Source organism: Bacillus sp. FSL W8-0223 (assembly GCF_038006805.1).
Lineage (GTDB): Bacteria > Bacillota > Bacilli > Bacillales > DSM-4216 > Bacillus_O > Bacillus_O smithii.
Window position 1 is genome coordinate 3,253,957 of the sequence record NZ_JBBOVX010000001.1, and the last position, 48,544, is coordinate 3,302,500.

Below are 48,544 nucleotides of genomic sequence, written 5' to 3' on the forward strand. Positions count from 1 at the left end.
TCTCTTCTTACAAAATCACTACCTTGCAACAAAAAAATCCACCTTCCTTACCTGCTCCAATTTCAACTCCCAGAAAGTAGCTTGAATCGATAAGCTCCTTTTCTCCTCTTCATTCCTTGGCTCAATATCAAAAATACGTTTCCAGCTATCCACAATTTTCTGATGATAATAAGGGTCCGGAAGCGGCTTTTGCTGATAATAATCCAGCCCTCTTTTCTTTATTTCTTTGTCGAATAATTCCCCGTCTTCTTCATTTTCTTCGAGGTACCAATAATTCAGTACGTAATGCCATTTATCAAAATCGCTCAAAACAACCTGTTCATCAGGTATGTCTATTTCGAGACGTACACCTCTCGTTCCTTTCTCCAGAAAACCCGAAAAACGGAGGTCCGGACGAATATGCACGCCATTCCATTGTTTCCATGCCCAGACAGGGTACGATTCTTTTTCCGGTCTTGGCCCCAATCGTTTCTCCATTTCAATTATAAGCCAGTCGTACGAATCGAGGAAATCTTCATAAACAAGCTCCTTCGCACCACGATAAAAACCTTGTTGCTGCAACCATTCCCACACTTCAACAGGATGGATAGTCCATAGTTTCATCTTCATACCCCCTTAAAAGGATCATGATGTAAAAAAGCTTTCCTGTACAGCCAAAAGGAAGGAGATCATTCGTCTACTATCATCAGGATGAATATAACAACCTAACCCAAAACCGCATAATAAAAGAGGACCTTCATGCCAAATGACAAAGTCGTCTGGCCATGAACAAAGTTTAAAGTGTGATTTCTTTCCTCCCTTTACTTATTCTAAATTCTTACCGAATGGCAATTTGTGTTTATAGAATATTTGAGCTCCTTTTGATCCTGACGATTTGAAATCGAGTAGGAGGGGGTGATTAACCCCCGTCCTCTCACACCACCGTACGTACGGTTCCGTATACGGCGGTTCAATCAAGATAAATGACGCAAGTCTTTATAACTTCCGTGAATAGCTGTTCTCTTTATGCCAGTGGTCACTCCACCCTCCAAGAGGTCCCCCACGGGATTCACCGTTTCCTTCCTCAAGTGAGGTACTACGTTTTCTGTGTTCAACATGACACACTGAATGCAAAGGGCTATTCTCTCTTAATTGTTCAGTCCTTCCGAATTGTTCTAGACCAATTCGTACTATGACCTCTGCTGACTTCTGATGGCTCAGCTACTTATCACTAAGTAGGTTATGAAGGGTACTTCACGTATCCATCAGACCTCCCCGGGTAAGAGTGTAATCTTTCCTTCCATCCATCTGCTTCATTTACTCTGTATCACCTTCGGCAGAAAGGGCTTTGTTTTGTTGTGCAAACTCACCCAGTGATACCTAGCCTCATATGAAGTTCGTGTTCCTCAGATCGGAAGTTTGCCGCCCGCTTCCTTCAGATTCCGCGTCACCACGGACACCCTTGCGTTAATCTAACTGCTACTTCTGCCTTCGCAGCTCGGGACTTTCACCCTATAGATTACACCCATGCCGGGCGCACACAAGAAAGCCGTTCACGCCAAAAGCATGAACGGCTTTCTTTACCCGGATATTTCATCTTTATCAATGAAGCGGACGTTAAGCAATGCAATCATCGCTTTCTGTCCTGATGGGCTATTTTTGAATCGAAATGATGTTTTCTTCTTTCAAATCGACTTTACCTTGCTTTTCAATTACAACTTGTTCCCCTTCTTGAAGGTTTGTAAAAATAATCGGAGTAATCACAGACGGTGCCTTGCTTTTCACTAAATCAAGATCCACTTTCAACAAAGGCTGTCCGGCTTCTACATGGTCGTCTTGGTTCACAAGCGCCTCAAAACCTTCGCCATTCAGTTTCACTGTATCAATACCCACGTGAATTAAAATTTCTCTTCCGCCGTCGGACAAAATACCGATTGCGTGCTTAGTCGGGAACAGGTTCACAATTTTTCCGTTAACCGGCGATACAACAGTTCCTTCTTCCGGCAATATAGCAAAGCCGTCTCCCATCATTTTTTCTGCAAAGACTGGATCAGGAACTTCTGCAAGCGGCTTAATTTCCCCTTTTAATGGAGAAATAATCGCTTCATTTCGGTCAATTTCATTTTGAAGAGGCGTTGGATTCACTTCTTCTACTTGCTGTTTAACTTCCTGATTCATATCAGGAGTTGTTGCTTTGCGCGGCGCTTTGCCTTTCATAATATCTTGCATTTGCGTTTTAATCGTGTCGGAACGTGGTCCGAAAATAGCTTGAATATTGTTTCCAACTTCCAATACTCCGGAAGCGCCCAGTTTTTTCAAACGTTCCTTATCCACTTCTTTAGGATCATTTACTTGAACGCGCAGACGAGTGATACAAGCATCCAGCGAAGCAATATTGCTTTGTCCACCCATTGCTTCCAAAATATTGTAGGCAAGGTCTCCAGATCCGCTATCTGCTGTTTCTTTTCCATCGTTCGATTCTTCATCATCTTCGCGACCAGGCGTTTTTAAATTGAACTTGCGGATGGCAAATCGGAAACCGAAATAATAGATGACGGAAAAGACTAATCCGACCGGTATCACGAGCCACCAATGAGTTTGTGGATTCAAAACACCAAAGAGAATAAAGTCAATTAATCCCCCTGAGAATGTCAACCCGATTTTGACATTTAAAATATGCATAATCATAAATGACAGTCCGGCAAAAACAGCGTGAATCGCAAACAACACAGGTGCTACGAATAAGAAGGAGAATTCAATCGGCTCTGTAATCCCTGTCAAGAAAGAAGTCAAAGCCGCTGAAGCCATTAAACCTCCAACCACTTTTTTCTTTTCAGGTTTAGCTTCGTGGTAAATAGCCAGCGCAGCAGCAGGAAGACCAAACATCATGAACGGATATTTACCCGTCATAAATGTACCAGCCGTCAAATTCTTGACTCCATCTTTAATTTGAGCCATAAAGATCGCTTGGTCTCCGTGAACCACTTCTCCTGCTTTGTTCGTATATTGTCCAAACTCAAACCAGAACGGAGCATAGAAGATATGATGCAATCCAAATGGAATCAGCGAACGTTCAATGACACCGAAAATAAAGGCAGACAACGTCAAGTTTGCATTCAACAAGTTATTGGAGAAAGCATTTAAACCTGATTGGATAGGCGGCCAAATAACAATCATGATCAATCCAAGAATTAAAGAAGATACAGCCGTCACAATCGGAACAAAACGTTTTCCCGCAAAAAATCCTAAATAAGATGGAAGCTCAATATTAAAGTATTTATTGTAGAGAATTGAAGCTAATATACCAACAATAATCCCGCCGAATACACCGGTTTGCAGCGTAGGAATGCCGAGAACGGTTGCATAGGAAGGATCATGAGCAGCCATTTTAGGAGTGACACCAAGCACAACTCCCATCGTAACATTCATGATCAGGAAGCCGACGATTGCAGCAAGTCCAGCTACCCCTTCTCCTCCGGCCAAACCAATGGCAACCCCGACGGCAAATAGAAGGGCTAGATTCGAAAAGATAATTCCACCGGCTTCTTCCATTACTTTTGCTACCATTTCCACCCAACCGGTATGCAGAAACGGAGCAATATCGACTAGCGTCGGGTTTTGTAAAGCGTTTCCAAGAGCAAGCAAAATTCCGGCAGCCGGTAAAATGGCGACTGGAAGCATCAAAGCTTTACCCACTTTTTGGAGAACGCTGAAGAATTTCTTAAACATATACGTTACCTCCATTCTGTTATTGCATAAACAAAAAAGCATGAGTGAAGAAGCAATAAAAACAAGCAGTACAAAGGGTAGTGTTCCCTTGTGTTCTTGTTTCTATCAACTTCTTTACTCATGCCTGATCGAATCAGTAACACGTAAAGAATTGCTATTCTTTTGTTTCGCACGTAAACGCTGCAAATGCATCGTTAAATAAGTGGCTTCCGCTTCATAAACCGGTTTCTTCAGCGTCTGCTGCATAATTTTGATTAGCTTCCATGAAAGATTGTAGCATAGAGGGTATTCTTTTTTCAATAGTTCTTTTATTTTTTTTGAATCTTCCAATGCTTCTCCTTTTTGCACCCTGTCAATGGTATAGCGAAGATGGCGGATGAGCCGCATATATTCCACACTATTTCTATCGATTTCCATTCCAAGATTTTCTTCCATCGTGCGAACAAGAGTGGACAATAACTGGGAATATTGATTAATCTCCGAAAGTTGTTTATCTGTTAAGGCACTGTGAATATGCAAAGCAATAAAGCCTACTTCCCCTTCCGGCAGCTTGATGTTGGCCGCTTCATGAATAAAATCCACTACTTCTTCAGCGATTTCATATTCAAAAGGATACATCGCTTTTGTTTCATTTAGAAAAGGATTTTTAATAACCATTCCTTTCATAAGCCTGTTCATCGCGAAAAGCAGGTGATCCGTGAGCGCAACGTGGATATGCTCATTTAAAGTGCCGCGTGTTCGTTTTTTTATGATTTCTAAAGAGGAAATAATTACATTCAGCGTTTTTTCATCGAGGTAGGGCAATAATTTTTTGTAATGTTCTTGTTCATTTTCATTTTTAAGGACAAATATTTTTTCGATAATATCTTGATGGATCACATCTCCTTTTTTCCTTTGGAAACCGATTCCTTTCCCAATCAGTACGACTTCGTTGTTCTTGTCATCAGCAGCGATCAAAACATTATTATTAAGGACTTTTTTCACTACATATTTAACCATTTGAAATCTCCTCTTGTGATTCACCGCTGCAATAAGCAACAGCTTCGTCCTCCTTATATTAGTCTACCCATATTGTAATCAAGGATTTGCCTTTATACAATGAAAACCTTTTTACAAAAAAACGTCCCCCATTTGGAGGACGTCAGAGTGTAGACAAAAGGCATCCGAATGTGCGCTTTCGGATGCCTTTTGTCACTTTTATGCTTTCAAATGTTTGGAATAGACCCCTCCAGGGGTCTATTTTATGTTATTGCTGGACTTTTCCATGTCCAGCAAGCCATCTTTTTCAAATTCATTGCAGCAAAAGTTAGCATCGCCTGCATGGACAATTTTTTTAGACCTCTTAAGGTTGTCCAACGCATACCATGCTTTTCCTTTGCATCAGCAAAAACACGTTCAATGGTTTCTTTCCGTCTTGCATAAATGCTCTTATTCTCTTGTGTATGCCGAAGATGATCAGCTTCCTCTAAATAAAATTCCCATACATGTCGCTGAATCAGTTTTTTATGCTCCTTACTTTGGGTGCACTTCGAGAGGAATGGACAATCTTTACACTGGACTGGATCAGAAAAATATTGACGATAGCCTTCCTTCGTCGTAGTTGCATATTTTAACACTTGTCCTTGCGGACAAAGATAACAATCGTAGTATTCATCGTAAACATACTCATGTTTTTTGAAATAACCATCCTTTGTACGAGGGCGAGTATAAGGTAAAGCAGGGGTCATATCATTTTCAAATATGTATTGGGCAACGGCGGGAGTTTTATATCCAGCGTCAGCAGCAACTACAACCGGTTTTCCATGTTTTTCGATGACTTTTTCAAGAAGTGGCTCCAATACGGAACTGTCATGAATATTCCCTGGCGTTACAATAGCCCCCAAAACAAAGCCATTTCGATCCGCAGCAGCATGGAATGAGTAAGCAAACTGTTTTGTTCGCTCGTCTTTTACGTAGTAACCACTTTCCGGATCAGTGGTACTTTCTTTTATTTCTTTATATTCTTCTTTCCCAAATTTATCTGGAGGAAATGGCTTTTTTCCATGTGCTTCTCGATCAGCATTTATCTCATCTTGTAGACGTGCTTGATAGGCTTTCGTTTCTTTTCGAACCACTTTCTTCACAAATTTATGCTTATTCGCACTCGCTTTGACATGAGTAGAATCAATAAAGACATGCTCACTGCTTATCAGCTTCTTATCTGCAGCTTCTTTCAAAATGCGATAGAATATCTGTTCAAATAAGTCTGTATCCTTAAAGCGTCGCTCGTAGTTTTTCCCAAACGTTGAAAAGTGAGGTACCTTATCATAAAAACCAAATCCAAGAAACCAACGGTAAGCCAGATTCGTTTCGATTTCCTCTATAGTTTTTCGCATGGAACGAATACCGAAGGTATATTGGATGAAAGCCATTTTAATCAATACAACTGGATCAATACTTGGTCGACCTCTTTCCGATGAATACATGTCTTGAACAAGCGAATAGATAAATGAAAAATCAATAGCAGCGTCGATTTTACGAACCAAATGATCTGCAGGTACAAGTTGGTCTAAAGCTATCATTTCTATTTGATCACGATTCATCTGTGTATTTTTTGTTAGCACTTCATCCACCTCAATTCATTACGGTATCTTAATTATACAAAAAAAGACTGTCGGCAAATCCGGTTTTTTCGGATTTGTCGACAGTCTGACGTCCCCCATTTGGAGGACGTCCTTCCTACTATTTCAAGAAAATAAAATATAATAAGAAAACAACAAACAAGAAATACATAAGCGGATGAATTTCTTTGGCTCTTCCTTTTACAATCATCGTAATAGGATAGAAAATAAATCCGATCGCGATTCCTGTCGCGATACTGTATGTCAAAGGCATACAAATAACGGTCAAGAAAGCCGGAACAGCAATTTCGAATTTCTTCCAGTCAATTTCTCCCAGAGACGATACCATCAACACACCGACAATAATCAAAGCAGGCGCCGTTACGTGTGAGGTAATAACCGAAAGCAACGGGTAGAAAAAGAGCGACAGCAAAAACAACACACCTGTGACAACAGCAGCAAATCCGGTTCTGGCCCCGGCAGCTACCCCCGCTGTTGATTCCACAAAAGAAGTCGTCGTGGACGTTCCGAGCACCGCACCAATCGCTCCTGCCATAGCATCTGAAAACAGCGCTTTTCCGGCTCGAGGCAATTGATTGTTTTTCATCAATCCGGCTTGATGAGCAACCGCCAAAAGAGTCCCTGCCGTATCAAAAAAGGCTACAAATAAAAAGGTCAAAACCACCATCAACATTTGCATCGTAAAAATTTGATCCGGCATATGGAAAATCGAAGTCACCGCAACGCCAAACACCGGTTTAATGCTTGGAATGCTGCCGATCACATGTTTCGGAAGAGGGATTAAACCGGTCAACATCCCGACAATAGCCGTAATGACCATTCCGATAAACACAGCGCTGTTAATGCCTCTCGTCATGAGAATGACCGTAATGATGATGCCGAAAATGGCCAAAAGCGTATTGCCGTTTGTCAAATCGCCAAGCCCAACTAAAACCGCATCATTATTCACGATGATTCCAGCATTTTGAAAACCAATAAAAGTAATAAAAAGTCCAATTCCTGCTCCTACTGCGTGTTTTAATTGAGCCGGGATAGCATTAATAATTTTTTCCCGAATTCCGGTAAGCGTGAGCAAAATAAATATGAGGCTTGCCAAAAATACTCCTGTCAGCGCAACTTGCCAAGAAATGCCGTAATTCAAAACAACCGTATAGGCAAAAAAGGCGTTCAAACCCAATCCCGGCGCGAGAGCCACCGGATATTTCGCCCATAATCCCATCAACAAGGAACCGAAAGCAGCAGATAAAGCCGTCGCAACAAACACCGCTCCGTGGTCCATTCGCATGGAATCCGGAAGATTCTTCACTGATGCAAGCGAAAGAGTGAGCGGATTCACGACCAAAATATAGGCCATAGCAAGAAAGGTCGTAATACCACCGATAATTTCCCTGCGGTAATTCGTCCCCAATTCATCAAAATGAAAATAATTTTTCATAATTCCCCTCCGCCATTATCACAAATACGTCACGAGGCAACCACACCGGCCAACAGGATGCCGCCGGGTGAAATCACCATTCGGGTGATAAAGCTATTCACCAAGCAAAATAAAAATACCCCAAACATTCGTTCGAGGCATGGCTTGAGGATAGAAAGATAAAAGGATGGGAATCCAATCCTGTTTACATTCCATTACCTCGTAGTCAAGCTATTTACGGCAGCTTGGTAGAGACTTCCGGGCCATATCCCCGTAATTATACGACGTAATGCGACAAATTATTTAATTCAACTACATTGTAGTGCTAAATAATGACGATGTCAATAAAATACGAACATTATTTTAAAATTATTTATTATCATTCGTGTTTGTCTCATTCTGCATTAAGGGCAGCAAAGCGAAGAGTTCCTTCGGAGGCCGGCTGCCCTTAAATGCCCGATTCGTTCCGCTGATCATCCTTATCTCACGGATGAATAGCGGGTCTTTATTCCCACTCAATAGTAGCCGGCGGTTTGCTGGTAATATCATAGACTACACGGTTCACATGGCTGACTTCGTTGACGATGCGTGTCGAGATCGTCTCCAGCACATCCCACGGAATTCTTGCCCAATCGGAGGTCATTCCATCGATGGAAGTAACCGCACGAATCCCGATAGTATAATCATATGTTCTCGCGTCTCCCATTACCCCGACGCTGCGGATATTAGGAAGAACAGTGAAATATTGCCAAATGTCGCGATCCAACCCAGCTTTTTTAATTTCTTCTCTTAAAATAGCATCCGATTCCCGAACAATTTCCAATTTTTCTTCCGTTACTTCTCCTAAAACCCGAATGGCTAGTCCCGGTCCCGGGAATGGCTGACGCCAAACAATTTCATCCGGAATTCCTAATTCGGTGCCCAATTTTCGCACTTCATCTTTAAACAACGTGTTCAGCGGCTCAATCAGCTTAAATTCCATATCTTCCGGCAGCCCGCCCACATTGTGATGGGATTTAATCGTTTGGGCTGTGGCCGTTCCGCTTTCAATAATATCCGTATACAGAGTACCTTGCGCTAAAAATTCAATTCCTTCCAGTTTGGCCGCCTCGTCATCAAACACATATATAAACTCATTGCCGATAATTTTCCGTTTTTTCTCAGGGTCGGAAACTCCCTTCAGTTTGTTCAAAAAGCGATCTTTTGCATCCACTTTGATTACGTTCATGTGAAAACCTTCCGCGAACGTTTTCATTACACTTTCGGCTTCCCCTTTGCGCAAAAGGCCGTGATCGACAAAAATACATGTCAATTGATCTCCGATGGCTTTATGTATAAGAACAGCCACAACAGAAGAATCGACTCCGCCGCTCAAGGCACAAAGAACCTTTTTATCGCCAACGGTTTTTCGAATATTTTCTATTTCCATTTCAATAAAATTTTGCATGGACCAATCGCCCCGGCAGCCGCAAATGTTGAACACAAAATTGCGAAGCAGCTCGTTTCCGTAGACAGAGTGGCGAACTTCCGGATGGAATTGAACCCCATATAATTGTTGTTCTTGATGACTCATTGCCGCGATTGGACATGATGAACTTACCGCATCTACAGTAAATCCTTCAGGAGTTTCCATCACTAAATCGCTATGGCTCATCCATACCACTTGTTCTTCCGGTAGTCCATCCCAAAGAGGATTTTGGTTTTGTACCCGGATGGTCGCTTTTCCGTACTCCCGTTTGCTGGCAGGTTCCACTTTTCCACCGAAATGCTTTGTCATCAGCTGCATTCCATAGCAAATTCCTAGCACCGGGATTCCTAGATTAAAAATGTCTTCGTCGCAGCGAAAAGCATCTTCGGCATATACACTGTTAGGTCCCCCAGATAAAATAATCCCTTTTGGATTCATAGCTTTTATTTCTTCCGCCGTCAAAGTATGGGGATGAAGTTCGCTATAGACGCCAAGTTCCCGAATTCTTCTCGTAATCAGTTGGTTGTACTGGCTGCCGAAATCAAGTACGACAACCATCTCTTGGTTTCCCCATTCCTTCTTTCTTTCCACAATATCCACCTCTCTATGTATGAAAAAAATAAGCTCTGTTCCTATGACGCAAGCTTTTCACACGCAACACAGTTTCCCCAGCAAATGATCATATAACAGAGCCAAGAGATCACAAAAAAGTATTCAGGGGAAATTCCTTCCCCCTCTATTAAGTCCTTAATAGACTTTTATAAACCCGCCTTTTCAAGAAGACCAACGGAGGTCTCCTGCGGCCACTATTGCCATCTCATTGCAGCCATCCGGCAGCAATCCAATTTTTCTAAAGAACTGAAGATGAAATACTGATAGACCATAGACGCAACAAATTTGTCATCATTTTATATCTATCTGTAACCACGGTCAACCCGCCTTGCAATTGATTTATTATTCAGATAATAAGTTATAAAGAAGAAAACTCTTCTCCTGCTATCATTAACCAAAAAAGACAGGGAGCTTCACAGAGGCTCTCTGTCTGTCTTTTCTATTAAAGGAAGAATGCACCCATTATTTCCAAAAGTCATCGAAAATCGTGATGGGTAGATGCCGCTTATGCTCTGTCTTTAAAAACCATCCTTCGATCGTTTTTCTTGCTTCTTCAGAAACGGTTTTGCCTTCCAGGTAGTCGTCAATTTCTTCATAGGTAACACCAAGTGCGACTTCATCCGGAAGCTGTGGACGATTTTCTTCCAAATCGGCTGTCGGCACTTTTTTATATAAACGTTCCGGACACCCAAGTTCTTTTAACAGCATCTTTCCTTGGCGTTTATTTAAACGATAAATCGGAACGAGATCCGCACCGCCGTCGCCGTATTTGGTAAAAAATCCCGTGACCGCTTCTGCCGCATGGTCGGTTCCCAGTACGACTGCATTTCTCATTGCTGCGATGCTGTATTGAACTTTCATCCGTTCACGAGCTTTTTGATTTCCTTTTTCAAAATCGGAAATTTCCACGCCGGCATCCTTTAATGCCTTTTCACTGGCATCTACTGCTTCTTTAATGTTCACCGTAACGACATCATCCGGCTGAATAAAGTTTAAAGCCACTTGGCAATCTTCTTCATCGAATTGTGTACCATATGGCAATCTGACCGCCGTAAACTGATAATCTTGTTTTCCTGTTTCTTCCCGAATTTCGTTAATCGCCATTTGAGCCAGCTTCCCGGTTAATGTGGAGTCTTGTCCACCCGAAATGCCTAGAACGAATCCTTTTATAAACGGATATTTCTTTAAATAAGCTTTTAAAAAGTCTACGCTTTTGCGAATTTCTTCTTTTGGATCAATCACCGGTTTTACTTTTAATTCCTCAATAATCCGTTTTTGTAAATCGGTCATCTTCTCTTGCTCCTTTCGTTTTGGTTGATAAACTAGATACAATTTTGTCCCGCACTTCTTGAATCTTTTTCATTTTATTATTCCAGCATTTTTCGCTTAAGTCCACCGGATATTCTTCCGGATTTAAAATTCGTTTATATTCATCCCATAAATAGTCTAAATTTTTTTGGGCAAAAGATTGGATTTCTGCCAGCGATGGCAATTCATATACTAGCTCGCCATTGATGAAAATATCTTTTTGCAATTCCACCGCTTCAAAGTTTGTCACGAATTTGCTGACATAGGTATGAACAGGGTGAAACATTTTAATTCTTTCTTCAGCGGCTGGATTCTCGTCATAAAGGGTGATATAGTCGCCTTCAGATTTTTGATTGCTTTTATTGATGATTCGATATACTTTTTTCTTTCCCGGAGTGGTTACTTTCTCGGCATTGCTGGAAATTTTGACCGTATCGATCATTTCCCCTGACTCATTCTCTATCGAAGCTAACTTATAGACTGCTCCAAGCGCCGGTTGGTCGTACGCCGTAATCAAATTCGTTCCGACCCCCCAAGCGTCTATTTCGGCTCCTTGAGCTTTCAAATGCGTAATGGTGTATTCATCCAAATCATTCGAAGCAAAAATTTTCGCATCGTGAAATCCGGCTTCATCCAGCATTTCTCTCGCTTTTTTCGATAAATAGGTCAAATCGCCGCTATCTAAACGAATGCCGATAAAGTTGATCGAATCCCCCATTTCTTTAGCGACTCGAATCGCTGCCGGTACACCGGAACGAAGCGTGTCATATGTATCCACCAAAAAGACGCAATCCTTATGGGATTCGGCGTATTTGCGAAACGCCGTATATTCGTCTTGATAAGCTTGTACCATGGCATGAGCGTGTGTTCCGGCTGTCGGAATGCCAAACAGCTTTCCGGCTCTGACATTGCTGGTAGCCCCGCATCCACCGATAAAGGCCGCTCTAGTTCCCCAAATGGCCGCATCCATTTCTTGAGCCCTTCTTGTCCCGAATTCCATGACCAAGTCTTCCCCAACGGCATGCTTGATGCGGGCAGCCTTCGTGGCAATCAACGTTTGATAGTTGACAATATTCAACAAAGGCGTTTCTACCAACTGCGCTTGAATCAAAGGCGCTTCTATTGTGACAATCGGTTCATTTTCAAAAACCACTTCTCCTTCCCTCATCGACCGTACATTTCCTGTAAAAGTTAAATTCGACAAGTATTGAAGAAAATCTTCATCATAGCCTTCTACTTCGCGCAAATAAGCGATATCGCTATCGCTGAACCGAAAATTCTTTAAAAATTCAACAATTCTTTCTAACCCCGCAAAGATTGCGTATCCGCTTCCAAACGGCATTTTCCGGAAATAAAGATCAAACACCGCCTTTCTCTCATGGACACCGTCTTCCCAGTACGTTTTAGCCATATTAATTTGATATAAATCTGTATGCAAAGCAAGACTGTCATCTTGATATTTTCTCATCGTCCAAACCCCGTTTCCGTCATGAAATTACCTTTGCTCCGAGTGCATGTTGAAAGTGCTTCAACGCCCAATCATGTCCTGCTTCGTTAAAACTTGCCGTTCCCTTTTCGTATACAGCCAGTTTAAACCCTTTATTATAAGCGTCTACAGCGGTATGAAGCACACAAATATCGGTACAAACTCCGCATAAATGAAGTTCATCTATGCCTCGAGCTCGCAGCTGAATCTCTAAGTCTGTACCTGCAAACGCGCTGTACCGTGTTTTGTCCATATAATATACATTTTCCTTGTTTTTCATCCGCTCATACAGTTCCCCTAATTGACCGTACAGCCTCCTTCCCTCCGAACCGGCAATGTTGTGCGGCGGGTATAATTGGCTTTCGGGATGATACGGATCCTGTTCCTTATGGATATCCACTGCAAATACCACAAAATCGCCGTTTTGAATAAACGTGTCCGTCAAAGAAGTAATGAAATTCTCAATCATTTGAGCGGGCTTTCCACACGTGAGAGCACCATGATCCGCCACAAAATCGACAGTGTAATCGATATTGATCAACGCTTTTTTCCCCATTGCCAAAGTCTCCTTTTTCCCCTATTTGCTTCGAGAGGCTCTGTGATATGTTGAACATGAAAGCCGGAAAAGAACTTTATACGTGATCAAACTGCAAAACTCTTGATTCTCATTATATATCCAAGACACCTTTTTCAGCATCGTCAAAGTTTCATAATGTCTATCAAGTGCGCCAAAAACCCAAATATAAGACAAGTCTACCGATTTCGTTCACAGAGCGTTCAAAAATGGCTTTATTTGTATAATATCTATTTTTAGGATCATTATAAAGAAGAAACGAGAAAAAAAACAGCCATAAGGAGGTAAGAATCAAGATGTTGAATAAGAAAAAAGAACAGCAGCCGTCGCTTGCTCCCGGAATAGACGATGAAGAAGAATTGGAACAGCGGGCAACAAAAGAAGAAATAGAAAGGGGAGAATTTACCGAAGTCACGCATCTTTCCTACGATGAAGTGGATGAAAGCTAAAATGGGTTGACCGTTTCTCTCATTCTCAAAACAGAACCTTACAAATAAAAAGGAAAGGAAGAATAGACCTATGTTTACATTTTCCAAAAAAATCATGGCCATCATCTTCGTGTCCGTTGCGATGTTTGCTGCCTCAACCGTGCATGCAGAAACAAATCAAGGAAAAAGCAACGAAAAACCTGTCCAGCTGACCGAACAGCAAAAAGCCAAACTGAACAAACTTCACAAAGAACTATTGGAAAAAAGAAAAGAATTAATTCGCCAATATGTAGAATACGGAATCATTTCTAAAGAAAAAGGAGATGACATCATTTCCCATTTGGAAGAACATTACAAACACTTGCAGCAAAACGGCTTTTCCCCTCATTGGAATCACTCGGAAAAAGGCCACTGGCATCATAAACATCATCATGATGACAGCGATAACGAACAGCGCTGAAGGCACACCCTTTCAGCGTTTTTATCTTTCTTACACCGTTTTTTTAAATTGTAGGATTTACCTCCCTGCAAAGTTTTCTTTAATTAAGATGATCAGATAGTGTTCTCTCAAAGACAAAACGTTTCGTTTTCAATATTTGGTATTTAGAGAGGCTTCCCGAAGCAACGATGATCGCATTGGTCTATTTTTATTTTGCTGCTTTTATCAGTCTCAAAAAACCATTCACCTTCATGAAAGACATATTTAGAAAAAATTTTTTAAAGGAAGTCATAGATTTGAACTCAATTGAGCATATTAACTCCTAGATTTCATTCCATTTTTTAAAATAGGAGGACTTCACTTGCTTGATGCTAAAACTATTGAAATCGTACAATCCACTGCACCGGTTCTAAAAAAACACAGTAAAGAAATTGGAAAAAGATTTTACCAAATCCTATTCTCAAAAGCTCCTGACTTGTACAATATTTTTAATCAAACCAATCAAAAAAGAGGAATTCAGCAGGAAGCATTAGGTTACGCTGTCTATGCTGCTGGGGAACACATTACCAATCTAGATGCTATCAAGCCAGTGATCACAAGGGTTACAGAGAAACATCGCGCCATAGGGATTAAACCTGAGCAGTATCCACTTGTAGGCGAAGCGTTGATGCAAGGTGTAAAAGAAGTTCTGGGTGATGCCGTCACGGATGAAGTTCTCGATGCATGGAAAAAAGCTTATGACTATATTGCAGATGCATTCATTGACATTGAAAAAAAACTCTACGAAGAAACAGATCATCAGCCTGGTGGATGGAGCGGCTATCGAAGCTTTTTAGTGGATCAAAAGGTAAAAGAAACGGATGCCGTAACTTCTTTTTATTTAAAGCCGAAGGACGGTAAAGCAATCCCTACCTATAAACCCGGGCAATATCTAACTATAAAAGCTGAAATTCCTGGAGAAAAATATACGCATATTCGTCATTACAGTCTTTCTGATTCACCTGGAAAAAACTATTACCGAATCAGTGTAAAACGTGAAGATGCACATGGGGATGCTCCACCAGGAATTGTATCGAATTATTTACATAAACAAGTCCAAGTTGGAGATACTCTTCAATTTTCTGCTCCTGCTGGAGACTTTGTGCTCGATGACAGTGATTTACCTGTAGTTCTGATTAGCGGAGGAATTGGCATTACGCCATTACTTAGCATGTTAAATTCCATTGCAGAAAGTAAGTCACAACGTCAGGTTACATTTGTACACGCAACAGCCAACAGCCAAACACACGCTTTTAAAGACCATGTGAATCAATTAGAAAAAAGTCACCCAAACATCAAATCATATGTATGCTATGATTCACCAACAAAAGAAGATCGGAACTCTAAAAAATTCGATAAAGAAGGGTACATTGATTTAGACTTTCTACAATCTATCGTTCCATCAAAAGAATCCGTTTTTTATTTCTGCGGACCGATTCCTTTTATGAAAAACATTCAATCGGCGTTGCAACAATGGGGAATTCCGAATGAGCACATCCATTTTGAAGCATTCAGTCCGATCGCTATTTTAGGAGAAAAATAAGGCAGGCTGATTAAACTTCGGTATCGGGGTGCAGTGGTCTGCTTTGTAAGACTTATAAGAAGTCCCTCTCCCTCCTGTTTTTCAGAGATGGAAAGGGACTTCTTTCTATGCCCTTTGTTGAAAACAACAAGTTTGGTCATCATGATTAGATTGAGTTCTCCACCAAACTTTGTCTCTCTTTTTAATCTCCTCATCCCACTTGTTCGCTCTTCTCAAATAATGCCGGCAATTCTGCTTCATAGTTTTCGCCAATGATTCCATTTTCGGTAATAATCGCTGTAATCAGTTCGTGGGGGGTGACATCAAAAGCCGGATTGTAGACTTCCACCCCTTCAGGAGCAATGCGTTTGCCTGCGATATGGGTAACTTCTTCCGGATTCCGTTCTTCAATCGGAATATCTCTTCCCGTTTTGGTTTCTAAATCAATCGTGGATAATGGCGCCGCGACGTAAAATGGAATGCCGAACGATTGTGCCAATAAAGCCAGTCCAAATGTTCCGATTTTATTAGCGGTATCTCCGTTAGCGGCAATTCGGTCCGCACCGACGATGACGGCCGAAATGTTTTTGGCGTAAATCGTCTGCGCCGCCATATTATCCGTGATAAGCGTAACATCCACACCGGCTTGCATGAGCTCCCACGTGGTGAGTCTTGCTCCTTGCAAAACCGGGCGCGTTTCTGAGGCAAATACTTGAAGATGAACTCCTTTTTCTTTGGCTAGATAAAATGGAGCAAGCGCCGTACCGTAGCGAGCCGTTGCAAGGGAGCCGGCATTGCAAATCGTTAAGATGCGGTCGCCGTCTTTAAAAAGCGACAGTGCATGCTCCCCGATGCGGCGGCATACGTCTTCATCCTCCACTTGGATGCGAATCGCTTCATGAACGAGCATCGTTTTCGCTTCATTGACAGAAATGGCATCTTCAATGCTTGATGCAAGTCGGTTCAGCGCCCAAAACAAGTTAACCGCCGTAGGCCGCGAGCTGGCTAAATAGTCGATGTCTTTTTGAAGCTGTTGTTTAAATTCAGCCATCGAACTTGCCTCGTAACGTTGAGCAGCAAGAGCAAGCCCGTAGGCAGCCGTCATGCCGATCGCAGGAGCCCCTCGAACTTTCAAGGTTGAAATGGCATCCCATACATCTTCAATTTCCTTTAATTCTAAATATTCAGTCTCCTCCGGCAACTTTTGCTGATTTAAAATTGTGATATGCGTATCGTTCCATTCAACCGAACGCGGAATCATGAATCGTTCAGTCATAGCTGTCTTCCTTTCGTTTAGTTAGTCGGTATCAATGATGCCTGTTGGAAAAGCGGACGAACTTCTTGAATGTCATTGAGCGAATGTCGCTGTAAAATAAGGCTGCGTCCAAGACGAAGGGCACGGCGTTTCGCACGAAGGCGTTCCTCTTTGTCTTCAATACCGTCAAGGTCAGCGACATGTGCTAAACCGATGGTGCGGCGAATCACTTCGCATCCGGCAAATCCAATCGCATCGACAAATGTATGGTGCAAAACGTCCTGCAATAACTTCGATGTCTTGGCGTAAGGCTCGACATTGTGCTGCTCCCAAAGGTCGGAAAATACGCTTGCAAATACTTTCCAAGTGTTTTCGATATGGTCAAATAAAAACTCTTGTTCTTGTTGCGGACGGGACAGCGCATTCAGCAGCAAATTAGCGATAAACTGACCGAGATCAAAACCAAAAGGACCGTAAAAGGCGAATTCCGGATCAATCACTTTTGTCTCTTTATCGCTGCAAAAAATACTGCCGGTATGTAAATCGCCGTGAATCAGCGCATCCCCTTCTGTTAAAAACTTTCGCTTTAATTTTGCCACTTCAAGATGAAGCTCATCATCGTTCCAAAGCGCTTTTGCATCTTCGCGCAGCTCCTCTTCAAAATCGTTTGTATCATAATCAAAGAACGGATCGGTAAAGACAAGATCTTCCGTGATTTTGCATAGTTCAGGGTTGATAAAACTTTGAAGCAGCTGTTTTTTCTCTTGTTGATTCATCCCGAAGTCAGACGTATAAAATAACGTTTTGGCTACGTATTCACCGATGTGCCGTGACAAAAGCGGATACGTTTTGCCTTCTATAAGCCCTTTTCGAGCAATTTGTAAATGAGATAAATCCTCCATGACGGTAATGGCAAGAGATTCGTCGGAATGGTACACTTCCGGAACGTATTCCGGAACGAAGCCGGCAAATGTACGCAACGCATTGCTTTCTATGGTCGCACGCTTTAACGTAAGAGGCCAGCTTTCACCAACGACTTTCGCGTACGGCAGCGCTTGTTTGAAAATCACTCCTTTGCCTGTTTTTTGGTCAACGATACGGAAAACGAGATTTAAATTTCCATCGCCAATTTCCCGGCATACCAGCTGTGCTTCTTCTGAAAATAAGCGCAAGCGAACGGCAAGAGAAATTGCGTCTTTTTCTGTTAATGGTTCGTAAGCGGATGGATTTGAAACGGCCATGTAGGAACGCCTCCTTTGGAAAAAATCGAGTAGGAGGGAGCGATTAACTCCCGTCCTCTCACACCACCGTACGTACGGTTCCATATACGGCGGTTCAATTAAGATAATTGACGCAAGTCTTTATAACTTCCGTGAATAGCTGTTCTCTTTATGCCAGTGGTCACTCCACCCTCCAAGAGGTCTCCCACGGGATTCACCGCTTCCTCCCTCAAGTGAGGTACTACGTTTTCTGTGTTCATCATGACTCACTGAATACCAAGGGCTATTCTCTCTTAATTGTTCGGTCCTTCTTAGTTGTTCTAGACCAACTAATACTATGACCTCTGCTGACTTCTGACGGTTCAGCTACTTATCACTAAGTAGGTTATGAAGAGTACTTCACATATCCGCCAGACCTCCCCGGGTAAGTACATGCACTTTCACACCATCTATCCGCCTCATTTACTCGATATGACCTTCGACAGAAAGAGCTTTGTTTTGTTATGCAAACTCACTCCATCATACCTAGCCTTATATGAGGTTCGTGTTCCTCGGACCGGTGTTTTGCCTCCAGCTTCCTTCAGATTCCGCGTCACCACGGACACCCTTGCTCTTGGCTAACCTCTACTTCTGTCTTCGGGGTTCGGGACTTACACCCTATAGTTCATGTACATGCCGGGCGCACATAAAAAGCCTCTCTCGTTTATCGAAAGAGGCTTGAAGATTCTTCTTCTCACCTCTTATCTTTCAGAAAGAATGACTCTCTCTGTTGGACTTAGCACCGTGCCTTGCGGAAGATTCCTTCCGGCGCTTTTCTGCGCCCTATCTCACGATAGTATTACGGTCGGTTGCTGGGCTTCATTGGGCCAATTCCCTCAGCCAACTCTTGATAAGAGTATTGATCAGCTATTATTCGAATTTTCGTTATTGCTTTAATTATTGGCGGATTCTCATTTGAGTGAAATCATACATCGAAGTTCGAGTGATTGTCAATCCTTTTTTAAAAAATTTTTTCATTTGTTCTGTAATGTTCCGGACGACGGTCGCTAAAAATCGGGATTTGCTCACGTACTTCTTTGACTTTTTGCAAATCGATTTCAGCTATGAGGGAGCAAGGATCTTCTTTTGCTTCCGCAAGAATTTCCCCCCACGGATCGATGATAAGCGAATGTCCGGCGAACGTATTATTCGGGTCGCGGCCGGCGCGATTACAGGCGACAACATAACATTGATTTTCAATGGCACGCGCTTGAAGCAACGTACGCCAATGAGACAGACGCGGCAACTGCCATTCGGCAACGACAAACAACACTTCTGCTCCTTGCAAGGCATGTACGCGAATCCATTCCGGAAAACGAATGTCGTAGCAAATCACACCGGCACATAATGTATTTTCAAGTGTAAATAATCCTGGTGTATCTCCGGATCGCAAATAAAGATGTTCATCCATCAGTTGGAAAAGATGCAGTTTGCTGTATTCGCCTACAATATCGCCGTTTCGATCGGCCACGTACATCGTATTCGTCGTTCCATCATTTGTTTTTTTGGCGATGGAACCGGCGACAATGTGGATGCGATGACGACGCGCAAGCTCACTAATGAATGCTTTTGTTTCTTCGCCTTCCTTATCCGCAATTTCATCCAGACGCGTTAAATCATAGCCCGTTGTCCATAATTCCGGAAGAACGATGATGTCAGGGTGTTGAGCGGCTATTTTTTCTACTTCGTTTTGAACAAGCTGTCGATTTTCCAGCGGAGCGCCAAAAGCAATATCCAGTTGAAGACAAGCAATTTTGAATGTCATAATCATTCACCTCAAAAAATTTTGACTTTACAATTTGATTTTTACGATATATGATGTTTGACTAGAATTTCAAGAAAATTTTGAGTAGGTGTAAACGATGAAACATTTCGCACAATCGGAACTGCTGCAGAAACTGCCAAAACAGTTTTTTGCGTCTCTTGTCGCCAAAGTGGAAAACGTGAAAGCCCAAGGACATGATGTCATTAACCTCGGTCAAGGGAATCCGGATCAGCCGACGCCATCCCATATTGTGGAGGCGATGCAAAAGGCAGTCGCCAATCCCCGTTATCATAAATATTCGCCGTTCCGCGGCTATTCGTTTTTTAAAGAAGCGGTCGCGGCCTTTTATGAACGTGAATATGGGGTGAAACTGGATCCGGAAAAAGAAGTGGCGGTTTTATTTGGAGGAAAAGCAGGACTTGTGGAAATTCCGACCTGTTTGCTGAATCCGGGTGATCTTGTTCTCGTTCCTGATCCGGGATATCCGGATTATTGGTCGGGTGTCGCTTTGGCACAAGCCGAAATGGCGATGATGCCGCTTCGCGTTCAAAACCATTTTTTGCCGGATTACAACGAAGTCTCAAAGGACGTGGCAGAAAAAGCAAAATTAATGTTTTTAAACTATCCAAATAACCCTACCGGAGCGGCGGCATCGAAAGAATTTTTTATGGATACCGTTTCGTTTGCCGCAAAACACGATATTTGCGTCGTGCATGATTTCGCCTACGGGGCAATCGGATTTGACGGCAAAAAACCGGTCAGTTTCCTCCAAGCAGAAGGGGCTAAAGACGTCGGCATAGAAATATATACGTTCTCGAAAACCTTTAATATGGCCGGCTGGCGAGTGGGAGCGGCAGTTGGTAATGAAAGTGTCATCGCAGCGATTAACTTGCTTCAAGACCATTTATACGTCAGCTTGTTTGGTGCGATTCAAGAGGCAGCGGCTTGTGCGCTTCTTTCTTCACAAGAGAGCGTGAAAAAGCTTGTTTCGCTGTACGAGTCGAGACGGAATACATTTATTCGTGCTCTTTCGCAAATCGGTTGGGATGTCACGCCTCCTTCTGGCTCATTTTTTGCATGGCTGCCTGTACCGAACGGCTGGACATCAGAGCAATTTTCTGACTTTCTACTTGAAAAAGCGCATGTGGCGGTTGCTCCCGGAATCGGATTTGGGAAACACGGAGAAGGGTATGTGCGCGTCGGTTTATTAACGAGGGAAGAACGGCTGGAAGAAGCTGTCCAACGTATTGCGAAGCTTGGTCTTTTCCATGTCGCAAAAAAATGATTGACACCGATAAAAATTCCTGTCATAATACAAATCAAATTTACCGATACTAAGAAAATTTTGAAAAGTCAATACATGATTCAAGCATTCTTATCAAGAGCAGGTGGAGGGACGAGCCCTATGAAGCCCGGCAACCGACTTAACAATCGTTAAGCACGGTGCTAATTCTTGCAGCGATATGCTGAGAGATAAGAAGAGTGTGAACCTCTAGCCTCTTCTTATGAAGAGGTCAGAGTGTAGACAAAAGGCATCCGAATGTGCGCTTTCGGATGCCTTTTGTCACTTTTATGCTTTCAAATGTTTGGAATAGACCCCTCCAGGGGTCTATTTTATGTTATTGCTGGACTTTTCCATGTCCAGCAAGCCATCTTTTTCAAATTCATTGCAGCAAAAGTTAGCATCGCCTGCATGGACAATTTTTTTAGACCTCTTAAGGTTGTCCAACGCATACCATGCTTTTCCTTTGCATCAGCAAAAACACGTTCAATGGTTTCTTTCCGTCTTGCATAAATGCTCTTATTCTCTTGTGTATGCCGAAGATGATCAGCTTCCTCTAAATAAAATTCCCATACATGTCGCTGAATCAGTTTTTTATGCTCCTTACTTTGGGTGCACTTCGAGAGGAATGGACAATCTTTACACTGGACTGGATCAGAAAAATATTGACGATAGCCTTCCTTCGTCGTAGTTGCATATTTTAACACTTGTCCTTGCGGACAAAGATAACAATCGTAGTATTCATCGTAAACATACTCATGTTTTTTGAAATAACCATCCTTTGTACGAGGGCGAGTATAAGGTAAAGCAGGGGTCATATCATTTTCAAATATGTATTGGGCAACGGCGGGAGTTTTATATCCAGCGTCAGCAGCAACTACAACCGGTTTTCCATGTTTTTCGATGACTTTTTCAAGAAGTGGCTCCAATACGGAACTGTCATGAATATTCCCTGGCGTTACAATAGCCCCCAAAACAAAGCCATTTCGATCCGCAGCAGCATGGAATGAGTAAGCAAACTGTTTTGTTCGCTCGTCTTTTACGTAGTAACCACTTTCCGGATCAGTGGTACTTTCTTTTATTTCTTTATATTCTTCTTTCCCAAATTTATCTGGAGGAAATGGCTTTTTTCCATGTGCTTCTCGATCAGCATTTATCTCATCTTGTAGACGTGCTTGATAGGCTTTCGTTTCTTTTCGAACCACTTTCTTCACAAATTTATGCTTATTCGCACTCGCTTTGACATGAGTAGAATCAATAAAGACATGCTCACTGCTTATCAGCTTCTTATCTGCAGCTTCTTTCAAAATGCGATAGAATATCTGTTCAAATAAGTCTGTATCCTTAAAGCGTCGCTCGTAGTTTTTCCCAAACGTTGAAAAGTGAGGTACCTTATCATAAAAACCAAATCCAAGAAACCAACGGTAAGCCAGATTCGTTTCGATTTCCTCTATAGTTTTTCGCATGGAACGAATACCGAAGGTATATTGGATGAAAGCCATTTTAATCAATACAACTGGATCAATACTTGGTCGACCTCTTTCCGATGAATACATGTCTTGAACAAGCGAATAGATAAATGAAAAATCAATAGCAGCGTCGATTTTACGAACCAAATGATCTGCAGGTACAAGTTGGTCTAAAGCTATCATTTCTATTTGATCACGATTCATCTGTGTATTTTTTGTTAGCACTTCATCCACCTCAATTCATTACGGTATCTTAATTATACAAAAAAAGACTGTCGGCAAATCCGGTTTTTTCGGATTTGTCGACAGTCTGGCCTCTTCTTATGAAGAGGTTTTTTTATTGAACTTAGAAAGAGGGATGAACATGAGCCAAGTCATTGCCACCTATCTTATTCACGATGAGAAAGATTTGGAGAAAAAAGCAGAAGGAATTGCTCTTGGCCTCACGGTTGGTTCTTGGACCAATTTGCCGCAGCTGCAAAAAGAACAATTGCAGAAGCATAAAGGAGAAGTCGAGAGCGTCACACCGTTGGAAGAGGACGAGCGAGTCAATGAGTATCTGGGCAAACGTGTGAAGCGAGGACTTGTCCGCATTGCGTATCCAAGCCTCAATTTCAGCGCCGATTTACCGGCGATTTTAACAACCGTATTCGGCAAGCTGTCGCTCGATGGCGAAGTGAAACTGGTCGATCTTGCTTTTTCTGAAGAATTAAAAAAACAGTTTCCCGGTCCGCGCTTCGGAATAGACGGAATTCGCCAAAAAGTCGGCGCCGATCATCGTCCGCTTCTCATGAGTATTTTTAAAGGAGTCATCGGGCGTGATTTAGATTATTTGTCGGAGCAGTTAAAACAACAAGCCCTCGGCGGAGTCGATCTCGTGAAAGACGACGAAATTTTGTTCGAAAACGACTTAACTCCGTTTGAAAAGCGAATCGCCAACGGGAAAGCCGTGCTGAACGACGTATACGAAAAAACAGGAAAGAAAACGTTGTATGCGGTCAATTTAACGGGCAAAACATTCGAGTTAAAAGAAAAAGCAAAACGCGCGGCGGAAATCGGTGCCGATGTGATTCTTTTTAACGTGTTCGCTTATGGATTAGACGTATTGCAAGGCTTGCGCGAAGATGAAGACATTGCCATTCCGATTATGGCCCATCCAGCTGTCAGCGGTGCACTTACACCATCAGAGTTTTATGGCATCAAAAGCCCGCTCTTGCTTGGAAAATTGCTTCGATTAGCCGGAGCCGATTTTGCTCTTTTCCCATCGCCATATGGAAGCGTCGCCCTTGATCGAAGTGAAGCGCTCGGCATTGCCGACGAGTTGACGAAAGAAGATGAGCATTGGAAACGATCTTTCCCGGTTCCATCTGCGGGTATCCACCCAGGTCTAGTGCCGCTTTTAATTCGCGATTTTGGAATCGATAGCGTCATTAATGCCGGCGGCGGGATACATGGCCACCCGGATGGAGCTGAAGGCGGAGGAAAAGCATTCCGTGCGGCGATTGAGGCAGTGCTGGCAGGAAAAACCCTGGAAGAATCCGCCAAAGACCATGAAGAGCTGAAAAAGGCTATTGACTTATGGGGCGCTCACGAGGTGACAGTATGACAAAACCAATCGTTTTTTGCGATTTCGACGGAACTATTACCACCCAAGATAATATCGCTGCGATTATGAAACAGTTTGCTCCTCCGGAATGGGAAGTGCTAAAAGACGATATATTGGCGGAGCGGCTGACCGTTCAAGAAGGTGTCGGAAACATGTTTTCCCTCCTTTCTTCCGAATTGAAAGAAGAGATTACAGACTACGTTTTACAAACGGCCTGTATTCGCGACGGCTTTCGGGAATTTGTCGATTTTACAAGACAACACGACATTCCGCTCTATGTAGTGAGCGGCGGCATTGATTTTTTCGTCTATCCGATTCTGGAAGGACTTATCGAAAAAGAACGCATTTTTTGCAACGGCTCAGACTTTAGCAATGAAACCATTCAAATTGTTTGGCCTTATTCGTGTGATGAGCATTGCCAAAACGGTTGTGGCTGTTGCAAGCCGTCGCTGCTGCGGAAGCACTCAAAACCGGATGGATTCCATATCGTCATAGGAGATTCCATTACGGATTTAGCAGTGGCAAAATTAGCGGACCATGTCATTGCTCGCGACTTTTTACTGGAAAAGTGCAAGAAACTAGGCATTTCCCATTCACCGTTCAACACGTTTTTTGATGTAGTGGAGGTGCTTGAGAAGCTGGAGGTGGGAGCATGAGTGAACTTGAGAAAAAATGGAAGGAACTTGCCGATGTGAAAGCGGAGTTGGCCGAGCGCGATTGGTTTTTTGCGACAAGCGGGAACTTATCGATTAAAGTTTCCGATGATCCTCTCCACTTTCTTGTTACCGCGAGCGGAAAAGATAAACGAAAGCAAACCGATGAAGACTTCCTTCTCGTAGATGCGCTTGGCCATCCGGCTGAAGAAACCCATTTAAAACCTTCAGCGGAAACGCTTTTGCATGTGGAAATTTATAACAGAACCAATGCAGGCTGCGGCCTCCATGTCCATACCATCGATAATAATGTCATTTCTGAATTATACGGTGACATTGGAGAAGTGGAATTTAGCAATCAAGAAATTATAAAAGCGTTCGGACTTTGGGAAGAAGACGCTGTGATTCGCATTCCGATCATCAAAAATCACGCCCATATTCCAACGCTGGCGAAAGAATTCGCCCGGCATGTGCACGACGATGCAGGCGCCGTCCTCATTCGCAATCATGGCATTACCGTATGGGGACGCACCGCATTTGAAGCGAAAAAATATTTGGAAGCATATGAATTTTTATTCAGTTATCATATCAAATTAAGGTGCCTGACCCCACTTTCGCTTTAAAGCACAAAAGGGATAAGCAAAAATAAAGGAGGAAGAAAAATGGCAACGATTCGTTTACATGAAACAAATGAAAGAATTACAAAGGAAGAAGAAGTAATCCAATTTTTAGACGAGCAAGGCGTTATTTACGAAAAATGGGATATTACCAAACTCCCGGAACATTTGCGTGAGAAATATTTGCTTACGGAAGAAGAAAAAAATGAAATTTTAGAAACGTTTAAAGAGGAAATTGCGGATATTTCCGAACGTCGCGGCTATAAAGCGCAAGATGTCATTTCTTTATCTGAAAATACACCGAACTTGGATGAATTGCTCACAAATTTCAAGCGTGAACACCATCACACAGATGACGAAGTCCGCTTTATTGTCAGCGGCCACGGAATCTTTGTGATTCAAGGAAAAGACGGAAAGTTTTTTGACGTCGAGTTAGAGCCGAGCGATTTAATTTCCGTTCCCGAAAATACGCGCCACTATTTTACACTGCAAGAAGATCGTCGCGTTGTCGCCATACGCATTTTTGTCACAACTGAAGGCTGGGTGCCGATTTACGAAAAAGAAGAAACCAACGCCTAATATCCCCTCACCCCTCTTCTACTAAATCAGAAGAGGGGTGTTGTTATGAATTAACAGTGACAAAGCCCTCGACATTCTAGTAAAAGGCATTTCTTATATTTCAATCGAAATAGGAAAAAGCGACTATCCATATTACTTAGCAAAAGATATTTACTCTCCACTGCTTCCCCTTGTACTATCTATTTTTTACCAATACAACTTTCTATTGAACCCCTTGCCATCATTAAAAAAAGCAATTCATCACATGCAAAATTCGCGAAATCAAATCATTAACTTGGTAAAAAAGGAACAAACGTTCGTAATAATCTATGAAAAAAATAAACACGTGATATAATAGAAACACAATAGCTACGGGAAAAGCTCAAGGGTGGTCGGCATTTTACCCCTAAAAGAGAGGGGGTGATGCCGATGACGGTATTTCAAGCATTGATGTTTGCACTCACTTTTGCAAGTCTCATTGTTTCGATACTGTCATATCACCAAAGAAAATAATCCACCCTTGAGTTAACGAGACCGGGTGGATTATGGATTCTTTCTGCCTTGTCGATCCCCCTTGAAGGGAACCGTCTATTGTATAGTCGAAGGTGTTGCCGCACCTTCGTTTTTTATTATCATATGGAATTACTCAATACTATTATACATGATGAGCATAAGTGTTGTAAATTATATCTCTTCTGAATGCTGTTCGCTGCGGCACGACTCCTCTTTTCTCATGTTCTTCTGCTTTCACTGCCGCTACAATCACGTTTTATACGATTTCCTCTTTTTCATTTCCATCTGCTCTTTGCTATTCTTGACGTAAAAGTAAACATTTTATTATAAAGTACAAAACTTTATCGACAAAATTCGATATGTTATGATATGATTGGGCAAATTTTACGAAAGTAAAAGACGCAAAGCCACGGGCCTAAAACAATCTATAGATTGTCATGGTAGCCGGGCTGCCAAGATTTATTCTTGATAAATCTTGTTCAAAACTGCAATTCCTTTCTTAATATTTGCCTAAATTTTAGGAAAGGATTGGATTCAATTGAAAAAAATGTTTACAACTGTCCTTATTGCGGATGACTCTCAGTTTATGAGGAATCATTTAAAACATCTTTTGTCCAATGACAACTTCAAGGTTGTGGCTGAGGCTTCCAACGGTTGTGAAGCCATTACACTCTTTCAAAAAGTTCGTCCTGATGTTGTATTGCTTGACATCATCATGCCTTATAAAAATGGATTAGACGCTTTAAATGAAATCAAAAAGCATAATCCGAAAGCCAAAGTTGTCATCTGCTCCTCCATGGGACAAAAAACTTTGATCATGGAAGCTATTAAGCTAGGTGCCACTGACTTTATTATAAAACCTTTCTTTCATGAATTAATTCCCATTTTAAAGAAAATTACTAGTTAAATCGAAAAGAAAACGTTCCGTCTATTTGCTTTACTAGCCATTTTATTTTTTCCAAAATAAAAACATGGTAAAATTGGAATTGTATATTGAAAAAATCGCAAAATTAAGATAATAATAATTTGGAATAAATGAGAACTTGCTAGGCGTGCTGCCCTCCATTCCAGCGTAATGAGCAGACATGGTAACTGGGAAAAGACCGGATCCATTAGTATTCGATGAGCTTATCTTGAAGATTTATTTTTTTGCATGTTATCTAGTACTATATTCATAGGTCTATTGGAGATGAATTCATGTACGAGAAAAGGCTATTTCATTCCAATAACGACCGTGCTAATTAAGTACTTTTATCAGATCATGTTGTTAAAACACTCATTAACTTTGCTTGAGTGTTATCCAAGATAGCTCTTTTCTCGAGGCCTGCCCTTTAAAAGTAAATAATGAAACGGCTATGATAACCTTTATAATTCACATACAAAATTTACTTTAGGGGGAATCATCATGAAAAAATGGTTTGGAATCTTAGCTTCTGGTTGTTTGATTTTAGGATTTTCTGTTTATTCCAGCCACGATACAGAGGCAGCAGTCAAAACCAAAACGTTCAAAAACTGCACAGAAATGAACAAAGTATACAAAGGTGGAGTTGCCCGTTCTGCAAGCGTAAAAAACAAGGGTGGAAAAACGCGCTATAAGCCATATGTTTCACAAGCTTTATATGATGCAAACAAAAAATTGGATCGGGATCACGATTTTATCGCATGTGAAAGATAAATTCTGTATCCAAAATCTTTCAGTTAGGGGTGTTATTCAATGCCCAATATCATAGCAGGCTGCTTGGGGATCGTACTATTGCTGGTTTTATTATCTCTAGCAATAGTAGTCATTAAATGGATATTTATGAATATTTTTGGGGTTATCGGGATTGTGGCCATGGTAGCAGGCATTGGCTTAATGAGCCAAAAAACTAAAAAATCCATCTCGATGACCACTTTTCTTTTCGGTTCTTTATTAACGCTTTTATGGTTTTCGCTAAAGGAACCATTCAATACATTAGCAGTATTTTTTATAGTTGCGTTCCTTGCGGCTTTAATTGCCACAATTATTTTTGGAATCAAACGAAATCGGGCTTGGAAGCAACTCTCCATAGCATCAATTGTTTTATTGGTTCTATCTGTAGTTTTTGCGTCAAATGCACCAGATCTTGAGAATGAAAAATCACATCCAAATAAAACAGAAATTGCTTCTACTGAGACGAAAGAAAAATCAGATGATAGCAAAACTACTAAAGAACATAATGTTTCCAAAGAAAAACGTACACCAGTTTCTACCCCGTCATTAAAGTCATCATCTTATGATGATACGAATAAAAACTTAATTCCAGTTACTCTCATTGAAACTGTAGACGGTGATACCATCAAAGTTAACTACAAAGGCAAAGAAGAAACGGTTCGCTATTTACTTGTTGATACGCCAGAATCGAAAAAGCCTGGCACATGTGTTCAACCGTACGCTAAGGCTGCAGCAGAAAGAAACCGTGAATTAGTAAATAGCGGCAATCTGTACCTTGAATTTGACAAGGGCAGCGAAAGAGATAAATACGGACGTCTACTTGCATATGTGTTTGTTGACGGTAAATCTGTACAAGAAGAACTGTTGAAAGAAGGATATGCACGTGTTGCATACATATACGACCCGCCGTACAAATATCTATCAACATATGAAAATGATGAAAAAGCAGCTCAAAACAAGCACTTAAATATATGGTCAGATCCAGGCTATGTGACGGACAAAGGATTCAATGGTTGTGCAGCTAATCAAACCGCAAGTCAACACACATCACACTCAACACATTCAACACAAAGTTCTCATACAAGCGTTGGATCAAGCTCTAGCTCTAATAACAACGCCAATACACAACCAACTGCTCCTTCTGCAACAACACCAAGTACTGGCCAAACAGATTTTGCAAATTGTACAGAGCTTAGAGAAGTGTATCCAGATGGAGTTCCCGCTGGTCATCCAGCTTATCAACCTAAATTAGATAGAGATCACGACAATTATGCGTGTGAAAGAAATTAAGATAGCCCTCTCGGGGGCTTTTCTTTTTTCTCTGTAAGTCCCGCAAAAATAAAAAAGTGATAAAGAATCTGTGTATCTACCAAATACTCCTCCTGAACCAATAGCAGTTCAGCGACGCCAATTATCTCTTAAGGATGATCGTAAAAAGAGGTTTGCCAAAAGTTTGTGAGGGTGAGGCTTACGAGAAACCTCTAAAATTTATAAATCAGCACCAAAAAGGCACCAAAATTGATAGTTTGTTGCAATGGGTATAAGGAGATTCTACAATTTCTGTCCAGCACTGCTGAAAAGCATATCAAGGATCGTCAATCTTTTTGAATGCTAGTCGAGAACTAAAAAAACTTCTGCGATACGAGCAGCATTCACCTGATTAGAATATAACTTCTAACACAACTAATCATTTTCCCAAATATACTCCAATACGAACCACGGTTGTTAATTCTCAGTAATTTTACCATTTTCTCTACTGTTGCAAGTATATAACGCCATCTCTAGGTATCAAGGACAACAAATTTATTAAAGCAAAATTGTTATGTTCTGATTTAATCATTTTTTCTTATTCATTTCAAATATTAGATATATAGAAAGGCCAATTAGCAAAATACCAAAAATTAACGAAAAAGTACCCCCTTTTTCAAAAAAAGCTTTATACATCCCTAAAGGGAAAATGATTAAAAATGTAACTAATAAGCTTAAATCGATTTTAGACATAAACTTTAGTTGACCTCCTTTATTTAAGGATAAACTTAAGTTTATTGTTTATCAAAATGCATTTAAAAGATTTTTCAGAAAAAAATGATTTACAAAATATTAAGAAACATACTACTCCACACATTTTCAGATAAACACATATTTCAGTTTTGGCCGAAGCCGGAGTGGATCTCCCAACAATCATGAAACATGTTGGACATGATAACCGAGAAACAACCATGAAAATTTATATGCACGTTACGGAAAAAATGAAAAAGAATGCTTCAGAAAAAATAAATATTCACTTCAGAAGCGTCCTAAATATTACAAATTCGCAAAAAATGTGAGTGATTTGTGATTATAAAAAAAGAAGGCTGTCGAAACAGCCTTCTTCCCTTGATATATAAGGGTTTTTTGATGTTTATTACATCATTCCGCCCATTCCGCCCATGTCAGGCATTGATCCGCCTTTGTTTTCTTCCGGGATGTCAGCTACAACAGCTTCTGTTGTTAAGAACATAGCGGCAACAGATGCTGCGTTTTGAAGTGCGGAACGAGTTACTTTTGTTGGGTCTACGATACCAGCGTCGATCATGTTTACCCATTCGCCAGTAGCAGCGTTGAAGCCGATTCCGACTTCTTCTTTTTTCAAGCGTTCTACAATGACAGATCCTTCAAGACCAGCGTTTTGTGCGATTTGGCGGATTGGTTCTTCTAATGCGCGAAGAACGATTTTCACACCAGTCGCTACGTCGCCTTCTGCTTCAATAGCAGCGACTTTATTGTAAACGTTCACTAGTGCAGTACCACCGCCGGAAACGATTCCTTCTTCTACAGCTGCACGAGTAGCGTTCAGAGCGTCTTCAATGCGAAGTTTGCGTTCTTTTAATTCTGTTTCAGTGGCAGCACCCACTTTGATCACAGCCACTCCGCCTGCTAATTTAGCAAGACGTTCTTGAAGTTTTTCACGATCGAATTCAGAAGTTGTTTCTTCTAATTGAGCGCGGATTTGATTTACGCGAGCAGCGATTTTGCTGGATTCGCCAGCTCCTTCTACGATCGTTGTATTTTCTTTCGTTACTACAACTTTTCCGGCACGACCTAATTGAGCAATAGTCGCAGATTTAAGATCTAATCCTAAATCTTCGGTAATCACTTCACCGCCAGTTAAAATAGCAATGTCTTCAAGCATTGCTTTACGACGATCACCAAATCCAGGAGCTTTTACAGCAACTGCGTTGAATGTACCGCGTAATTTGTTGACAACAAGTGTTGCAAGAGCTTCCCCTTCAACGTCTTCAGCGATCAAAAGAAGCGGTTTGCCTTGTTGTACAACTTGTTCAAGAACAGGAAGAATTTCTTGGATGTTGGAGATTTTCTTATCAGTGATTAAGATATATGGGTTTTCCAGAACAGCTTCCATTTTGTCAGAATCTGTTACCATGTATGGAGAAGCGTAGCCACGGTCAAATTGCATACCTTCTACGACATCTAATTCTGTCGTGAAACCTTTGGATTCTTCAATCGTGATAACACCGTCGTTGCCAACGCGTTCCATTGCTTCTGCGATCAATTCGCCAACTTCTTCATCAGCAGAAGAAATAGCAGCAACTTGAGCAATGGATTCTCTTCCTTTGATTGGTTTTGAAATGGCTTTTAATTCTTCAACAGCCACTTGAACCGCTTTTTCAATTCCTTTGCGGATGCCGACAGGGTTTGCACCGGCTGTTACGTTTTTCAATCCTTCACGGATCATTGCTTGAGCAAGTACAGTTGCAGTCGTAGTACCGTCCCCAGCAATATCGTTCGTTTTGCTGGCTACTTCAGCAACTAATTTAGCTCCCATATTTTCGAATGGATCTTCCAATTCGATTTCTTTCGCAATGGTAACCCCATCGTTCGTAATTAAAGGAGATCCGAATTTTTTCTCAAGAACCACGTTGCGTCCTTTTGGTCCAAGAGTCACCTTTACTGCATCCGCTAGTTTATCTACACCGCGGAGCATCGCACGGCGAGCGTCTTCGCTGAATTTAATATCTTTAGCCATTTTGTAAAACCCCCTTAGTTAAAATATTGTCATTATGATAAAAATCGTTATTATTCTCCAATCACTGCTAAAATATCGCTTTCGCGAAGGATTAAGTATTCTGTACCTTGGTATTTCACTTCTGTACCAGCATATTTAGAAAAGATGATGCGGTCGCCAACAGACACTTCTGGTGCAACGCGTTCACCGCTGTCAAGAACGCGGCCTGTTCCAACTGCGATCACTTTGCCTTCTTGTGGCTTTTCTTTTGCCGTATCTGGCAATACAATGCCGCTTGCAGTTTTTTCTTCCGTTTCAACTAATTCAATTACGACGCGATCACCCAGTGGTTTTAACAAGTGAAACAACCTCCTTGTTTTCATATGTAATTTATATTGTTAGCACTCTATTCACCCGAGTGCTAACACATTAATAATAATAAATAAAACCCCTTTCTTTTGCAAGTATGATGCAAAAAATTTTATTCGAGATTTTTCGCCAGAATTCTCTTATCCGCGCGAGGGGAAAATGCCCGATGTTATCTTCTCCCCAGCCACTAGTTTTATTCCTGTATTTCTTGAATTTGAATGGGATGTAAATTGCTAGTAGAATGAAAATAATGAATGAATAAGAGAAGGAGTATAAAAAAGTGAAAAAAGAATACGGTTATATTTTAATTGCTTATATTCTTATGCAGCTATCCAGTTTCATCGGTGTCCCGCTCGTTTATCGAATCGGAATCAGGGCAGGACAAGACCCCGTTTTTATGAGGCAAGCGGCCCCCGGATATTGGATTGTCATCAGTTTTTCCATTACATTGATCATTATTTTGCTGATTTTAAGAAAAGCACGTACTGATGCTTTATTGGTGAGAAAAGCTCCGGCTTCTCCAGGAGAATCGATAGTATGGGCGATCGCCGGAGTATTTCTTGCGCTGTTTGCCCAAGGCATCGCTGCCAACATCGAAGCAAACCTTTTCGGTGTGGATCCCGGTTCGAAAAATACGGAAAATATCCTTCAAATTATCAAAACATTTCCGGCCTCCATGCTTGTTTCATCCATTTTCGGACCTATATTAGAAGAAATTGTTTTTCGAAAAATCATTTTTGGCTCTTTATACAAACGTTTTTCTTTTTGGATCGCCGCAACGATCAGTTCCGTCATTTTCGCCATGGCGCATATGGAATTCGAACATATTCTTCTTTATAGCGCGATGGGGTTCACATTCGCTTTTTTATATGTAAGAACAGGCAGAATTCTGGTTCCTATTTTCGCCCACGTAGCCATGAATACTCTTGTGGTCGTCGTACAGCTTTTCTATCGTGACCAACTTCAGCACATTCAAGGACTAATTGGAGGATTTTTCCAATGAAACAAACATTGCTATCCTCAGGGATCATCTATTTGCTTTTTGGTTCCCTTTTTACTTATATGGCTATTGAAAATGTAAATTCCAATGGATTTGGTTTTTTTACGTACTTGCTCATCATTTTGGCGACGTTGGATGTGGGATCCGGCATTCGAGTCATTTTTTATTATTTCCGTATGAAGAGCCGATACAAAAAATAAGGCACGAATTTCACAAAAAGAAAAAAGGTAAGCATGAACCGATATACCCATCCTATTTGCTTACCTTTCACCTTCATTTTATTGTTCTGCCAATTGAATGCTATCTTTCTTTGACAATCGAATTTTTTCTATTTCTGCATGGGCAAAATGGAGGCTTCCCTGTAATAATGTGATCATTCGTTCGTATCTTCGCTCCTCGCCGAGGCTCCCCATATACGGCAAAAAAAGAATGATTCACATTATTTAACAGCCTCGATTTTCTTCAGCCCATTGATGATTTCTCACCCCCTTTATCTTCCCATTTTCACCAAAACATAAAACCAAACATGGCAGCGGCCTTTATCAACGGCTCGGCTAATTTATGAAAGCCAACCTCTTTATTCCTTTTTTACGAAGTGCGTCAAAAGGAAAATCTCCCCCTTTCTTCATCTTATGTAGCGAGAGATTTTCGAAGTCTCGCCTTTCTTCGTTTTCTTAGAAGTATATGAATCGAAATAGCCAGTCCAGTCCCGGTCATGATGATCATTCCAATCGAACTCACTAGACCAATGGGGCCTGTATGAAGTTCACGAACCACTCTTTGTAATGAATGGCCCTCTCTCCCATTATTCGGAAAACCCCCATTCATTTCTCCTGCAGCTGGAGGCCCTGATTGTCCATTTTGTTGAGAGTCCGTTGCCATTTGCTGTGTATTGACTGCATGAAACTGTTCCATTCTACCATCCTTTCCTCGCTCTTCTCCTGTTACATACATAATGAGACCTGTTATTGATTCAATGAACAAAAACAAAGATGCTATTACTCCGATCCAAAAATGAAGGGCACGTACCCTTCTCATATGCGACTCTCCTTTCTTCATTTATTTGAGGATGCCATCATTATGCCAAGCTTTGCTTAACTTTTTCTTAAAAAAGGAAAACACCCTATAAGTTGATATGATCCCCTTATAGTGGACAGAAAAAAGAAAGTTCACGAAGGGATAGCAGGACATTGCCACCGGTCTGGCTTTATATATGCCTTCCGTAAGATCACATCCGATCTGCGGCGGCTGCATACAAGGATGTCCTTTTTGCGTCCTTCCGTAATATCACGCCCCCAAAAGACTCAAATCTCACAAAATTCGAATCATTATGATAAGATAGACATTAATCATATAGAACCTATGAAGGAGGAAAGACAGATGTCCCTGGAAAGTGTTAGAGCCCATCTAAAAAAATGGAATCGGGATCAGGATATTATGGTCTTCGATACCTCAAGCGCCACGGTGGAACAGGCCGCCCAGACCATCGGCGTAGAACCGGCCCGCATCGCCAAAACCTTATGCTTCCGGAGCAAAGGAGACAGTGCGCTGTTGGTCGTGACCGCCGACGACGCCAAAATCGACAACAAAAAATTCCGCCATACTTTCGGTTTTAAAGCGCGGATGTTAAGCGCCGAGGAAGTGCTCGAACAAACGGGCCATGCGGTCGGAGGGGTTTGCCCTTTTGGATTGGCCAATGATTTGGACATCTTTTTGGACCTGTCCTTAAAGCGGTTCAAAACCGTTTTTCCCGCATGCGGAAGCATCAACTCCGCCATTGAAGTGAGTCCGGAAGATCTATGGAATTATTCCGGGGCCAAGGATTGGATCGACGTATGCAAAGATTGGCAGGAATCGGATACGAAAGGGAAAACCTCGGACAGCGGAGGGGAAACAAGAGCGTCAGAAAGCTCAAGTTTCTTCCAACGATGATGAAGGTGATCAACCCCCAGCCGGTTCGGATCCCCGGGAAAAGATCACGGTTATATCGTATCTGCCCCAGATTGAGGGAAAACGAATGCTGGATACTACATATGCAAGCAGCCAATATCTCTTATCCCACGGACTTGATCCTTTAGAATGAAATCCGTGGGACGCCTCATCGACGTCCTTTTTGAGCCTCTCCGCGGGCCCTGGAAGAAGTCGTACACTTATCGTAAAAAGGGCACACCAAGCCTTTCTGTAACAAAGCTCTAACTTAACAGGAAGCGCTTGAAAAATATAAAGAACGTTATGGCCATTCTCCCAGAGGCCGTCACGGTCGATCAAGGACCCGAATATCCAGGAAAAGAACCTGTTTGGACAATGCCTGCATGGAGAACTTCTTCAGCTATTTCAAGTCAGAGTGCTTTCTTCTGCACTCTTTTTGCAAAGTCAAAGAGGTCAAGGATGCCGTACACAAATACGTCCAACGTTACTAAAAAAATAAAATAGCCTGAGCCCTTATGGATATAAGGCTCAGGCTGCTTAAGTGTCCTTTTTTATTTCCTGTCTACTTGACAGGGGTCACTTCAAGAAATGCGGGTGTCCCTTCATCTTTTTGATTGTTTTGGAAAGGTCATTTCAAAGCGAGTTCCCTCTCCTAATTGGCTGTCCACTTTTACTTTTCCATTGTGTTTTTCAATAATCCACTTGGCAATGGAAAGTCCCAATCCTGCCCCATCTGACTTCGTCCGTGCTTTATCGCTTTGATAAAAACGATCAAAAATTTTCGGAATCTCTTCTTTGGCAATCCCGATTCCATTATCTTGCACCTCAAGGGTAATGGAAGAAGAAGTTTGACGGCAAGAGATGTAAATGCGTCCCCCTTCTTTAGTATATTTGATCGCATTATCCAATAGGATGACCAGTAATTGATGGATTCGTTCTTTATCCGCAGTAAATAAAATCGGGGATTCTACGTTTATCGTTATTTCCTTCTGTTGATAGGAAGCAATCTCTGAATAAGTATCGGCAATCTCTCTAATCAACTCATCCAATCGAAATGATTGTTTTTTTAATTCTATTTGATTGGAATCTGAGCGTGCCAAGATAAGCAAGTTAGAGACTAATTTGGAAAGTCGTCTACATTCTTTCGCGATTACGGAAATATCCATTATTTTTTCTTCAATGGTCGAGGAAAGAGAATGGAACAATAAATCCGTTTTTGTCTGTATCACTGCTAATGGCGTCCGCAATTCATGAGAAGCGTCCGAAACAAATTGCTGCTGCTTTTGCCATGCTCTTTGAATCGGCACCAGTGCTCGCCCTGCAAGAAAATATCCCGCTGCTACGGCGCACAGTCCTCCGATCACGCATCCCGCCACAATGATCAATAAAAGCTTATCTAAAATCTCTTTTTCGGAATTGACACTTCGAAAAATTTGTACCGTAATCTTTCCGAATTCCGTATCCATTTGGAATGCAATCGTTCGGAAATAAAAATTTTCAATCTTCATATCATACAGTTTGTTCAATTGTTTAGGTTTCTCGATAGGCGTTTGGGTGAAAATGGTTGCGTCGTGACCTAAGTCGATTATTTCTCCTTTTTCATTCCAAAACACGATAAACACACGGGGATCCCGAAAAAAAGGAACGTCCTTTTCCCACGGTCTATCATTATCTGCTTCTCGTTCCGCTATATGCATAAGCGATGCATCCACGTCTTTATATAAACGAGCATGCATGTATGAATAGAGAGCCGTCCCTAATAAGCTAATTAAAACGAAAAAAACAAGAGAATTTAACAGCGTCAATCGAAGATGAGTGCGTTGAAACATCGTTTTCTCTCCTGCCTATTGGTCTGTTAACCTATATCCGACGCCACGAACCGTTTGAATATCTGTGTGATAGCCAAACGGTTCAAGCTTTTTGCGGAGATGATGAATGAATACTTCGACAATGGCAATCGTTGTATCCGAATCAAATCCCCACACCCGATCATAAATTTGTTCTTTTGTTAGAATGGTTCCCTTATTATGGATAAGATACTCTAATAGCTCGTATTGTTTCGCCGTTAATTTAATAGGGTGCCCATCTACCATGACATCCTTATCTTTTCCGTACAGCTCAATCCCTCGATAGCAAATAGTCTGTTTGGTTGTAAAACTGCCACTGCGCCGTAATAACGCTCGAATGCGTGCTTTTAGCTCCGAAGCATAAAACGGTTTGACTAAGTAGTCATCTCCGCCAAAATCCAAGCCTTTTACCCGATCCTCGAGAGAATCTTTTGCCGTTAAAAATAAAACGGGTGTATCAATCTCTTCTTTCCGAATTCGTTGCACGATGTCAAAACCATCCATTCCCGGCAGCATAACGTCCAATATAATGGCATCATAAATATTTTGCAAAGCTAAATATAACCCTTCCTCGCCATCTGTGGCACTATCGATCTCAAACTCATCCGATAAGATGTCAATCATCGATTTCAACAAATCTACATGATCTTCAACTACTAATAATCTCACGGATCTCCCTTCTTTCTCTTACTTCTAATAATCGAGTAGGAGGGAGCGATTAACTCCCGTCCTCTCACACCACCGTACGTACGGTTCCGTATACGGCGGTTCAATTAAGATAATTGACGCAAGTCTTTATAACTTCCGTGAATAGCTGTTCTCTTTATGCCAGTGGTCACTCCACCCTCCAAGAGGTCTCCCACGGGATTCACCGCTTCCTCCCTCAAGTGAGGTACTACGTTTTCTGTGTTCATCATGACTCACTGAATACCAAGGGCTATTCTCTCTTAATTGTTCGGTCCTTCTTAGTTGTTCTAGACCAACTAATACTATGACCTCTGCTGACTTCTGACGGTTCAGCTACTTATCACTAAGTAGGTTATGAAGAGTACTTCACATATCCGCCAGACCTCCCCGGGTAAGTACATGCACTTTCACACCATCTATCCGCCTCATTTACTCGATATGACCTTCGACAGAAAGAGCTTTGTTTTGTTATGCAAACTCACTCAATCATACCTAGCCTTATATGAGGTTCGTGTTCCTCGGACCGGTGTTTTGCCTCCAGCTTCCTTCAGATTCCGCGTCACCACGGACACCCTTGCTCTTGGCTAACCTCTACTTCTGTCTTCGGGGTTCGGGACTTACACCCTATAGTTCATGTACATGCCGGGCGCACATAAGACAAAGCGGTCGCCAAAAGCGATCGCTTTTTAGAATTTCTTTTTTATTTTTTCTGCCGCTCGATTGTCTATTTTCTTACGCCATAGAATTTGCCCTTAAAAAGACCAGTCACTTTTACGAATAAAAAACATTCGCAGGAGATTTTAAGATATCTATTTTTCTTAAAACTTGCTTCTCCAATCCGTATGCAGCCATATTGCGCCTTTTTACTTTATTCATATCTTAGAGCTTGAATCGGGTCCAGTTTTGCTGCTTTGTTAGCCGGGAAGACACCAAACACCACTCCAATGAATAGAGAAAATAAGAAGGCAACCATACAAACAGAGACAGAATAAGAAACAGACAGTCCGATCGTAGCTGCAAGCCCTTTTCCAATGACCAATCCAAATCCCACTCCAATCGCACCTCCTAGAGCGCTTAGCACAACAGCTTCAATCAAAAACTGCATTAAAATATCTCTTCTCTTCGCTCCAATCGCTTTTCGAATTCCTATTTCCTTCGTTCGCTCTGAAACAGACACAAGCATAATATTCATAATCCCAATTCCACCAACTAAAAGGGAAATTCCTGCGATTCCGCCCAGCATCATCGTCATCGTATTGTTAACCGAACTCATCGTTTCCATTAAATCTTGTTGGTTAAAGACGCTGTAGCTATCTTCATCATTGGGGAATAGACGTGCTAATGTTGTTTTTAATTGCGCCATAACAAACGGGACTTCACTTTCATCTTTTCCTTGAACATATACTGTCTGAATACTTGTGTTTTTAACCAATCGCTGGGCTGTCGAAAGCGGCATTATGATCACATCATCACCGCTTTGTCCAAACGAACTGCCTTTTGAAGCCAGAACTCCAATTACTTTGAACGATGTGCCCTCCACTTGTATATATTTTCCGACCGGATTATCAAAACCAAATAATGTTTGCGCTGTGTCAGATCCTAAAATCACCACTTTTTGCCGATACTCTACATCGATATCAGATAAAAAGCGACCTTGGCTGACTTGTGCATTGCGTACGGTTTGATACGAAGAGCTCGTTCCCAATAAAGAAACTTGTGTCGAAGTCGTACCATTTTTTACATAGACCCGTCCGGAAACAACGGGAGCAATTTCTTTTACGCCTGTAATATCGCGAAACTTTTCGATATCATCCATTTTCAATTGAACACGATCCGAATCCATCACATTCACTGTTAATAAATTGCTCCCTAACTGGTTCATCTGACTGGCAACTTCTTTACTCGAACCTTGACCTATTGAGATCAAAACAATAACAGAAGAGACGCCGATAATAATGCCAAGCATCGTTAAAAAGGAGCGAAGCTTATTGCCTTGAATGCTGCGGAAAGCCATTTTAATGGATGGAATAATTGCCAACAAAATCACCTCTCTCCTCAAACAGCTGCCCGTCTTGAATGCGAACAATTCTCTTTGCTTCGTTAGCCACTTCCCAATCGTGTGTAATGAGAAGAATCGTATGTCCTTGCTCATTTAATTGTTTCATCAATTGAATGATTTCCTTGCTTGTCTTGCTGTCGAGAGCCCCTGTCGGCTCGTCGGCAAGCAAAATCGGCGGGGTGCCGACAAGAGCCCGTGCAATGGCCACCCGTTGCTGCTGCCCGCCAGAAAGCTGGTTGGGCAAATGACGGGCTCGATCTTTTAATCCCACTTTCTCTAAGTATTCATAAGCGATTTTTTGTCGTTCCTTTGTCTTTACTCCTCGATATAATAAAGGCAGTTCTACATTCTCTAACGCCGTTAATTTTGCCAGTAAATGAAAATTTTGAAAAACGAATCCTATCTTTTCATTTCGAACAGTTGCCAGTTCACTGTCTATCATTTTATCTATTTCTTTTCCATCGAGGATATAACGACCTTCATCAGGACGATCGAGGCAGCCAATGATATTCATCAATGTTGATTTCCCGGAACCGGAAGGACCGACAATCGCAAGAAAATTTCCTTTTCCAATTTGGAGAGAGACCCCCCGCAGGGCATGAACCACTTCTCCCCCAAGCGAATATGATTTCGTTATATTTTCCATCCGAATAATCGGTTCAGTCATCATCGATCATCTCCCTCTGTTAAATCCGCGATTCATGCCGCCAAATCCACCCATACCAGACATTTCGCCCATCATTCTTCTGCCGCTCATTTGTTCATTGCTCGAAGACGATGCAGATACTCTCGGCAGCTGGACAACCTCACCTTCTGCTAAACCATCTGTGATTTCTACATAATCTTCATTGCTTATTCCCGTTTTCACGGTTTGCCGCGCGACAGAGCCATCTCCCTTTTCAACCACTACATACTTTTCGTTATTGATTGAGTGTACTGCTTCAATCGGCACATAGAGAGCATTGTCTTTGCTTTGCACTAAAATACTGACTTCGGTTGTCATTCCCACTTTTACATTCGTTGGTTTATTCATATGAACCGTTACATCAAATGTCGAGACTCCATTGGATACCGTCCCTTCATTGGCAACCGCTGTCACTTTCCCCGTATAGGTTGTATCAGGGAAGGCATTGACCTTTATACTGGCCGTTTGCCCCACTTTTACTTTTGGAATATCTAATTCATCAATTTGCACCGTTGTTTGCAAATCATCATAATTGGTAATGTGAGCAATGACTTGGCCTTTCGATACACGATCTCCATCCGAAACGCCAATCGATGTAACGGTTCCGTCTGCCGGTGCAGTAATATCACTGCCGTCCGTAAATGTAACCAACTCTTGTCCTTCCTTTACTTTCTCTCCTTTAGAAACAAGCACTTCGTCTACTTCGTTGTTGGAAGCAGCTTTGACATCCGTACTCGTAACAGGTTGAACAGTCCCAGAACCACTCACCTTCACTTGCAATTTTCCTTTTTGTACAGAAGCGGTTTGAACCTGTGCCATTGTCGGCTTGTCTTTTCCTTTGGCAAAAAACCATCCACCTATTCCAATAACGACAATCACAATCCCAAAAAGGATCCACCATTTTTTCAACATCCCTGCTCCTTTCTTATCCATTGGTCATTTGGATAAGCCTAGTATGCGGGTCCTTTCTTAATTTTTTCTTAAAAAAACCTAACCGAAATTCGCCATGTTTTCATCACCACTTCTCGTTTAGAAAGCCTTCTTTGTTTCACAAAAAAGAAATCGCTTTCATTTTTTCGTAAACACCCTCCTCGCGCCAAAACTAAAATCCTCTGCTTGAGCAGAGGATTCGTTTTTATTTTTCTCTTAGTATATTCTTTTAGGATATACTGGATATGTTTTTTGAACAGACTATAAAGCAGATTATTGAACGTTTCACGCAATCAATATGGGATATATCTTCCACTGAAACTCGAGCAGCCTTTCTCTCGGATCGTGATATTAATTTTCATTCACGATTTCTTCGCTTCTTTGCCTTTCTAATCTCTGCATTTTTTTATAGGACATCCGCGAAATCCAAATGCTCACTTCGTATAAAAAACAAAGAGGAATGGTCACAATGAGCTGTGACATCACATCCGGCGGCGTAATAATTCCCGCGATGACAAGCAGGACAAAATAGGCGTAACGACGTATTTTGGCCAAAAACTTGGGTGTAACGATGCCAAGCCGGGTTAAAAACATGACCACGATAGGCAATTCAAACAAAATCCCAAAAGGAATAGTGAGTTGGAACAAAAAGTGAAAATATTCGTAAATTCCAATGACTTGATGAATCCCCAGTTTTTCAGATAAGTTTGTCATAAAACGAAGAACAAACGGAAAAAGAACAAAATAGGAAAAAGCAACGCCGAGAAGAAATAACAATACCGTAGCAGGAATATAACTTAACGTGACTTTTCTCTCTTTTTCATATAACCCGGGACTGATAAAGGCCCAAAGCTGGTAAAGAAGAACTGGGGAAGTTAAGATGCATGCGATCACAAAGGACATTTGAAAATAAACTTTCATAGGATCCGTAATGCGAAATGCATTCATCGTCAACTCTTTCGCCAGATCGGCATGCTGCAGAAATTTAATCATCGGCTCCGCTGTAAATAGACCCACAATTACAGCGATCACAAAGAAAACGATCACAATGATGAGACGTTTTCTTAATTCCATGATATGTTCCAGTACCGTCATGTCTTTTCGATTCATGATCGCTCATCCTATCATTACTTGTCGTCGTTCTTTTTCGTTTTTTCTTCTTCTGCTAAGCCTTTAGTTGCTTGTTTAAATTCACGCAATGTATCCCCGGCTGCTTTCCCCAACTGAGGGAGTTTCTTCGGTCCAAAGATTAATAAAGCTGCGATCGCAGTTAAAATAAGGCTGCCCGGTCCCATTCCCAATGTATTCCACCTCTTTCATTTTATCATAAATGATGTAAATCCTTTTTTCTATCGAGTTTCTCTTCCACTTCTTCCTCTTCAGGATAATTTTTCAGAAAATATACTAATGATTGCAATTCAACTGCTAAATCGATATGGTGGACTCGAATGGAAGGAGGAACGGATATTCTTGCCGGCGTAAAATTTAAAATTCCACTGATGTTCACTTTTATTAGACGGTCTGTAATACTTTGGGCGGCCGAAGCCGGAACGGTTAAAATGGCTACCGGAACATTCTCGCCCATCAATCGCTCCTCCAATTCAGCTAAATCATATACCACTACATCGCCAACTTTTTTGCCAATTTTATTTTTGTCGATATCAAACGCCCATTCGATTCTCGTATTGTTGTTTTTCATAAAGTTATAATTTAAAAACGCTGTGCCTAAATTCCCCACGCCAATCAGTGCGACGCTTGTCACTTCATCTTGGTCAAGCGTTTTTCGGAAAAACGACAATAAATAGCTGACATTATATCCGTAGCCTTTTTTCCCTAAGGCGCCAAAATAGGAAAAATCACGGCGGATCGTGGCGGAATCCACTTTGACCGCCTCACTTAATTCTGCTGAAGATACTCGTTCTTTCCCTGAGGCGTACAGATTCTGCAAAAATCGGTAATAAAGAGGCAGACGTTTAGCCGTCGCTTGTGGAATTTTCATGGCTTCTTGACTCATACTCATTCCTCCACAACTTCCAAAAACTATGAATGATGATCTCTGTTATAGTCCGGACTGGAGACACCGCCCGTTTTTTCGAGCAAGTAGGTCGGTCCGATGACCATCCCTTTATCTACGGCTTTGCACATGTCATAAACGGTAAGAGCCGCAACAGAAGCGGCTGTCAACGCTTCCATTTCTACACCTGTATTTCCTACGGTCTTTACTTTAGCCAAAATTTTCAAAGTAAATTTCTCGTTGTATGTCTCCCACGAAAAGGAAATATCGATCCCCTTAATGGGAATGGGATGGCACATTGGAATGATATCCCATGTTTTCTTTGCCGCCATAATTCCGGCCACTTGTGCTACGGCCAACACATCCCCTTTTTGAATCCGGTCATTTTGTATGGCTTCATAAATTTCTTCATTTACTTGGATGCTTGAACAGGCGGCGGCTGTACGGACTGTTTCTGGTTTATGGCTGACATCAACCATTTTAGCCCTTCCCTGTTCGTTAAAATGAGTAAATTTCGACACGATGAATGCCTCCCCATTATGATACACTATTTTTTTGCGAATGTCTGTGTATAATGTGGACATCGATCTAAAACGTATGTCCAGCGGATGTAAGATCGTCGTCAATTCATGCTTCGTTGTGGCTTCCTGCCGGCAGCTTGACTTAACGACCGAAGAGATTGCTTCGATTTCCCGTTCTTTCCGTCTCACACTTCCCCCGTTCTGTTTCTTTCCATTGCCCATTTAAGGAGCTATAAGGTACACTTACACTATAGCAATTGAGGTGAATAAAACAATGATTCTACTGCAAGTTCTTCAACTCACAAAATATTATGGTTCTGAACTTATTTTATCGAATATTAAACTGGAAATACAATCACGTGACCGGATTGCTTTAGTAGGGCGAAACGGAGCAGGCAAATCTACGCTTCTGAAAATCATCGCGGACCAATTGTCATATGATTCCGGCGAAATCATCAAGCCAAAGGATGTGACGATCGGCTATCTTGCTCAAGATACCGGCTTGGAATCGGATTTGACAATTTGGAATGAAATGCTGTCCGTTTTTGGCCCACTGCGGGAGATGGAAAAGAAACTGAGAGATTTGGAAAATCAAATGGCCGATCCGACCGTTTATAACGATCCGGAAAAATTTAAGAAAATCGTGAAAGAATATGACCAATTGCAAATTCAATTTAAAGAACAAGGCGGCTATCAGTATGAAGCCGATATTCGTTCCGTTTTGCACGGTCTTCATTTTCAAGACTATGATTATGAAACCAAAATTTCCTCATTAAGCGGAGGTCAAAAAACAAGGTTGGCCCTCGGGAAACTTTTGCTCTCCAAACCGGATCTTCTCATATTGGACGAGCCGACCAACCATCTAGATATTGAAACTTTAACATGGCTGGAACAATATTTGCAAAATTATCCCGGAGCCATTCTGATTGTATCCCATGACCGCTATTTTCTTGATAAAGTAGTGACCCAAGTATACGAAATTTCCCGGCATAAGGCTAGAAAATATTATGGAAACTACAGTGATTACTTGATTCAAAAAGCAGAGCAATATGAACGGGAAATGAAACAATACGAAAAGCAGCAAGAGGAGATTGAAAAGCTCCAAGACTTCATCCAAAGAAACATCGCTCGCGCTTCGACGACAAAAAGAGCGCAGAGTCGAAGAAAACGACTGGAAAAAATGGAGCTGATGGAAAAACCTGCAGGGGATGAAAAATCGGCTCAATTTTCGTTTGAAATTGCAAAGCAAAGCGGCAATGAAGTGATGCGCGTTAAAGACTTAGCCATTGGATACGGCCGCGGTCCTGTGAGTGAAAATATCCATTTGAACATAACCCGCGGGGAAAGCATTGCGCTTGTCGGACCGAACGGGGTCGGAAAAACCACTCTATTAAAAACGATTATTGGGCTTCTGCAGCCGATCAAAGGATCTGTTCAATTCGGCACCAATGTCGAAATCGGCTATTATGATCAGGAACAAGCCAATTTAACTTCAAATAAAACCGTCCTTCATGAACTGTGGGATGATTTTCCTGATTACAATGAAAAAGAAATTCGGACCGTTTTAGGGAATTTTCTCTTTTCAGGCGATCACGTTTTGAAAACCGTCTCCTCTTTAAGCGGCGGGGAAAAGGCACGGCTGGCCCTTGCCAAACTCATGATGAAGAAAGCCAATTTCTTAATTCTCGATGAGCCGACGAACCATCTTGACCTTGACAGCAGAGAAGTACTCGAAAACGCTTTGATCGATTATCCGGGAACATTATTGTTCGTATCCCATGACCGCTATTTTATCAACCGAATTGCCACTAAAGTGATCGAGCTTTCTCCTAACGGGACCACTGAATATTTGGGAGACTACGATTACTATGTAAACAAAAAACAAGAACAGCTGGAATTATCGCTTTTGGAACAACAAGAAAATCGCCGTACCTCTGATGACGACACAACCGCTTCGAAAAACACGTTTGCACTGGATAAAGAAGCGAAAAAAGCGGAGAGAAAAAAAAGAAGACGAATTGAAGAAATTGAACAAACGATTGAACAAAAAGAAACGCTCCTTTCAGAAAAAGAAGCACTTCTCGTTCAGCCTGACATATTTCAAGATTATGAAAAGGCACATGCCATCAATCAGGAAATCGAACAGCTGAAAGCAGAAATTGATCAGCTTATGGAGGAATGGACGGAATTGCAGGAAAGTTTATAGTTCTCATTGTTCGGACATCCTGTATTCTCTATGAAAAAAGAGGCTGTAGCATCATTGCTTACAGCCTCTTTAGATTTTTACACCATAAATGAAAATCCTCTTATACACGATTTTTCCACACCGTTATTTCCGATATTTTATCAACAAAAAAATCGCTGCCAAGACGGATTGATACCATCGTAATTATCCACAAAATAAATCACATTATTGTCATTGAAACAACCGCAAAAGTCACATTTTTCCACATTATCCACAGACTTATTGACAACATTCCAAATTTATCCTCGAAATTTATCCACATTTAAAAAAAGTTTTTAACATAACGTACTTTGTTTTCCACATATTATCCACATGTTATGAACAATAGTGATTCCTGACGATTCTATTTTCCACAGCTTTTCACCAAAAAGCCCTTCCACGATTCTCACCGGAAGACAAAAAAACCGGCAGCGCCCTTCTGCCGGTCAAAAAACGTCATTATTCATCTCGATTAGAAACAGCACTATTTTTCTAAAGATGGATCCCCGCAAAAACCCTTTTTTTACATCTAAGAATGAGATTAAACGTGATCCAGTTCCAATCCGGGATAGGCGTTCATGTTATAGCCGTCTCGTTTTCCTTTTTCGTAAAAAATGGTCCCTGCAGCCGCAATCATGGCTGCATTATCCGTACATAGCGATAAAGGCGGTATGACTAACTCTACATCCTTCAATTCTTCCATTTTCTTTTGCAATTCGCTACGCAAACCACGATTTGCTGCCACGCCCCCGGCAAGTAAAACTTGTTTTACTTGAAATTGTTTGGCGGCTCTCACTGTTTTTTCAGTCAATACTTCTACCACACTCGCCTGAAAACTTGCAGCCACATCTTCAGGGCGATACTGTTCCCCTCTTTGCTCCGCATTATGCAAAGTATTAATGACTGCTGATTTTAATCCGCTAAAACTGAAATCATAGGATCCGTCTTCCAGCCAAGCCCTCGGAAAATCGATCAATGCTTTTCCTTCATGCGCAAGACGGTCAATGACCGGCCCTCCGGGATAGGTTAGATTCAATGTTCTGGCTACCTTGTCATAAGCCTCTCCGGCCGCGTCATCTCTTGTTTCCCCAATCACTTCGAATGTTCCGTGCTCTCTCATCAGCACTAATTCCGTATGGCCGCCTGAAACTACCAGCGCTATCAACGGAAAGCGCATATCCGTTACGAGCCGATTAGCATAAATATGGCCCGCAATATGATGCACACCGACAAGAGGGATTTGATGAGCAAAGGCAAGCGCTTTTGCCGCGTTGACGCCAATGAGCAGCGCCCCGACAAGACCGGGTCCTTTCGTCACCGCAATCGCGTCTAATTGAGAAAAATCTAGACCGGCTTCCTTGATCGCTTCTTCAATGACAATCGTGATTTGTTCCACATGATGGCGTGATGCGATTTCCGGGACAACGCCCCCAAATCGTTTGTGGCTCTCTATTTGAGACGCCACTTTGTTGGAGAGAATTTCCTTGCCATTTTTGACAACGGAAGCAGCCGTTTCATCACAGCTTGTTTCAATTCCTAAAATGTACATATCCTTTTCCATTATAAGTTCACCCACATTATCAAAGCATCTTCTTGATTATCCGTATAGTACCCTTTACGGATACCTCCTTTTTGAAACCCTAATTTTTTGTAAAGAGACTGAGCTGGCATATTGCTTACCCTAACCTCTAACGTCATCGTTTTCGCCCCAAGCTCCCTTGCCAACTCCATCATTTTGCTCAGCAAAGCTTCGCCAAATCCTCTTCCTCGATATTGAGGCAAAACAGCAATGTTCGTGACATGAGCTTCATCCAAAATAATCCAAGAACCACAGTACCCGGCTACCTTGTCATTGACCACTACCACAAGATAATGGGCAAAATGGTTTTGTTCCAGTTCATAATAAAACGATTCTTTCGTCCAAGGAAGGGTGAAACTCGAATGTTCTACCTCCATCACTTCATCAATATCTTCGATTCTCATA

The 48,544-nt window shown here is 41.7% G+C and carries 43 protein-coding genes and 4 riboswitches (1 of these 47 cut by a window edge); of the genes, 15 read left to right on the forward strand and 28 right to left on the reverse strand.

Annotated elements, in window-relative coordinates; all coding sequences use genetic code 11:
• Window positions 1–18: 18 nt before the first annotated feature.
• From NST81_RS15585 to NST81_RS15625, 9 genes are all read right to left on the reverse strand, one after another.
• Window positions 19–603 carry a DUF3841 domain-containing protein gene (locus tag NST81_RS15585; protein ID WP_341030225.1) on the reverse strand — a complete coding sequence of 195 codons (585 nt, stop codon included), beginning with the start codon at window positions 601–603 and terminating at the stop codon, window positions 19–21.
• Window positions 604–1,632: 1,029 nt separating this feature from the next.
• Window positions 1,633–3,708 (reverse strand): glucose-specific PTS transporter subunit IIBC, encoded by a 2,076-nt coding sequence (ptsG, locus tag NST81_RS15590; protein WP_341030226.1) that lies wholly within the window; start codon window positions 3,706–3,708, stop codon window positions 1,633–1,635.
• 114 nt (window positions 3,709–3,822) lie between these two features.
• Window positions 3,823–4,707 carry a glucose PTS transporter transcription antiterminator GlcT gene (glcT, locus tag NST81_RS15595; protein WP_327797169.1) on the reverse strand — a complete coding sequence of 295 codons (885 nt, stop codon included), beginning with the start codon at window positions 4,705–4,707 and terminating at the stop codon, window positions 3,823–3,825.
• A 242-nt stretch (window positions 4,708–4,949) separates the two neighbouring features.
• On the reverse strand, window positions 4,950–6,311 hold the full coding sequence (locus NST81_RS15600; RefSeq protein WP_003354354.1) for an IS1182 family transposase: 1,362 nt from the start codon (window positions 6,309–6,311) through the stop codon (window positions 4,950–4,952).
• A gap of 118 nt (window positions 6,312–6,429) precedes the next feature.
• Entirely contained in the window at window positions 6,430–7,764 is a 1,335-nt protein-coding gene (locus NST81_RS15605) for an NCS2 family permease (RefSeq protein ID WP_048624120.1), read from the reverse strand.
• A gap of 182 nt (window positions 7,765–7,946) precedes the next feature.
• Window positions 7,947–8,048: riboswitch (purine riboswitch) on the reverse strand.
• Window positions 8,049–8,248: 200 nt separating this feature from the next.
• The gene (guaA, locus tag NST81_RS15610) at window positions 8,249–9,769 is read right to left on the reverse strand and encodes a glutamine-hydrolyzing GMP synthase (RefSeq protein WP_340397571.1); all 1,521 of its coding nucleotides are present in this window, start codon (window positions 9,767–9,769) and stop codon (window positions 8,249–8,251) included.
• Window positions 9,770–10,285: 516 nt separating this feature from the next.
• Window positions 10,286–11,113 carry an ammonia-dependent NAD(+) synthetase gene (gene nadE / locus NST81_RS15615; protein ID WP_048624121.1) on the reverse strand — a complete coding sequence of 276 codons (828 nt, stop codon included), beginning with the start codon at window positions 11,111–11,113 and terminating at the stop codon, window positions 10,286–10,288.
• Window positions 11,085–12,599 (reverse strand): nicotinate phosphoribosyltransferase, encoded by a 1,515-nt coding sequence (locus NST81_RS15620; RefSeq protein ID WP_341030229.1) that lies wholly within the window; start codon window positions 12,597–12,599, stop codon window positions 11,085–11,087. Before NST81_RS15620 ends, nadE begins: the two co-directional genes overlap by 29 nt.
• 19 nt (window positions 12,600–12,618) lie before the next feature.
• Entirely contained in the window at window positions 12,619–13,173 is a 555-nt protein-coding gene (locus NST81_RS15625; RefSeq protein ID WP_003354063.1) for a cysteine hydrolase family protein, read from the reverse strand.
• 314 nt (window positions 13,174–13,487) lie between these two features.
• Here NST81_RS15625 and NST81_RS15630 point away from each other — a divergent pair, with 314 nt between their 5' ends.
• The 3 genes from NST81_RS15630 to hmpA all read left to right on the forward strand — a co-directional run bounded on the left by NST81_RS15630 (window position 13,488) and on the right by hmpA (window position 15,640).
• On the forward strand, window positions 13,488–13,640 hold the full coding sequence (locus NST81_RS15630; protein WP_328201948.1) for a hypothetical protein: 153 nt from the start codon (window positions 13,488–13,490) through the stop codon (window positions 13,638–13,640).
• 70 nt (window positions 13,641–13,710) lie between these two features.
• The gene (locus NST81_RS15635; protein WP_048624124.1) at window positions 13,711–14,079 is read left to right on the forward strand and encodes a YckD family protein; all 369 of its coding nucleotides are present in this window, start codon (window positions 13,711–13,713) and stop codon (window positions 14,077–14,079) included.
• A 340-nt stretch (window positions 14,080–14,419) separates the two neighbouring features.
• Window positions 14,420–15,640, forward strand: a complete 1,221-nt coding sequence (gene hmpA / locus NST81_RS15640; protein ID WP_048624125.1) for an NO-inducible flavohemoprotein — start codon at window positions 14,420–14,422, stop codon at window positions 15,638–15,640.
• A 190-nt stretch (window positions 15,641–15,830) separates the two neighbouring features.
• On the opposite strand, the gene mtnA is transcribed toward hmpA, so the two are convergent.
• The 3 genes from mtnA to NST81_RS15655 form a co-directional block, all read right to left on the reverse strand.
• Window positions 15,831–16,895: an S-methyl-5-thioribose-1-phosphate isomerase gene (gene mtnA, locus NST81_RS15645; RefSeq protein WP_341030232.1), complete on the reverse strand. Its 1,065-nt coding sequence runs from the start codon at window positions 16,893–16,895 to the stop codon at window positions 15,831–15,833.
• A gap of 17 nt (window positions 16,896–16,912) precedes the next feature.
• A complete protein-coding gene (mtnK, locus tag NST81_RS15650) occupies window positions 16,913–18,115 on the reverse strand; it encodes an S-methyl-5-thioribose kinase (protein ID WP_341030233.1) in 1,203 nt (400 codons plus the stop codon).
• Window positions 18,116–18,831: 716 nt separating this feature from the next.
• Window positions 18,832–18,990: riboswitch (SAM riboswitch) on the reverse strand.
• Between the two features lie 104 nt (window positions 18,991–19,094).
• Window positions 19,095–19,898 carry a carbon-nitrogen family hydrolase gene (locus tag NST81_RS15655; protein ID WP_341030234.1) on the reverse strand — a complete coding sequence of 268 codons (804 nt, stop codon included), beginning with the start codon at window positions 19,896–19,898 and terminating at the stop codon, window positions 19,095–19,097.
• 97 nt (window positions 19,899–19,995) lie between these two features.
• Between NST81_RS15655 and NST81_RS15660 the strand changes: the two genes are divergently transcribed.
• Window positions 19,996–21,183 (forward strand): pyridoxal phosphate-dependent aminotransferase, encoded by a 1,188-nt coding sequence (locus tag NST81_RS15660; RefSeq protein WP_341030235.1) that lies wholly within the window; start codon window positions 19,996–19,998, stop codon window positions 21,181–21,183.
• Window positions 21,184–21,270: 87 nt separating this feature from the next.
• Window positions 21,271–21,378, forward strand: a riboswitch (SAM riboswitch).
• 134 nt (window positions 21,379–21,512) lie between these two features.
• On the opposite strand, the gene NST81_RS15665 is transcribed toward NST81_RS15660, so the two are convergent.
• On the reverse strand, window positions 21,513–22,874 hold the full coding sequence (locus NST81_RS15665) for an IS1182 family transposase (RefSeq protein ID WP_003354354.1): 1,362 nt from the start codon (window positions 22,872–22,874) through the stop codon (window positions 21,513–21,515).
• 139 nt (window positions 22,875–23,013) lie between these two features.
• On the opposite strand from NST81_RS15665, the gene mtnW reads away from it, so the two are divergent.
• The 7 genes from mtnW (at window position 23,014) to NST81_RS15700 (ending at window position 29,579) form a co-directional block, all read left to right on the forward strand.
• A complete protein-coding gene (mtnW, locus tag NST81_RS15670) occupies window positions 23,014–24,255 on the forward strand; it encodes a 2,3-diketo-5-methylthiopentyl-1-phosphate enolase (protein ID WP_341030236.1) in 1,242 nt (413 codons plus the stop codon).
• The gene (gene mtnX / locus NST81_RS15675; protein ID WP_328204131.1) at window positions 24,252–24,911 is read left to right on the forward strand and encodes a 2-hydroxy-3-keto-5-methylthiopentenyl-1-phosphate phosphatase; all 660 of its coding nucleotides are present in this window, start codon (window positions 24,252–24,254) and stop codon (window positions 24,909–24,911) included. The genes mtnW and mtnX overlap by 4 nt, the downstream gene beginning before the upstream one ends.
• Window positions 24,908–25,531 (forward strand): methylthioribulose 1-phosphate dehydratase, encoded by a 624-nt coding sequence (locus NST81_RS15680; protein ID WP_048624132.1) that lies wholly within the window; start codon window positions 24,908–24,910, stop codon window positions 25,529–25,531. Before mtnX ends, NST81_RS15680 begins: the two co-directional genes overlap by 4 nt.
• 39 nt (window positions 25,532–25,570) lie before the next feature.
• Window positions 25,571–26,104 carry a 1,2-dihydroxy-3-keto-5-methylthiopentene dioxygenase gene (locus NST81_RS15685; protein ID WP_003354048.1) on the forward strand — a complete coding sequence of 178 codons (534 nt, stop codon included), beginning with the start codon at window positions 25,571–25,573 and terminating at the stop codon, window positions 26,102–26,104.
• An 858-nt stretch (window positions 26,105–26,962) separates the two neighbouring features.
• Window positions 26,963–27,053, forward strand: a riboswitch (cyclic di-GMP riboswitch).
• Between the two features lie 90 nt (window positions 27,054–27,143).
• Complete coding sequence (locus NST81_RS15690) at window positions 27,144–27,503, forward strand: response regulator (protein WP_341030507.1); 360 nt, start codon at window positions 27,144–27,146, stop codon at window positions 27,501–27,503.
• 498 nt (window positions 27,504–28,001) lie between these two features.
• Window positions 28,002–28,271, forward strand: a complete 270-nt coding sequence (locus tag NST81_RS15695) for an excalibur calcium-binding domain-containing protein (protein ID WP_048624133.1) — start codon at window positions 28,002–28,004, stop codon at window positions 28,269–28,271.
• Between the two features lie 372 nt (window positions 28,272–28,643).
• Window positions 28,644–29,579 carry a thermonuclease family protein gene (locus NST81_RS15700; RefSeq protein WP_422677791.1) on the forward strand — a complete coding sequence of 312 codons (936 nt, stop codon included), beginning with the start codon at window positions 28,644–28,646 and terminating at the stop codon, window positions 29,577–29,579.
• Between the two features lie 546 nt (window positions 29,580–30,125).
• Here NST81_RS15700 and NST81_RS15705 read toward each other — a convergent pair.
• The 3 genes from NST81_RS15705 to groES form a co-directional block, all read right to left on the reverse strand.
• The gene (locus NST81_RS15705; protein WP_003354044.1) at window positions 30,126–30,290 is read right to left on the reverse strand and encodes a hypothetical protein; all 165 of its coding nucleotides are present in this window, start codon (window positions 30,288–30,290) and stop codon (window positions 30,126–30,128) included.
• Between the two features lie 403 nt (window positions 30,291–30,693).
• On the reverse strand, window positions 30,694–32,316 hold the full coding sequence (groL, locus tag NST81_RS15710; protein WP_003354043.1) for a chaperonin GroEL: 1,623 nt from the start codon (window positions 32,314–32,316) through the stop codon (window positions 30,694–30,696).
• Between the two features lie 50 nt (window positions 32,317–32,366).
• Window positions 32,367–32,654: a co-chaperone GroES gene (groES, locus tag NST81_RS15715; RefSeq protein ID WP_003354042.1), complete on the reverse strand. Its 288-nt coding sequence runs from the start codon at window positions 32,652–32,654 to the stop codon at window positions 32,367–32,369.
• 290 nt (window positions 32,655–32,944) lie between these two features.
• Between groES and NST81_RS15720 the strand changes: the two genes are divergently transcribed.
• Together NST81_RS15720 and NST81_RS15725 are read left to right on the forward strand one after the other, a co-directional pair.
• On the forward strand, window positions 32,945–33,667 hold the full coding sequence (locus NST81_RS15720) for a CPBP family intramembrane glutamic endopeptidase (RefSeq protein ID WP_048624135.1): 723 nt from the start codon (window positions 32,945–32,947) through the stop codon (window positions 33,665–33,667).
• Window positions 33,664–33,864 (forward strand): YdiK family protein, encoded by a 201-nt coding sequence (locus NST81_RS15725; RefSeq protein ID WP_003354040.1) that lies wholly within the window; start codon window positions 33,664–33,666, stop codon window positions 33,862–33,864. The genes NST81_RS15720 and NST81_RS15725 overlap by 4 nt, the downstream gene beginning before the upstream one ends.
• Before the next feature lie 430 nt (window positions 33,865–34,294).
• On the opposite strand, the gene NST81_RS15730 is transcribed toward NST81_RS15725, so the two are convergent.
• Entirely contained in the window at window positions 34,295–34,702 is a 408-nt protein-coding gene (locus tag NST81_RS15730) for a hypothetical protein (protein WP_341030240.1), read from the reverse strand.
• 342 nt (window positions 34,703–35,044) lie between these two features.
• On the opposite strand from NST81_RS15730, the gene NST81_RS15735 reads away from it, so the two are divergent.
• A complete protein-coding gene (locus NST81_RS15735) occupies window positions 35,045–35,596 on the forward strand; it encodes a YbaK/EbsC family protein (protein WP_341030241.1) in 552 nt (183 codons plus the stop codon).
• 599 nt (window positions 35,597–36,195) lie between these two features.
• Here the strand turns inward: NST81_RS15735 and NST81_RS15740 are convergent.
• The 9 genes from NST81_RS15740 to moaC form a co-directional block, all read right to left on the reverse strand.
• Window positions 36,196–37,422: a sensor histidine kinase gene (locus NST81_RS15740; protein WP_327797525.1), complete on the reverse strand. Its 1,227-nt coding sequence runs from the start codon at window positions 37,420–37,422 to the stop codon at window positions 36,196–36,198.
• Between the two features lie 15 nt (window positions 37,423–37,437).
• Window positions 37,438–38,109, reverse strand: coding sequence for a response regulator transcription factor (locus NST81_RS15745; RefSeq protein ID WP_048624140.1), 672 nt, complete (start codon window positions 38,107–38,109; stop codon window positions 37,438–37,440).
• 886 nt (window positions 38,110–38,995) lie between these two features.
• Complete coding sequence (locus tag NST81_RS15750; protein ID WP_340396267.1) at window positions 38,996–40,165, reverse strand: ABC transporter permease; 1,170 nt, start codon at window positions 40,163–40,165, stop codon at window positions 38,996–38,998.
• On the reverse strand, window positions 40,143–40,853 hold the full coding sequence (locus NST81_RS15755; RefSeq protein WP_341030242.1) for an ABC transporter ATP-binding protein: 711 nt from the start codon (window positions 40,851–40,853) through the stop codon (window positions 40,143–40,145). Before NST81_RS15755 ends, NST81_RS15750 begins: the two co-directional genes overlap by 23 nt.
• A 6-nt stretch (window positions 40,854–40,859) precedes the next feature.
• Window positions 40,860–41,783 (reverse strand): efflux RND transporter periplasmic adaptor subunit, encoded by a 924-nt coding sequence (locus tag NST81_RS15760; protein WP_340396266.1) that lies wholly within the window; start codon window positions 41,781–41,783, stop codon window positions 40,860–40,862.
• Window positions 41,784–42,152: 369 nt separating this feature from the next.
• Complete coding sequence (tatC, locus tag NST81_RS15765; RefSeq protein WP_340396265.1) at window positions 42,153–42,911, reverse strand: twin-arginine translocase subunit TatC; 759 nt, start codon at window positions 42,909–42,911, stop codon at window positions 42,153–42,155.
• Between the two features lie 17 nt (window positions 42,912–42,928).
• Window positions 42,929–43,102: a twin-arginine translocase TatA/TatE family subunit gene (locus NST81_RS15770; protein ID WP_328203447.1), complete on the reverse strand. Its 174-nt coding sequence runs from the start codon at window positions 43,100–43,102 to the stop codon at window positions 42,929–42,931.
• A 23-nt stretch (window positions 43,103–43,125) separates the two neighbouring features.
• Entirely contained in the window at window positions 43,126–43,815 is a 690-nt protein-coding gene (locus NST81_RS15775) for a redox-sensing transcriptional repressor Rex (protein ID WP_003354029.1), read from the reverse strand.
• A gap of 26 nt (window positions 43,816–43,841) precedes the next feature.
• Window positions 43,842–44,336, reverse strand: a complete 495-nt coding sequence (gene moaC / locus NST81_RS15780) for a cyclic pyranopterin monophosphate synthase MoaC (RefSeq protein WP_048624143.1) — start codon at window positions 44,334–44,336, stop codon at window positions 43,842–43,844.
• A gap of 274 nt (window positions 44,337–44,610) precedes the next feature.
• On the opposite strand from moaC, the gene NST81_RS15785 reads away from it, so the two are divergent.
• On the forward strand, window positions 44,611–46,542 hold the full coding sequence (locus NST81_RS15785) for an ABC-F family ATP-binding cassette domain-containing protein (RefSeq protein WP_327797527.1): 1,932 nt from the start codon (window positions 44,611–44,613) through the stop codon (window positions 46,540–46,542).
• 559 nt (window positions 46,543–47,101) lie between these two features.
• Here NST81_RS15785 and tsaD read toward each other — a convergent pair.
• Together tsaD and rimI are read right to left on the reverse strand one after the other, a co-directional pair.
• Window positions 47,102–48,121 carry a tRNA (adenosine(37)-N6)-threonylcarbamoyltransferase complex transferase subunit TsaD gene (gene tsaD, locus NST81_RS15790; protein ID WP_327797528.1) on the reverse strand — a complete coding sequence of 340 codons (1,020 nt, stop codon included), beginning with the start codon at window positions 48,119–48,121 and terminating at the stop codon, window positions 47,102–47,104.
• Window positions 48,121–48,544, reverse strand: the 3' portion of a protein-coding gene (rimI, locus tag NST81_RS15795; protein WP_003354024.1) for a ribosomal protein S18-alanine N-acetyltransferase. It continues 23 nt past the right edge of the window; 424 of the gene's 447 nt are visible here — the last part of the coding sequence; its start codon lies beyond the right edge, outside the window; the stop codon is at window positions 48,121–48,123. The genes tsaD and rimI overlap by 1 nt, the downstream gene beginning before the upstream one ends.

Excerpts from the sequence above, each read along its gene's own strand:
- NST81_RS15585 (WP_341030225.1), bottom strand. The coding sequence starts at position 603 with ATGAAACTATGGACTATCCATCCTGTTGAAGTGTGGGAATGGTTGCAG.
- ptsG (WP_341030226.1), bottom strand. The coding sequence starts at position 3,708 with ATGTTTAAGAAATTCTTCAGCGTTCTCCAAAAAGTGGGTAAAGCTTTG.
- glcT (WP_327797169.1), bottom strand. The coding sequence starts at position 4,707 with ATGGTTAAATATGTAGTGAAAAAAGTCCTTAATAATAATGTTTTGATC.
- NST81_RS15605 (WP_048624120.1), bottom strand. The coding sequence starts at position 7,764 with ATGAAAAATTATTTTCATTTTGATGAATTGGGGACGAATTACCGCAGG.
- guaA (WP_340397571.1), bottom strand. The coding sequence starts at position 9,769 with ATGGTTGTCGTACTTGATTTCGGCAGCCAGTACAACCAACTGATTACG.
- nadE (WP_048624121.1), bottom strand. The coding sequence starts at position 11,113 with ATGACCGATTTACAAAAACGGATTATTGAGGAATTAAAAGTAAAACCG.
- NST81_RS15620 (WP_341030229.1), bottom strand. The coding sequence starts at position 12,599 with ATGAGAAAATATCAAGATGACAGTCTTGCTTTGCATACAGATTTATAT.
- NST81_RS15625 (WP_003354063.1), bottom strand. The coding sequence starts at position 13,173 with ATGGGGAAAAAAGCGTTGATCAATATCGATTACACTGTCGATTTTGTG.
- NST81_RS15630 (WP_328201948.1), top strand. The coding sequence starts at position 13,488 with ATGTTGAATAAGAAAAAAGAACAGCAGCCGTCGCTTGCTCCCGGAATA.
- NST81_RS15635 (WP_048624124.1), top strand. The coding sequence starts at position 13,711 with ATGTTTACATTTTCCAAAAAAATCATGGCCATCATCTTCGTGTCCGTT.
- mtnA (WP_341030232.1), bottom strand. The coding sequence starts at position 16,895 with ATGACTGAACGATTCATGATTCCGCGTTCGGTTGAATGGAACGATACG.
- mtnK (WP_341030233.1), bottom strand. The coding sequence starts at position 18,115 with ATGGCCGTTTCAAATCCATCCGCTTACGAACCATTAACAGAAAAAGAC.
- NST81_RS15655 (WP_341030234.1), bottom strand. The coding sequence starts at position 19,898 with ATGACATTCAAAATTGCTTGTCTTCAACTGGATATTGCTTTTGGCGCT.
- NST81_RS15660 (WP_341030235.1), top strand. The coding sequence starts at position 19,996 with ATGAAACATTTCGCACAATCGGAACTGCTGCAGAAACTGCCAAAACAG.
- mtnW (WP_341030236.1), top strand. The coding sequence starts at position 23,014 with ATGAGCCAAGTCATTGCCACCTATCTTATTCACGATGAGAAAGATTTG.
- mtnX (WP_328204131.1), top strand. The coding sequence starts at position 24,252 with ATGACAAAACCAATCGTTTTTTGCGATTTCGACGGAACTATTACCACC.
- NST81_RS15680 (WP_048624132.1), top strand. The coding sequence starts at position 24,908 with ATGAGTGAACTTGAGAAAAAATGGAAGGAACTTGCCGATGTGAAAGCG.
- NST81_RS15685 (WP_003354048.1), top strand. The coding sequence starts at position 25,571 with ATGGCAACGATTCGTTTACATGAAACAAATGAAAGAATTACAAAGGAA.
- NST81_RS15690 (WP_341030507.1), top strand. The coding sequence starts at position 27,144 with ATGTTTACAACTGTCCTTATTGCGGATGACTCTCAGTTTATGAGGAAT.
- NST81_RS15695 (WP_048624133.1), top strand. The coding sequence starts at position 28,002 with ATGAAAAAATGGTTTGGAATCTTAGCTTCTGGTTGTTTGATTTTAGGA.
- NST81_RS15705 (WP_003354044.1), bottom strand. The coding sequence starts at position 30,290 with ATGTCTAAAATCGATTTAAGCTTATTAGTTACATTTTTAATCATTTTC.
- groL (WP_003354043.1), bottom strand. The coding sequence starts at position 32,316 with ATGGCTAAAGATATTAAATTCAGCGAAGACGCTCGCCGTGCGATGCTC.
- NST81_RS15725 (WP_003354040.1), top strand. The coding sequence starts at position 33,664 with ATGAAACAAACATTGCTATCCTCAGGGATCATCTATTTGCTTTTTGGT.
- NST81_RS15730 (WP_341030240.1), bottom strand. The coding sequence starts at position 34,702 with ATGAGAAGGGTACGTGCCCTTCATTTTTGGATCGGAGTAATAGCATCT.
- NST81_RS15735 (WP_341030241.1), top strand. The coding sequence starts at position 35,045 with ATGTCCCTGGAAAGTGTTAGAGCCCATCTAAAAAAATGGAATCGGGAT.
- NST81_RS15740 (WP_327797525.1), bottom strand. The coding sequence starts at position 37,422 with ATGTTTCAACGCACTCATCTTCGATTGACGCTGTTAAATTCTCTTGTT.
- NST81_RS15755 (WP_341030242.1), bottom strand. The coding sequence starts at position 40,853 with ATGACTGAACCGATTATTCGGATGGAAAATATAACGAAATCATATTCG.
- NST81_RS15760 (WP_340396266.1), bottom strand. The coding sequence starts at position 41,783 with ATGTTGAAAAAATGGTGGATCCTTTTTGGGATTGTGATTGTCGTTATT.
- tatC (WP_340396265.1), bottom strand. The coding sequence starts at position 42,911 with ATGAATCGAAAAGACATGACGGTACTGGAACATATCATGGAATTAAGA.
- NST81_RS15775 (WP_003354029.1), bottom strand. The coding sequence starts at position 43,815 with ATGAGTCAAGAAGCCATGAAAATTCCACAAGCGACGGCTAAACGTCTG.
- NST81_RS15785 (WP_327797527.1), top strand. The coding sequence starts at position 44,611 with ATGATTCTACTGCAAGTTCTTCAACTCACAAAATATTATGGTTCTGAA.
- tsaD (WP_327797528.1), bottom strand. The coding sequence starts at position 48,121 with ATGGAAAAGGATATGTACATTTTAGGAATTGAAACAAGCTGTGATGAA.